The 57671-nt window shown below is 59.3% G+C and carries 43 protein-coding genes (2 of these 43 only partly in view); 20 read left to right on the forward strand and 23 right to left on the reverse strand.

Annotated elements, in window-relative coordinates; translation table 11 throughout:
• Together GbCGDNIH6_RS02605 and GbCGDNIH6_RS02610 are read right to left on the reverse strand one after the other, a co-directional pair.
• On the reverse strand, positions 1 to 835 hold the 5' portion of the coding sequence (locus GbCGDNIH6_RS02605) for a cation diffusion facilitator family transporter (protein ID WP_072562754.1). 200 nt of this gene lie to the left of the window's left edge; 835 of the gene's 1035 nt are visible here — the first part of the coding sequence; the start codon lies at positions 833 to 835; the stop codon falls past the left edge of the window.
• A gap of 77 nt (positions 836 to 912) precedes the next feature.
• Entirely contained in the window at positions 913 to 2061 is a 1149-nt protein-coding gene (locus GbCGDNIH6_RS02610; protein WP_072564278.1) for an aminotransferase class I/II-fold pyridoxal phosphate-dependent enzyme, read from the reverse strand.
• Positions 2062 to 2227: 166 nt separating this feature from the next.
• Between GbCGDNIH6_RS02610 and bioB the strand changes: the two genes are divergently transcribed.
• Positions 2228 to 3247, forward strand: coding sequence for a biotin synthase BioB (bioB, locus tag GbCGDNIH6_RS02615; RefSeq protein ID WP_198355793.1), 1020 nt, complete (start codon positions 2228 to 2230; stop codon positions 3245 to 3247).
• Between the two features lie 19 nt (positions 3248 to 3266).
• A complete protein-coding gene (locus tag GbCGDNIH6_RS02620) occupies positions 3267 to 4529 on the forward strand; it encodes an adenosylmethionine--8-amino-7-oxononanoate transaminase (protein ID WP_072562755.1) in 1263 nt (420 codons plus the stop codon).
• A 145-nt stretch (positions 4530 to 4674) separates the two neighbouring features.
• On the opposite strand, the gene pqqA is transcribed toward GbCGDNIH6_RS02620, so the two are convergent.
• On the reverse strand, positions 4675 to 4767 hold the full coding sequence (pqqA, locus tag GbCGDNIH6_RS12715) for a pyrroloquinoline quinone precursor peptide PqqA (protein ID WP_072562756.1): 93 nt from the start codon (positions 4765 to 4767) through the stop codon (positions 4675 to 4677).
• Positions 4768 to 5041: 274 nt separating this feature from the next.
• Between pqqA and GbCGDNIH6_RS02630 the strand changes: the two genes are divergently transcribed.
• The 4 genes from GbCGDNIH6_RS02630 to GbCGDNIH6_RS02645 all read left to right on the forward strand — a co-directional run bounded on the left by GbCGDNIH6_RS02630 (position 5042) and on the right by GbCGDNIH6_RS02645 (position 10461).
• A complete protein-coding gene (locus tag GbCGDNIH6_RS02630) occupies positions 5042 to 5632 on the forward strand; it encodes a hypothetical protein (RefSeq protein ID WP_157692303.1) in 591 nt (196 codons plus the stop codon).
• Between the two features lie 86 nt (positions 5633 to 5718).
• The gene (locus tag GbCGDNIH6_RS02635) at positions 5719 to 6975 is read left to right on the forward strand and encodes a D-amino acid dehydrogenase (protein WP_072562758.1); all 1257 of its coding nucleotides are present in this window, start codon (positions 5719 to 5721) and stop codon (positions 6973 to 6975) included.
• Between the two features lie 37 nt (positions 6976 to 7012).
• The gene (locus tag GbCGDNIH6_RS02640; protein WP_072562759.1) at positions 7013 to 9649 is read left to right on the forward strand and encodes an MGH1-like glycoside hydrolase domain-containing protein; all 2637 of its coding nucleotides are present in this window, start codon (positions 7013 to 7015) and stop codon (positions 9647 to 9649) included.
• Between the two features lie 59 nt (positions 9650 to 9708).
• Positions 9709 to 10461, forward strand: a complete 753-nt coding sequence (locus GbCGDNIH6_RS02645; RefSeq protein ID WP_232449926.1) for a S49 family peptidase — start codon at positions 9709 to 9711, stop codon at positions 10459 to 10461.
• 9 nt (positions 10462 to 10470) lie between these two features.
• Here GbCGDNIH6_RS02645 and GbCGDNIH6_RS02650 read toward each other — a convergent pair whose 3' ends face one another.
• The 6 genes from GbCGDNIH6_RS02650 to GbCGDNIH6_RS02675 form a co-directional block, all read right to left on the reverse strand.
• Positions 10471 to 11022 carry a response regulator transcription factor gene (locus tag GbCGDNIH6_RS02650; protein ID WP_072562761.1) on the reverse strand — a complete coding sequence of 184 codons (552 nt, stop codon included), beginning with the start codon at positions 11020 to 11022 and terminating at the stop codon, positions 10471 to 10473.
• Complete coding sequence (locus GbCGDNIH6_RS02655) at positions 11019 to 12320, reverse strand: ATP-binding protein (protein ID WP_072562762.1); 1302 nt, start codon at positions 12318 to 12320, stop codon at positions 11019 to 11021. The genes GbCGDNIH6_RS02650 and GbCGDNIH6_RS02655 overlap by 4 nt, the downstream gene beginning before the upstream one ends.
• A gap of 80 nt (positions 12321 to 12400) precedes the next feature.
• The gene (locus GbCGDNIH6_RS02660) at positions 12401 to 13924 is read right to left on the reverse strand and encodes a SpoVR family protein (protein ID WP_072562763.1); all 1524 of its coding nucleotides are present in this window, start codon (positions 13922 to 13924) and stop codon (positions 12401 to 12403) included.
• Positions 13921 to 15222, reverse strand: a complete 1302-nt coding sequence (locus GbCGDNIH6_RS02665; RefSeq protein WP_072562764.1) for a YeaH/YhbH family protein — start codon at positions 15220 to 15222, stop codon at positions 13921 to 13923. The genes GbCGDNIH6_RS02660 and GbCGDNIH6_RS02665 overlap by 4 nt, the downstream gene beginning before the upstream one ends.
• Positions 15223 to 15247: 25 nt before the next feature.
• Positions 15248 to 17194, reverse strand: coding sequence for a PrkA family serine protein kinase (locus GbCGDNIH6_RS02670; RefSeq protein ID WP_072562765.1), 1947 nt, complete (start codon positions 17192 to 17194; stop codon positions 15248 to 15250).
• A gap of 500 nt (positions 17195 to 17694) precedes the next feature.
• Positions 17695 to 18993: an O-acetylhomoserine aminocarboxypropyltransferase/cysteine synthase family protein gene (locus tag GbCGDNIH6_RS02675; protein WP_072562766.1), complete on the reverse strand. Its 1299-nt coding sequence runs from the start codon at positions 18991 to 18993 to the stop codon at positions 17695 to 17697.
• Positions 18994 to 19310: 317 nt separating this feature from the next.
• Between GbCGDNIH6_RS02675 and GbCGDNIH6_RS02680 the strand changes: the two genes are divergently transcribed.
• Positions 19311 to 20846: a porin gene (locus GbCGDNIH6_RS02680; protein WP_072562767.1), complete on the forward strand. Its 1536-nt coding sequence runs from the start codon at positions 19311 to 19313 to the stop codon at positions 20844 to 20846.
• 74 nt (positions 20847 to 20920) lie between these two features.
• On the opposite strand, the gene GbCGDNIH6_RS02685 is transcribed toward GbCGDNIH6_RS02680, so the two are convergent.
• From GbCGDNIH6_RS02685 to GbCGDNIH6_RS02705, 5 genes are all read right to left on the reverse strand, one after another.
• Positions 20921 to 21190, reverse strand: a complete 270-nt coding sequence (locus tag GbCGDNIH6_RS02685; RefSeq protein WP_072562768.1) for a hypothetical protein — start codon at positions 21188 to 21190, stop codon at positions 20921 to 20923.
• A gap of 98 nt (positions 21191 to 21288) precedes the next feature.
• Positions 21289 to 22746 (reverse strand): D-glycero-beta-D-manno-heptose-7-phosphate kinase, encoded by a 1458-nt coding sequence (gene rfaE1, locus GbCGDNIH6_RS02690; RefSeq protein WP_072564280.1) that lies wholly within the window; start codon positions 22744 to 22746, stop codon positions 21289 to 21291.
• A 150-nt stretch (positions 22747 to 22896) separates the two neighbouring features.
• Entirely contained in the window at positions 22897 to 23865 is a 969-nt protein-coding gene (locus GbCGDNIH6_RS02695) for a protein-L-isoaspartate O-methyltransferase family protein (RefSeq protein ID WP_232449927.1), read from the reverse strand.
• A 5-nt stretch (positions 23866 to 23870) separates the two neighbouring features.
• Positions 23871 to 26357, reverse strand: coding sequence for a hypothetical protein (locus GbCGDNIH6_RS02700; RefSeq protein ID WP_025286065.1), 2487 nt, complete (start codon positions 26355 to 26357; stop codon positions 23871 to 23873).
• A complete protein-coding gene (locus GbCGDNIH6_RS02705; protein ID WP_157692304.1) occupies positions 26354 to 27133 on the reverse strand; it encodes an alpha/beta fold hydrolase in 780 nt (259 codons plus the stop codon). The genes GbCGDNIH6_RS02700 and GbCGDNIH6_RS02705 overlap by 4 nt, the downstream gene beginning before the upstream one ends.
• 374 nt (positions 27134 to 27507) lie before the next feature.
• Between GbCGDNIH6_RS02705 and GbCGDNIH6_RS02710 the strand changes: the two genes are divergently transcribed.
• From GbCGDNIH6_RS02710 to GbCGDNIH6_RS02725, 4 genes are all read left to right on the forward strand, one after another.
• Positions 27508 to 30918, forward strand: a complete 3411-nt coding sequence (locus GbCGDNIH6_RS02710) for a transglutaminase family protein (protein ID WP_072562771.1) — start codon at positions 27508 to 27510, stop codon at positions 30916 to 30918.
• A gap of 124 nt (positions 30919 to 31042) precedes the next feature.
• A complete protein-coding gene (locus tag GbCGDNIH6_RS02715) occupies positions 31043 to 33571 on the forward strand; it encodes a circularly permuted type 2 ATP-grasp protein (protein WP_072562772.1) in 2529 nt (842 codons plus the stop codon).
• Positions 33568 to 34455 carry a transglutaminase family protein gene (locus GbCGDNIH6_RS02720; protein WP_072562773.1) on the forward strand — a complete coding sequence of 296 codons (888 nt, stop codon included), beginning with the start codon at positions 33568 to 33570 and terminating at the stop codon, positions 34453 to 34455. The genes GbCGDNIH6_RS02715 and GbCGDNIH6_RS02720 overlap by 4 nt, the downstream gene beginning before the upstream one ends.
• Before the next feature lie 36 nt (positions 34456 to 34491).
• Entirely contained in the window at positions 34492 to 36102 is a 1611-nt protein-coding gene (locus GbCGDNIH6_RS02725; RefSeq protein ID WP_072562774.1) for a cation:proton antiporter, read from the forward strand.
• A 15-nt stretch (positions 36103 to 36117) separates the two neighbouring features.
• Here GbCGDNIH6_RS02725 and GbCGDNIH6_RS02730 read toward each other — a convergent pair whose 3' ends face one another.
• Positions 36118 to 37524, reverse strand: a complete 1407-nt coding sequence (locus tag GbCGDNIH6_RS02730) for a homospermidine synthase (protein WP_072562775.1) — start codon at positions 37522 to 37524, stop codon at positions 36118 to 36120.
• Positions 37525 to 37746: 222 nt separating this feature from the next.
• On the opposite strand from GbCGDNIH6_RS02730, the gene GbCGDNIH6_RS02735 reads away from it, so the two are divergent.
• Both GbCGDNIH6_RS02735 and GbCGDNIH6_RS02740 read left to right on the forward strand, forming a co-directional pair.
• The gene (locus GbCGDNIH6_RS02735) at positions 37747 to 40101 is read left to right on the forward strand and encodes an Orn/Lys/Arg family decarboxylase (protein ID WP_072562776.1); all 2355 of its coding nucleotides are present in this window, start codon (positions 37747 to 37749) and stop codon (positions 40099 to 40101) included.
• 139 nt (positions 40102 to 40240) lie between these two features.
• Complete coding sequence (locus tag GbCGDNIH6_RS02740) at positions 40241 to 41272, forward strand: hypothetical protein (protein WP_157692305.1); 1032 nt, start codon at positions 40241 to 40243, stop codon at positions 41270 to 41272.
• A 75-nt stretch (positions 41273 to 41347) separates the two neighbouring features.
• Here GbCGDNIH6_RS02740 and fae read toward each other — a convergent pair whose 3' ends face one another.
• Positions 41348 to 41896, reverse strand: a complete 549-nt coding sequence (fae, locus tag GbCGDNIH6_RS02745) for a formaldehyde-activating enzyme (RefSeq protein WP_011631232.1) — start codon at positions 41894 to 41896, stop codon at positions 41348 to 41350.
• 84 nt (positions 41897 to 41980) lie between these two features.
• Positions 41981 to 43144, reverse strand: coding sequence for a bifunctional 3-oxoadipate enol-lactonase/4-carboxymuconolactone decarboxylase PcaDC (gene pcaDC, locus GbCGDNIH6_RS02750; RefSeq protein WP_072562778.1), 1164 nt, complete (start codon positions 43142 to 43144; stop codon positions 41981 to 41983).
• A gap of 136 nt (positions 43145 to 43280) precedes the next feature.
• Here pcaDC and GbCGDNIH6_RS02755 point away from each other — a divergent pair, with 136 nt between their 5' ends.
• The 5 genes from GbCGDNIH6_RS02755 (at position 43281) to GbCGDNIH6_RS02775 (ending at position 48244) form a co-directional block, all read left to right on the forward strand.
• Positions 43281 to 43727: a GlcG/HbpS family heme-binding protein gene (locus GbCGDNIH6_RS02755; RefSeq protein ID WP_072562779.1), complete on the forward strand. Its 447-nt coding sequence runs from the start codon at positions 43281 to 43283 to the stop codon at positions 43725 to 43727.
• Between the two features lie 35 nt (positions 43728 to 43762).
• Complete coding sequence (locus tag GbCGDNIH6_RS02760; protein WP_072562780.1) at positions 43763 to 44962, forward strand: type 2 periplasmic-binding domain-containing protein; 1200 nt, start codon at positions 43763 to 43765, stop codon at positions 44960 to 44962.
• Between the two features lie 178 nt (positions 44963 to 45140).
• Positions 45141 to 45758: a 30S ribosomal protein S4 gene (rpsD, locus tag GbCGDNIH6_RS02765; RefSeq protein WP_072564281.1), complete on the forward strand. Its 618-nt coding sequence runs from the start codon at positions 45141 to 45143 to the stop codon at positions 45756 to 45758.
• 99 nt (positions 45759 to 45857) lie between these two features.
• Positions 45858 to 47396 (forward strand): peptide chain release factor 3, encoded by a 1539-nt coding sequence (locus GbCGDNIH6_RS02770; RefSeq protein ID WP_072562781.1) that lies wholly within the window; start codon positions 45858 to 45860, stop codon positions 47394 to 47396.
• Between the two features lie 98 nt (positions 47397 to 47494).
• Complete coding sequence (locus GbCGDNIH6_RS02775) at positions 47495 to 48244, forward strand: phosphoadenylyl-sulfate reductase (protein ID WP_095413373.1); 750 nt, start codon at positions 47495 to 47497, stop codon at positions 48242 to 48244.
• Between the two features lie 28 nt (positions 48245 to 48272).
• On the opposite strand, the gene GbCGDNIH6_RS02780 is transcribed toward GbCGDNIH6_RS02775, so the two are convergent.
• Positions 48273 to 49307, reverse strand: coding sequence for an aldo/keto reductase (locus GbCGDNIH6_RS02780; protein WP_198355794.1), 1035 nt, complete (start codon positions 49305 to 49307; stop codon positions 48273 to 48275).
• A 166-nt stretch (positions 49308 to 49473) separates the two neighbouring features.
• On the opposite strand from GbCGDNIH6_RS02780, the gene GbCGDNIH6_RS02785 reads away from it, so the two are divergent.
• Positions 49474 to 50937 (forward strand): FAD/NAD(P)-binding protein, encoded by a 1464-nt coding sequence (locus GbCGDNIH6_RS02785; RefSeq protein ID WP_072564284.1) that lies wholly within the window; start codon positions 49474 to 49476, stop codon positions 50935 to 50937.
• An 18-nt stretch (positions 50938 to 50955) separates the two neighbouring features.
• On the opposite strand, the gene GbCGDNIH6_RS02790 is transcribed toward GbCGDNIH6_RS02785, so the two are convergent.
• The 3 genes from GbCGDNIH6_RS02790 to mntR all read right to left on the reverse strand — a co-directional run bounded on the left by GbCGDNIH6_RS02790 (position 50956) and on the right by mntR (position 54941).
• Complete coding sequence (locus GbCGDNIH6_RS02790) at positions 50956 to 52023, reverse strand: energy transducer TonB (protein ID WP_157692306.1); 1068 nt, start codon at positions 52021 to 52023, stop codon at positions 50956 to 50958.
• Between the two features lie 124 nt (positions 52024 to 52147).
• On the reverse strand, positions 52148 to 54271 hold the full coding sequence (locus tag GbCGDNIH6_RS02795) for a DEAD/DEAH box helicase (RefSeq protein ID WP_232450032.1): 2124 nt from the start codon (positions 54269 to 54271) through the stop codon (positions 52148 to 52150).
• 214 nt (positions 54272 to 54485) lie between these two features.
• Complete coding sequence (gene mntR, locus GbCGDNIH6_RS02800) at positions 54486 to 54941, reverse strand: manganese-binding transcriptional regulator MntR (RefSeq protein ID WP_072562784.1); 456 nt, start codon at positions 54939 to 54941, stop codon at positions 54486 to 54488.
• A 201-nt stretch (positions 54942 to 55142) separates the two neighbouring features.
• On the opposite strand from mntR, the gene GbCGDNIH6_RS02805 reads away from it, so the two are divergent.
• Positions 55143 to 56195, forward strand: coding sequence for a glycosyltransferase family 4 protein (locus tag GbCGDNIH6_RS02805; RefSeq protein WP_072562785.1), 1053 nt, complete (start codon positions 55143 to 55145; stop codon positions 56193 to 56195).
• Between the two features lie 64 nt (positions 56196 to 56259).
• Here the strand turns inward: GbCGDNIH6_RS02805 and GbCGDNIH6_RS02810 are convergent, their stop codons facing one another.
• Together GbCGDNIH6_RS02810 and GbCGDNIH6_RS02815 are read right to left on the reverse strand one after the other, a co-directional pair.
• Entirely contained in the window at positions 56260 to 57045 is a 786-nt protein-coding gene (locus GbCGDNIH6_RS02810) for an ROK family protein (protein WP_198355795.1), read from the reverse strand.
• A gap of 63 nt (positions 57046 to 57108) precedes the next feature.
• Positions 57109 to 57671 carry the 3' portion of an ABC transporter ATP-binding protein gene (locus GbCGDNIH6_RS02815; protein WP_072562786.1) on the reverse strand. 154 nt of this gene lie beyond the right edge of the window, so the window shows 563 of its 717 coding nt (coding positions 155-717); its start codon lies off the right edge, out of view — the gene reads right to left on this strand; its stop codon occupies positions 57109 to 57111.

Here is a 57671-nt window from a genome sequence, read left to right on the forward strand (position 1 = left end):
CGGCATGCAGGGTGATCAGCCGGTCATTCCCGGTCAGGGACCATGCGTGCAGGTGATGAATGCGCTGCACACCGGGGATGGTGTGAACAAGATCGTGGGCAATGGCATCCAGATCAATATCAGCCGGAGTGCCCTGGAGTAGTACATGGGCCGATCCTTTGACCACACCCACGGCACCGCGCAGGATCATGGCGGCAAAGATCAGTGACAGCAGTGGATCGGCGATCACCCAGCCGGTTGTCATGATAATCAGCGCTGCCAGGATGGCAGCGGCGAAGCCGAACAGATCGCTCAGCACATGCAGCCACACGCCGCGCATATTAAGGCTGGATTCCCGTCCTCCATTCAGGATGAGCAGGGAGATGGCGTTGGCCACCAGTCCGACCGCGGCAACGGCCAGCATCAGACCGCCGCCAATCGGTTGGGGATTCAGCAGGCGGCGCACTGCCTCGACCACAATCCATATGGAGACAATCAGGAGGGAGGAGCCATTGACGAAGGCTGCCAGAACTTCCAACCGGCGGAAGCCGTAGCTGTGGCGTGTGCTGGACGGACGCCTGCCAATGCGTAAGGCTGCCCATCCCATCAGCAGGGACAGTACGTCAGACACCATATGGCCTGCATCGGCCAGCAGGGCCAGCGATCCGGACAGCAGGCCGCCTACGATTTCAGCACCGAGAAAAACCGTGAGAATCACGAAAGCGAGGGCCAGTCTTCGTTCGTTCTTGACCCCCGCGCCATGGGAATGGCCCAGCGCGCCATGATCATGGCCTGCATGACCGTGATCATGATGGGTATGGGAATGAGAGGCCGGCGTGATGATGGCTTCGGTCATGGTGAACCTCTATACGCTTTCTTAAATATATGAATACATATTCATATATATGCGGTCAAGTCCATATTTCCCGATGGTCATCCTGCTGTGTCAGACAGTAAGGGCCTGATCAGTTCTGCCAGACGCATAATGTCGCTGTCAGGGGTCAGGGCGGTGAAAGTCAGCCGCAGGCGGGCTGTTCCAGCCGGGACAGTGGGGGGGCGGATTGCGGCAGCCAGATAACCATGCTCCGCCAGCATCGCCGAGGCAGACAGGGCTGCCTCAGCAGAGCCGAGCAGGATCGGCACGATGGGGCTTTGTGCGTCTGGCAGACCCGCCAGACGGGTGAACAGCCTCGCTTTCGTCAGCGGCTGCATGGTCAGGGCGGGATCGGCGGCGATCAGCTCCAGCGCTGTGATCGCCGCTGCCAGCGTGCCGGGGGGAAGGCCTGTGGTATAGATAAAGCTGCGCGCCCGATTGCGGATCAGCGCCACCACCGGCGCGGATGCACAGAGATAGCCGCCATAGGCCCCCACTCCCTTGGAGAGCGTGCCCATCTGCAACGGAACGTCATGACCGTATGCGGAGCCGTGCCCCTCGTTCAATACACCGATTCCATGGGCGTCATCGGTCATCAGCCATGCATTGTATCGTGCCGAGAGTTCAACCAGCGCTGACATTGGGGCGAGATCGCCATCCATGGAGAATACGCCGTCCGTGACGATCAGCACGTGATCATGCTGCGGGCGTTCCTGCTCCAACAGCCCGGCCAGCGCCTGCATGTCGTTATGCGGAAACCGTATCGTCCTGGCATGCGCCAGAGCAGCGCCGGCATGGATGCAGGCATGAGCAAGCTCGTCCACCAGAATAAGGTCGTTGGGGGCAATCAGGGCTGGAATAATGCCGATATTCGCCAGAAAGCCGGACCCGAACACGATGGCGGCCTCCGTGCCTTTCAAGGTCGCTAATCTGGCTTCCAACGCAGTGTAGAGCGGGTGATTGCCGGTCACCAGTCGCGATCCGCCCGCACCGACCCCGAACTGAGCGGTGGCGTCGATGGCGGCACGAATGGTGGCGGGATGAGTAGAGAGGTTGAGATAATCGTTGCAGGACAGGCTCAGCATCCGTCGTCCCCCCCGCATGACCCACGGGCTGCTGTCTCGGCCGGTTTCATGCAGCACGCGGCTCAACTGTCGTTTTTCCAGCGCGGAGAGCCTGCGTGCGGCGAAATCGTCCAGAGTCTGCATCGGATTACCCTGCATGGTGCGTCGACTCCCTTTCCCCCACAGAGGGGAAGGCTAAGGGGCAGGCGGGCGGAGGAATGCGTGACAGAAACATTTCATCCGCTTCGGAACTGCTTTAGTCTGCTTCGGCTGATGAACGGTTATAACCGCCTGTTCCGGAATGGAAGTGATGCCCGATACGAATCTCCCCTGCCAGAGTCTGGCTGACTCCGCCCTGTCCACGACGCGGGAGGCGGGGGCTGAAGCCGTGGTCATCCGTCACGATTGGAGCAGGGAAGAAGTACGGTCCCTGCTCGATCTGCCATTCCCTGAACTGCTGTTCCGTGCCGCTGCGATCCACCGTGCCTGTTTTGATCCGCGTGAGGTGCAGATATCGACCCTGCTCTCGATCAAGACCGGCGGCTGTCCGGAGGATTGTGCCTACTGCCCGCAGGCAGCCCAGTACGATACCGGGGTCGAGGCCAGTCGTCTGATGCGGGTCGACGCCGTGCTGGAGGAAGCCCGTGCGGCGAAGGCCGCCGGAGCCAGCCGTTTCTGCATGGGGGCCGCCTGGCGTTCCCCCAAGGAGCGCGACATGGACACGGTCTGTGAGATGATCGAGGGCGTGAAGGCGCTGGGCATGGAAAGCTGTGTCACGCTCGGCATGCTGACGGATCAGCAGGCCCTGCGGCTGAAACAGGCCGGACTGGATTATTATAACCACAACCTCGATACGTCTCCCGAGTATTATGGCGCGGTCATTTCAACCCGCACGTACGAGGATCGGCTGGAAACGCTGGCTCATGTGCGGGATGCAGGGATCAATGTCTGCTGTGGCGGTATTCTGGGGCTGGGCGAGAGGCTGGATGACCGTGCCGGCCTGATCGTGGCGCTCGCCAACCTGCCACGTCACCCGGAGAGTGTGCCGATCAATGCGCTGGTGCAGGTTGAAGGCACCCCGCTGAAAGGGCAGGAGCCGGTCGATACGATCGATTTTGTACGGATGATCGCGGTCGCCCGCATCACCATGCCTCATGCACGGGTCCGTCTGTCGGCTGGACGCGAGGCTATGACTGATGAGGCGCAGGCACTGTGTTTTCTCGCCGGAGCCAACTCGATTTTCTATGGCGAGAAGCTGCTGACGACCGGCAATCCTGCGGCGGAGCGCGATCGGGCGCTGTTGTCCCGCCTGGGTATGCGGCTGGTCTGACCGGTGAGCGTCAGGCGTGATGTCGCCATCGGATCAGGCAGACGCCTCCCGTCTCTGGCTGCCGTATACGCAGATGCAGACGGCTGCTCCGCCGCTGCGGGCGGTGCGGACTTATGGTACGCGCATCGTGCTGGAGGACGGGCGCGAACTGGTGGACGGAATCGCCAGCTGGTGGACCGCCTGCCACGGCTATAACCACCCTGCGATCATGGAGGCGATGCGGGAGCAGCTTGCCCGGATGCCGCATGTGATGCTTGGCGGTCTGGTGCATGACCCTGCCGAGAAGCTGGCCAGCCGTCTCTGTGCCATTGTGCCGGGGGCGATGGAGCGGGTGTTCTTCTCCGATAGCGGCAGTGTCGCGGTTGAGGTCGCGATGAAAATGGCGATCCAGCACTGGCTGAATCGCGGGGAGCGGCGGCGTAGTAAAATCCTTGCTTTTCGCGGCGGGTATCATGGCGATACCTTTGCCACCATGGCGGTGTGCGATCCGGAAGAAGGCATGCACAGCCTGTTTCAGGGCGTGCTGCCGCAGCATGTGATTGCCGATCTGCCTTGTGACGACTCATCGCAGGCAAGACTTACCGACATTCTGGAACGGTATGAGGATGAACTGGCCGCCATTCTGGTGGAACCGCTGGTGCAGGGTGCGGGAGGAATGCGGTTTCATGCACCGGATGTGCTGCGGCGTCTGCGGGCGGCAGCAGATCAGGCAGGGATTTTCCTGATTCTGGACGAGGTGTTTACCGGGTTCGGGCGCACGGGAAGCATGTTTGCCTGCGAACAGGCGGGCATTGCCGCCGATATTGTCGTGCTGTCGAAGGCATTGACGGGCGGCGTTTCTCCTCTGGCGGCCACGTTGGCGAATGGAAAGGTGACGGCCGCTTTCTGGAGTGATCGACCGGACCATGCACTGATGCATGGCCCGACCTATATGGGTCACGCGCTGGGGTGTGCCGCCGCTCTCGCCTCGCTTGATCTCTTCGTGCAGGAGGACAGGCTGACACAGGTGGCAGCCATATCGGCCCAGCTGGAAGCCGGGCTATCCCCATGTCGTGGCAGCAGGCTGGTGCGCGATGTGCGGGTGATGGGTGCGATCGGCGTCGTTGAACTCGATCCAATGCCGTCTTTGGCTGATATCAAGGCGCGGTTGCTGGAGAGAGGCGTTTGGATCCGCCCGTTCCGTAATATTATTTATCTCACCCCGGCTCTCATCATCGGGAAAGATGATCTGGCCCACCTGACCGGCGCGGTATGTGCCGTGGTAGATGAATTGAAGGCTTGAAAGACCGTATGAAAAAAGAAAAGGCCGCGGAACACCGCGGCCAGTCGTCTTGGGGTCGTCGCAGAATTTATCTGCCCGCTTATCAGTGCCATCATAATCCAGATAAGCCTTTAAAGATGCTATCTGATGATGGCTGATAAACGAATTACTTCGTTTCGGCGCAAGCGTAAGCGTTGATCTCGGCGCCCAGGGCAACTTCGACAACCTTCGGGGTATTCCAGGCCATGACGTTCTCCATGGATTGATAAAGTCATCCGCCTGATCATTCAGGCGTGTTCTCTACATAAGCTGCTCTCATGAAAGGTCCAATGAATTATTCTCGGGATCATCATCGGTCTGTTCGATCAACCACGTCTTGCAGGCGATTCTGAGCCCTTTTCGAGGGGTATCGGCATTTTTCGCTGCATTGTAGGGGACTTTTTTCTTGCTGCGGGTGCTGGACGGGACGGCCATGAAAGCTCTGACTCACCTTCTTATGAAGAAGTATGGACAGAGAGATGCGGCTCAGCAGGATGATGCTTCGACGGAAGGCCCTGATCGCGCTGGGGGCACTGATGGCAGTGGGTGGCATCATTATTCAGCCAGTACTCGCTCATAAGGCTTTGTCACATCCGCCTGTTCACGCCCAGCCCGCCGCCACATGCGTTGCCCGTGCGCTCGATGGCGGACAGAGACGGGAATTCACCCGTGCCCTGGTGCAGCCTCCCGGAACGCTGACCGATCCGGAGGCACCCAGGCCGGTCTATCGTCTGACCAGCCGTTGCTACCCGGATCTTCAGGCTGAGGCCGCCTGTCCCACCGAATATGGGCCTGATGCGCATCTGGCCGAATGGTTCGATATTGCGCCTTTGCTGGCGAAAAATGCTGAAGCGGCGCAGGCGCTGGGCTTTGCGATCGGAGATCTGGCGTGGCTCAGTGTCAGCCATTTCAGCTATGACAAGGGGATGCAGTATTATCTGACCCGGCTGGACACGCCGCCGCCAGAGGATGCACTGATCCGTCAAACCGCGCCGCATGGCTGGATTGTCGGGCAATGGACCGGGCTGGCTCTGCCTTCCTTGTGTGAGATCGGGACCAGACCGCTGCCAGCTCCGCAGGAATAACGGTTCTCTCTCTTCTCATCTCTGGCGAGGATCGGCGACGGGATATAAATAGAACCCTGGGCGCATGAACCGAGGATGCAGGCATCGTGAGAGTTCTGATTCTTGGCAGCGGAGTCGTCGGCGTTGCCACAGCCTATTATCTATCCCGGGAAGGGCATGAGGTGGTGGTGGCTGACCGCCGGGACGGTCCGGGCATGGAAACCAGCTTTGCCAATGCGGGGCAGGTATCCCCCGGCTATTCATCGCCTTGGGCCGCCCCCGGTATTCCCCTGAAAGTGCTGCGCTGGATGACGCAGCCTCGCAGCCCGTTCGTGCTTCGCCCCAAACTGGATTGGGCACAGTGGCGTTGGATGACGCAGATGCTGGGAAATTGCACCGCGAATGCCTATGCCCGCAACAAGGCCCGCATGGTCAGGTTGGCCGAATACAGCCGTGACCAGTTGCGCGATCTGCGTGACGAAACCGGTATTGCCTATGATAACCGTGAACGCGGTACGTTACAGCTTTTCCGCACCCAGAAGCAGATGGATCATACTGCGGATGATATTGCGGTTCTGAAATCCTACGGCGTTGCTTATGAAGTTCTCGATCGTGCCGGATGCATCGCCGCGGAACCGGGGCTGCAATGGGCACAGGTTCCTCTGGTCGGCGGCTTGCGTCTACCCGGGGATGAAACCGGTGATGCTCATCTGTTCACGCGGGAACTGGCCCGTATCTGCATGGAACGCGGCGTTTCCTTCCTGTTCGGAACGCAGATCCATGGATTCAGCACGCAGGGCGACAAGATCACGGCTATCCGTTCTTCACGGGGAGATCTGACGGCGGATGCCTATGTTTGTGCGCTGGGCAGTTATTCACCGCTGCTGCTGAAGCAGATCGGCATAGCCGCGCCGATTTACCCGGTGAAGGGCTATTCAATGACCATTCCCATCACGGATGAAACCCATGCCCCGATCTCAACGGTGATGGACGAGACCTACAAGATCGCGATTACCCGTCTCGGCAATCGTATCCGCGTCGGTGGCACGGCGGAGCTGGCCGGGTACGATACACGTTTGCGTCAGGAAAGGCGTATGACGCTGGAGGGATCCGTTAAGGAGCTGTTCCCGGATTCCGGCGATTTGCCAGCGGCGACATTCTGGTCCGGACTGCGGCCAATGACACCGGATGGCACCCCCATTATCGGTCCGACGCGCTATCGTAACCTGCATCTCAACACGGGCCATGGCACGTTGGGCTGGACCATGTCCTGCGGCTCCGGCCGGTTGCTGGCGGATATGATCAGTGGCAAACGCCCCAACATCGACCATGCCGATCTGGCGATCGCCCGTTACGCAGGCTGAACCCCCGGATCATTTCTGACCCGCACAGGAGCATTTCATGCAGGCTACTGACCAGACTGCTGAAGGGCGAAGGCTGTCCGCACCACAGCCTTGGCGGCGTTGGGGGCCTTATCTCAGTGACAGGCAATGGGGCACGGTGCGGGAGGATTACAGCGCGCATGGAGATGCCTGGGATTATTTCCCGTTCGACCATGCCGGTGCGCGGGCCTATCGCTGGGGCGAGGATGGGCTGGCAGGGTTTGGCGATGATCGGTTGTACTGGTGCCTCGGGCTTGGATTGTGGAACGGGCGTGATCCGTTTTTGAAAGAACGCCTGTTTGGCCTGAATAATGCTGAGGGCAATCACGGCGAGGATGTAAAGGAAATCTATTTCCACACCGACGGCCTGCCAAGCCATGCCTTCATGCGGATGGAATACAAATACCCACATGCGGCTTTCCCATATGAGGCGTTGCGTCGGGTCAACGCGGCACGCGGCCTGAATGATACCGAGTATGAGATTGAAGATACCGGCATCTTTGCAGAGAGCCGCTACTTTGACATTGACGTTGTGTATGCCAAAGGAGATGCGGACGATATTCTTTGCCGGATCACTGTGCTCAATCGTGGCCCGGAAGCAGAGGATATCCATCTCCTGCCAATGCTGTGGGCACGCAACATATGGAGCTGGAAACCGGATGCGGAGAAGCCATTCCTGACGGTCATCGGCCCCCGCAGCGTTTCCGCCGAACATCCTTACATGCCGACCATGCGCTGGGATGTGGATGCCGAAGATGCAGCGCTGTTGTTCTGTGAGAATGAGACAGACCCTGCTTTATTCGGACAACCCACCCGTCCCTACTGCAAGAATGCCATTAATCAAGCCGTGGTCGCCGGGAATGCGTCAGCCGTTAATCCCGCACAAACCGGCACGCGCTGTGCCGCCTGGGTGAAGCGCCGTCTGGCTCCCGGTGAGCAATGCTCGATCCGTCTGCGTTTTTCAGTTCATACGCAGGTGGTTGATCCTTTTGCCGATCATGATGCGGTCATGTCACGCCGTCAGGATGAGTGTGATAAATTTTATGCAGCTGTACAAAAGAATATTTCTGATCCAAGCCTGAAACGCATCCAACGTCAGGCATTCGCCGGAATGCTGTGGACCAAGCAGCTTTATTATTATGATGTCCATGCCTGGCTGAATGGCGACCCGGGACAGATCAAGCCACCTCCCTCCAGGATGCTGGAAAGGAATGCGGACTGGCAGCATTTCAATGCTTGCGATGTGATCTCCATGCCGGATAAATGGGAATATCCGTGGTTTGCATCATGGGATCTGGCTTGTCATTGCGTGACCTTCGCGCTGATCGATCCCGATTTTGCCAAGAAGCAGCTTCTGCTGCTGGTACAGGACTGGTTCAGCCATCCCAATGCCATGATGCCGGCGTATGAGTGGGAGTTCAGCGATGCCAATCCGCCTTTGCATGCCTGGGCCACATGGCGGGTGTACCGGATGGAGCAGGAACGTTGCGGGTGCGGAGACCGCCAGTTTCTGGAGCGTATGTTTCTGCGCCTGACGATGAATTTCACCTGGTGGGTCAATCACAAGGATGCGGACGGACGCAATATCTTTCAGGGTGGCTTTCTGGGGCTGGACAATATCGGTATTTTCGACCGCTCCAAACCGTTGCCGACCGGCGGACATATGAGCCAGTCCGACGGGACGGCGTGGATGGCCTCCTATGCGCTGAACCTGATGCGGATCGCCATGGAGCTGGCGGTTGAAGATCCGGTTTATGAAGATCTGGCGGGGAAATATTTCGAACATTTCTTGTTGATCGCCCGGGCTGCCTCACAGGAAAATGGTTTGTGGGATGAGCAGGACCAGTTTTTCTACGACGTTCTGGTGCTGCCCGACGGGCAGCGGATGCCGCTGCGCATCCGCTCCCTGGTCGGGCTGATTCCGCTGCTGGCGGTGGCGACATGGGAATCAGGAACCGTCGAGCATCTACCGGATTTTCGTGCCAGAACACACTGGCTTCTGCAAAACCGACCTGATCTCGCAAAGCTGGTGTCACGTTGGGAGGAGCCGGGTGGTGGACGCTCGGCCCTGCTGTCGTTGTTACGCGGGCACCGGATCAAGAAGCTGCTGGCGCGGATGCTGGATGAGGAGGAGTTCCTGTCTCCGCACGGGATACGTGGTCTGTCACGTTATCACCGTGATCATCCGTATGTTTTCTCCTACCATGATCATAGCGTTTCGTTGCACTATACACCGGGAGAAAGCGATACCGGCCTGTTCGGAGGTAATTCCAACTGGCGCGGTCCGGTCTGGATGCCGGTCAATGTGCTGCTGATCGAGGCGCTGCGTGAATTCCACCGTTACTATAGCGATGATTTCCGGGTGCAGTATCCCCCTGGCAGTGATAGCACAGCATCTTTGAAAGAGCTGGCTGATGAGTTATCGCATCGCCTGATGACGTTGTTCCTTCCGGGGGAAAACGGTCGAATTCCGGCTTTGGGGGACAGCACCCTGTTGCATGATGATCCCGGGATGAAAGGGAGGATGCTGTTCCATGAATATTTCCATGGCGATAGCGGACGCGGGTTGGGGGCCTCGCATCAGACGGGATGGACCGGGATGGTGGCCTTGCTGATCGACATGTTCCACCACACGCCTGAAGAAACCGGTGTATGACAATGTGTTTGAAAATCTTGAGAAAATGCCTGCAATCTTTGCGTGGTAGATCCATTCCGGTGCTGGAGCTGAAAGGTATTCTGTCCCGGCGCGGACCACTGTCTTTCGAGACGGTCGAACCCGCTATCCGCAAGGCGGCAGCACTGGCTGAGAAGCGTGGTGCGCTGATCCTCTCTATCGACAGTCCCGGTGGCTCACCGGTACAGTCCGATCAGATTGCTTCCCTGATCCGACGTGAGGCGGAGGAGAAATCCTTCCGGGTCTATGCCGTCATTCAGGAGGTCGGAGCCTCAGGCGGCTACTGGCTGGCCTGTGCGGCGGATGAGATCATGGCCGGCCCAATGAGCATTGTCGGCTCGATCGGCGTGGTGGGCGGCGGCTTTGGGCTGAACCGGCTGATCGAGCGGCTGGGTATCGATCGCCGCCTGTATACGGCGGGGCAGAACAAGCGCCGGGGTGATCCATTTCTGCCGGAAAAGCCTGAGGATGTGGCCTTCATCGCCGGTTTGATGGAGGATATCCATGCCTCGTTCAAGGATTGGGTCAGGCAGCGTCGGGGCACCCGTCTGACCAGTGATGAGAGCGCCATTTTCGATGGCGGTTACATGCTGGGTCGTCAGGCAATGACGCTTGGTCTGATTGATGGCTTGACCGATTTGACAGCTCTGGTGGAGCAACTGGGGGGCGGGAAGGGGGCACAGCCGAAGCTGTTCCGTCCCCGCCTCCGGCGTGGGCTGCTGTCCCGCCTGCCTTCGCTGACCGCAGGTGCCTTGTTGGATGCGATGGAGGAAAGGCGGTTGGACTTACGCTGAGCTGTCTGATCAGGTGACGCGCCGCTTTTCCAGCTTCCGCGCCAGTGTGCGGCGATGCATGCCCAGCCGGCGGGCGGTTTCGGAAATATTGAAGTCCGTCTCTGCCAGCATTTCGTGAATACGCTCCCATTCCAGTGTCTTGATGGAGGTGGGACGGGCACTGACCGGAACGGAGGAATCACCGCCTTCTTCCCGTTCGAAGGCGGTGATGATGTCATCCGTATTGGCTGGCTTGGGCAGGTAGTGGCAGGCACCCAGCTTGATGGCCTCGACGGCGGTGGCGATGCTGGCGAAGCCGGTCAGCACGACGATACGCATCTCGGGGACGCGTTCATGCAGGATCCGGACGCATTCAAGACCGGAGCCACTGCCCAGCTTCAGATCGACCACCGCGTAAGAAGGCGTGTTCCCCTCCAGCGCCAGGTCGATTCCGTCCTGAGTTTCTGAATGGAAGACGCGGTAGCCCCGCCGTTCGAAAGAACGCCGAAGCGTTTTGGCAAAGGTTGCATCGTCCTCAATAATCAGCAGGGTGGGGTCAGGATCGGTCGGTTCAGTGTTCATGGTCTGTACTCTCCGTCGGCCTCATTCTCTATCACCATGGCCGCCAGGGGAAGCTGCACGGTGATGGAGGCTCCTCCGCCTTTCCGATTGGTGGCATGCACGGTGCCACCCAGCTTGCGGATGACATTGACCACCAGAAACAGCCCGACACCACTGCCCTGCTTTCCCTTTGTGCTGTGATAAGGCTTGCCGAAATCAGCAAGGATCGTGTCGGTAAAGCCCGGCCCCTCATCCTGCACGACAATGCTAAGGGTGTTATCCTGTTTTCTGGCGGTGACGCCGATCCAGCCCGGCGACGCTTCCAGGGCGTTATCGAGCAGGTTGAACAACACCTGTTTCAGCGCGATGTCAGAGACAATGGCGGGATCAGGGTTGATGCTGATACGCACATCCAGCCGGGAAGGGGAACATGCTTCACGCCATTCCTCGATCGTGTCTGTCAGAAAGGCTGAGGCTGTAGTGCGTAGCGTGCCCTCGCCGCGCGCATCGCCGGAGGAGACCAGAATATCGGACACGATGGATTTGCAGCGGTTTACCTGAGCCTGCATCTCGATAATGTCGTCGGCAAGTTCTGCATCGTCATGCAGGCGGGGCATATGCTGCCAGTCATTCAGAATGACGGAGAGGGTGGAAAGCGGCGTGCCCAGCTCATGCGCCGCGCCGGAGGCGAGAAGGCCCATGCGGACGATATGGGCTTCTTCGGCATTCTGCTGTCGTAATTCCGCCAGATAGGCGTCACGCTGCTTCAGGTTTCGTTGAATGCGGGAAACGAAGAAAACCTGCAGGCAGGCTGCCAGAACGAAGCCAATATACATCCCTTGACTGCGTAGGTGAAAGGGCAGGACATCTCCGGAGCCGGACAGATGAAACGGAATGGCCCGCATTGTCAGAAAGATGAAGCAGAGGCTGGTCACGGCCACTAACGCCCAGGCGAACCATGCATCCAGCAAGACGGTGCCGAGAATGACCTGAAGCAGGTACAGCGAGATAAACGGATTATCGGTGCCGCCACTGAGATAAAGCTGTACGGTCAGGGCCGAGACATCCAGCAGAAGAGCAAAGAAAATCTCTGTGCTGGTAAAGATTTTCTGAGACCGGTAGCGTATCAGATCGGTGATATTGAGCAGCAGCAGGCAGATCAGCACTACGCTCATCGCCCGTGCCGGTAAAGTAATACCGAGCAGGCGATGCACAAAGACAATCGTCACAATTTGTCCGATAATGGCCAGCCAACGCAGCTGGATCAGCAGCAGGAAGTTGCGTCTGTTGGTGGTATCCGCAAAATGGCCGCTGTTCACGCGTTGTCCTGTCGGTCTGCAAAGTGCGCATTATCCCGGCTAAAGCAGGGACAGGGCAATATCACCGTCGGCTGAACATGTCAGCGGCTTCCAGCCTCGTGGGCCTGCAGCACGGCATTGGTGACGGCATCTATCTCCTCCAGCCTGACTTCGTAACCCCACAAATGCGCCAGCCTCTGAAGCACGAGGGTCGCATCCCCACTCTCCAGCAGGATGCCGTTATGCACGCGATGTTGCAGGATCAGACGGCGGTCACCGACGAGATCGACATCCACGACTTCCAGTTCCGGCTCCATCCGCACCGTATCGAACTGATCAGCCAGGGTGCTGCGAATGCTGCGATATCCACGTTCGTTATGGATGGATCGGACCAGCAGGTCGGATCGGCTATCGTCATGCAGTGCAAACAGCTTGAGCTTACGGATCAGGCGCGGACTGAGGAATTGTCTGATAAAACTTTCATCCCGATAATTTTCCCATGCCTCTTTCAGGGTTTCCAGACCTGCCTTGTTTCCGGCAATATCCGGGAACCATGCACGATCTTCTTCATCGGGATTTTCGCATATACGGACAATATCCTCCATCATGGCAAAGCCGAGCGCATAAGGATTGATGCCGGAATAGCGGCGATCATCGAAATCAGGTTGAAATACGACGCTGGTGTGGGAATGCAGAAATTCCAGAAACGCGCCTTCCTGCAAAAAGCCCTGTTCATGCAGCCGGTTCATGATGCTGTAATGGGTCCAGGTAGCACAGCCCTCATTCATCAGGCGCGTTTGTTTCTGCGGATAAAAATACTGCGCGACATGACGCACGATCCGCAGTATCTCCCGCTGCCAGTCTTTCAGCAGCGGTGCTTTCTTCTCAAGAAAATAAAGGATGTTTTCCTCTGGTAGTCCCAGAAGAGATTGTCTTGCCGCCCGCTCGCTCAATCCTGACGCTGCGCCGGAGCGACTGGGCAGAGTGCGCCAGAGATCGTTGAAGGTACGCTCTGCCTCGGCACGGCGTTCCGCTTCCCTCCTGGCCTCATCCTGCAGGGTCGGAAGATTGCGTCGTGGATAGCGGCTGACGCCCTGCGTCATAAGGGCATGGGCGGCATCCAGCAGCCGTTCGACCTCTTCCTCGCCATAGCGTTCTTCGCAGCGGCTGATATAGCTTTTTGCAAAATCCATATAATCGAGAATGCCGCCCGCATCGGTCCATTGCCGGAACAGCGCATTGTTTTTGAAGAAATGGTTGTGCCCGAACGCGGCATGCGCCATGACCAGCGCCTGCATCGCCATGGAGTTTTCCTCCATGATATAAACAATGCAGGGATCGGAATTAATGACGATTTCATAGGCCAGCCCCTGCTGGCCGTTGCGGTATAATGTTTCGTCCCGTGCAAAACGCTTGCCAAAAGACCAGTGCCGATACATCAGCGGCAGGCCGATGGAGCTGTAGGCATCAAGCATCTGTTCAGAGGTAATCACCTCGATCTGGTTCGGATAGACGTTCAGACCCATTTCATGCAGAGCAATCTTTTCGATCTTGTCATAGCTGCGCTGAAGCTGATCAAAGCTCCAGTCACGGCCGGAGGCGATGCCGGGTTCGGGAGCGTTCATGCCTCCACCTCGCCGATGCTGTCGCGTGTGGCTTTGTCACGGGTAAAAAGTTGCCTGAACACCGGATAAATCTGCCCGCGATGGCTGACGTGGCGCATGGCCAGCCGCTGTCCTGATTCAGCCACGGTTTTGTAGGCGCGCCATAACTCAGTGTCCCCCCCGGCTATGTTTTCGGCACCCACCTCAAGATAGGCGAAATACTGGCATTGCGGCAGAATCTCTCGCGTTAAAAGGGCGCAGGCATGGGCGTTGTCGGAAGGCAAATTGTCGCCATCCGATGCCTGCGCGGCATAAATATTCCAGTCCTCCTTTGCGTATCGGTCCTTGATGATGGCCAGCATTTTTTCCAGGGCGGTGGAAACGACGGTGCCCCCTGATTCGGTGCTGGTGAAGAAAGTCTCCTCATCTACTTCCTTCGCGACATGGGTATGCCGGATGAAGACGATATCGACATGTTTGTAGCGGCGGCTAAGGAAAAGATAGAGCAGCTTGTAGAACCGCTTGGCCAGATCTTTCATATGTTCGGTCATGGAGCCTGAGACATCCATCAGGCAGAACATCACGGCGCTGGCAGCCGGGCGTGGCACGCTCTGATAGCGGTTGTAGCGAATATCGATCGGATCGATGAACGGGATACGTCGTCCGCGGGAACGCGCCTGTTCTATCTTGTGCCGTAATTCTGCCTGGCGCTCCAGATCGGTACCGTTTTCGAGCAGATTTTCCAGTTCGCGTTCCTCTGCCTCGGTGTCCTCAAGGCGGGGGCGGCCCAGCGCAATGCGGCGAGAGAGGCTGTTGCGCATGGTGCGGACCAGATTGACATTGGTGGCCGATCCGCTGCTCGCATATCCCGCCCGGCGGGGTGTGGCTTCCTCTGCCGAACGCAACTGACGGCGCAGCAGATCAGGCAGTTCCAGATCTTCCAGAAAAAGATCGAGGAATTCCTCCTGTGACAGGGCAAAGGTGAAGGCGTCCTCTCCCTCCCCATCAGGTGCCCCCTCCCGGCCTTTTCCACGGCCTCCGCCGCCTTGCCGGCGGATCTGATCACCTTCCACGAACTCCTTGTTGCCGGGCAGCACATGGGTACGGTTTCCGGTGCCGGATGCATGGTGCAGGGTCGGCTCGCGCAGGGCATCGGTATTGATCCGGATCCCTTCGCCGACACCGGTTTCCCGGATACCCTGACGGGCGGCGGCATCGCGGACCGCCTCCATGATCTGTCGCCTTGCCTTGCGGATAAAACGCTGACGGTTGGCCAGGCTTTTACCGCGTGGGTTCAGCCTGCGATCAACAATATTCAAATCCTGCCTCCGATCGGCGGGCGTCTCAGCCCGCCTGCTTCGTGCGCATATACCATTCCACCAGGCGCCGGACCTGCCGCTCTGTATAGCCGCGGCTCATCATGCGCTGGACGAACTCTGTATGTTTCTTTTCTGTCTCTGCTTCTTTTTTGGAGCCAAAAGAGATCACGGGCAGAAGATCTTCCACCTGACTGAACATCCGCCGTTCAATGACCTCCCGGATTTTTTCATAGCTGGTCCAAGACGGATTGCGGCCTCCATGATTGGCACGGGCACGCAGGGAAAACTTGACGACTTCGTTGCGGAAATCCTTGGGATTGGCGATCCCGGCAGGTTTCTCGATTTTAGTCAGTTCCTGATTAAGCAGTTCACGATCCATCATCTGGCCGGTATCAGGGTCTTTGAAATCCTGATGTTCGATCCAGGCATCGGCGTAATCGACATACCGGTCGAACAGGTTCTGACCGTAATCGTTGTAGCTTTCCAGATAGGCTTTCTGCACCTCATGACCGATGAATTCGGCATAGCGTGGGGCCAGTTCGGCCTTAATGAATTCCAGATAGCGTTTTTCAGTGTCCTGGGCCAGTTGCTCACGCCGGATCGACTGTTCCAGCACATACATCAGATGCACAGGATCGGCCGCGACCTCCTGCGTATCATGGTTGAAAGTAGCGGACAGCACCTTGAAGGCGAAGCGGGTGGAAATCCCATCCATACCCTCATCCAGCCCGGCAGCATCGCGATATTCCTGCACCGATTTGGCATGGGGGTCCGTTTCTTTCAGACTCTCTCCGTCATAGACACGTAGTTTTGAAAACAGGCTGCCGGAAGCGGGCGGCGTCAGACGTGACAGCACCGCGCAGCGTGCCAGCATTTCCAGCGTGCCGGGTGCACAGGGGGAACTGGCCAGATCACTGTTTCGGATAAGCTTGTCGTAAATTTTTTCCTCTTCTGTGACGCGCAGGCAGTAGGGAACCTTGATCACGCAGATCCGGTCGATAAAAGCTTCATTATTCTTGTTGTTACGAAAGCTCTGCCATTCGCTTTCATTGGAATGGGCCAGGATCACACCCTGAAACGGGATGGCGCCGATATTTTCCGTGCCGACGTAATTGCCCTCCTGTGTGGCGGTCAACAGCGGATGGAGCATCTTGATCGGCGCCTTGAACATCTCGACGAATTCCAGCATCCCTTGCGTGGCGCGGTTCAGGCCGCCGGAGAAGCTGTAGGCATCGGGATCGTTCTGACTGAAATGCTCCAGCATGCGAATGTCGACCTTGCCGACCATGCTGGAAATATCCTGATTATTTTCATCCCCGGGCTCGGTTTTCGCAACACCGATCTGGCGCAGGCGGGATGGGTAGAGCTTGGCAACCCGGAACCGGTCGATATTGCCGTCAAACTCGTCCAGCCGCTTCAGCGCCCACGGGCTGAGCAGCCCGGTCAGACGGCGGCGAGGGATAGCGAACTTGTCTTCCAGCAGCGGTCCCATCGCCTCCGGATCAAACAGACCCAGGGGGCTTTCGAAAACGGGACTGATCGCCGTTCCAGCCTTGAGCACATAGATCGGCTCCTGCTCCATCAGGGCTTTCAGTCTCTCGGCGAGCGATGATTTGCCGCCGCCTACCGGACCGAGCAGGTAGAGTATCTGTTTCCGTTCTTCCAGACCCTGAGCGGCATAGCGGAAGAAGTTGACGATCCGCTCGATCGTTTCCTCCATGCCGTAGAATTCGGCAAAGCTGGGATAGACCTTGATGGTGCGGTTCATGAAGACGCGTCCCAACCGCGCATCCCGGGACGTATCGATCACTTCCGGCTCGCCAATCGCCTTTACCATGCGTTCGGCGGCGGTGGCGTAGGTATCCGGTTGATCCCGGCAGAGCGACAGATATTCGCTCAGCGACATGTCGACTTCTCGACGGGTTTCGTAAGTGTTCCTGGATTTGGAAAACAGATCGTCCAGCAAGCTCATGAAGGGCGGCTCCGTGACGTTTCGGGTGACAATCTGGCGCTCCCGCGCGGGACTGTGCAGTCCGTCCGGTATCAGCCTGCCTGATAGCCGTATCCCTGTGGGAGGGAACGGTATGCAGAACACGGCGATACCGAACCGCCATACGTCGTCCGCAACAATCGCGCATGTCTCTGTTCCGGACGGCGCAGGCTGTACTTCAACATCCCATATGTGGGAGCGCGGCCTGTCTTGCAGCAGGGGAAGGGGAGGAAAAAAGCGATTTCTGCGCTTGCAGAATGATCGCACCCGTCAGGGCTGCTCCGCCGAACTCCTGAACTGATGGACCGCCGGATCGTCCCGCATCATGGAACTTCTGAAACACAGCCTAGCAGTCCGGTAGAGGCATTTCGCAACTATAATCGGAGACATTCCACATTTTTTTGCAATCACTGTGTCACGTCGACGCTGTGGTCTTTGGGACACGGTTTTTGGCAAGGGCGATTGTCTGTGGCGGGCCTTGCTCAGCCATTCTCCAGAGCCTGATCAAGATCACGGAGAATATCGTCGATATGCTCCAGTCCGATCGACAGGCGCACATAGCCGGGGGAGACGCCGGTGGCAGCAAGAGCCGTTTCATCCAGTTGGGAATGTGTCGTCGTGGCCGGGTGAATAGCCAGACTCCTTGCATCGCCGATATTGGCGACATGCAGGAAAAGCTTCAGCCGATCGATGAAGCGACGCCCTGCTTCCGCACCGCCTGCCAGTTCGAATCCGACCAGCCCACCTTTGCCGCCATGCAGATATTTATCAGCCCGTGCCCGTGCGGCTCCCGTCTGATGGTTGGGGTGGATAACACGAATCACCTCCTTCCTGCTGGCCAGCCAGTCTGCGACAATGGAGGCATTGCGGCTGTGTGCGTCGATCCGCAGAGGCAGTGTTTCCACACCCTGTAGCAGCAGAAACGCATTGAAGGGGCTGATCGCCGCCCCCAGATCGCGCAACAGGGTCGTGCGGATTTTGACGATGTAGGCGACCGGGCCAAGCGCCTTGGTTGCCTCCACCCACACCGCTCCGTGATAACTGGGATCAGGCTGGTTAAGTGCGGGTTGGCGCTCTGGATAAGCGGCCCAGTCGAACTGGCCGCCATCGACGATCAGCCCCCCAATACTTGTGCCGTGACCGCCGAGATATTTGGTGGCGGAATAGACGACAATGGCTGCTCCATGCTCCAGCGGGCGGATCAGCAGCGGGGCCGCCGTATTATCGATGATCAGGGGAATGCCAAGCGGGCGGCCCAGTGCGGCCACCTCTGCAATTGGAAAAACGTCCAGCTTTGGATTGGGCAGGCTTTCCGCATACCAGGCGCGGGTACGGTCGTCGCTGGCTCGTACGAAAGCGGCCGGCTCGGTGGGGTCTACAAAGCGTACCTCAATACCCTGATCGCGCAGGGTATGGGCAAACAGATTCCACGTTCCTCCGTAAAGATCGGTCGAGCTGACGATATTGTCGCCTGCTCTCGCAAGGTTCTGGATTGCGTAAGCCGAGGCAGCCTGACCGGAGGCAACGGCGAGAGCCGCAGCGCCGCCTTCCAATGCGGCAATGCGCTGTTCCAGCACGTCATTGGTCGGATTGCCGAGGCGCGTATAGATATTGCCGAGCTGCCTCAGCCCGAACAGATCAGCGGCATGGGCGGTATCATCGAATTGATAGGATGTCGTCTGATAGATCGGGACGGCAACCGCACGGGTTGCCGGATCACGGCGCCAGCCCGCATGCAAGGCGAGTGTAGCCGGATGAAGGGGTTCGTCTTTTCCGTTCATTTTTACACCATTTTATGGTTAATATTTTATATCACCATACATCATGGTTTATTCGTTGCAATGCTTAATGGCCTCATGGGTCAAAAGATTGTGTTGCGCAGGTGCAACACAAGTCATCGGCCGGGTTATTTATTTGTGCGGTGCAGCAAAAAACAAGGTTTGGGTCACGGTCTTACATCACTTCAGCACAATGTGTTGTGCAAAAATGCCACAGGGATGTGATTACCGCAGAATGACCTTCTGTTAATCTTGACGATGCCTAAGCGGTATGGTCGGATCACGAAATAATAATAAACCGAAATTTGGGGGGTCCTTTAATGTCGATAAAGTTCTCGACATGGCTCAAAGTGAGCACTGTTATTGCCGTTGGCGCTGGTTTCGCAGCCACCCCGGCCTTCGCGGATGATTACACCGATCTGCTGAACATTCTGCGTGCCAAGGGGAGCCTGACCCAGAACGAGTATGGCGCCCTGATGGCCAAGCATGGCACAGGCTCCCGCGCTCTACGGGGGCGCACAACCCGCGCCGCCCAGACTGATACCGGTTCTGATGCGCAGGCCGCTGCCGCCAGTGCTGCTGCCAGCGCTGCTGCTGCTCAGGCCGCTGCCCAGTCTGCCCAGTCCTCCCTGCAGGCAGCGAACATTATCCGCAGTAAGCCTTATGTGCCGGGTAAGGGTATCACCATCCGCGCCGGTGACATCGACCTCAACTTCTCCGGTTTCGTGAACGGCTATTATACCTACAGCGCCGGCGCAACGGGCAGCGGTAAGGTCGGTGGCGGTCTTGCAGCCCCTAATGGCGACTCCTCTGCTATCCGTGACGGCCTGCTGCCCGCAGCTCTGATCTTCAAGGCCAGCACCACTCAGGCCGGTATCGATATGTCCGCCGTGTTCGGTATTTACCCGGGCATCAACAGCTCCAATACCGGCACGATCTTCGGTGCCAATGGTGGCGGTTCCGCTTACGGCCTCAGCACAGCCGGCATCGATTTCCGCCAGGTTTATGTAACGGCAGGCAACAAGAAGTTCGGCACGGTCAAGATTGGTCGTGATCTGGGCATCTTCGGTTCCGATGCGATCTTGAGCGATGCGACGCTGCTCGGTGTCGGTGCCGCCGGCGGCAACACCATGCCCGGCAATACCGCCCTCGGCCGTATCGGTATCGGTTATGTGTATGCCGACTGGCTGCCGCAGATCAGCTATGCCTCCCCGACTTTCGGTGGTGTGCAGGTTACTGTGGGCGCGATGTCCCCCTACTCTGTGACCAACGCTTTCAGCGGCGAACCGGGTGTAACCAAGACATCCAGCGATACGCTGATGTTCCAGGGCAAGGTCACATATGACTATGCCTTCGGTGCGCTCAATGGCCGTCTATGGAGCAGCTTCCTGGTCCAGCCGCAGCAGAAGATGCAGGGCATTGTCGGCGCCAATGCGCGTGACAGCGTGCTGTCTGCCGCAATTGATGGCGGTATCAAGGCCAATTATGGTCCGTTCGGTATGGTCGGCTACTACTACCGTGGGTCAGGCCTCGGCACGACCGGTCTGTTCTTCGACGCGATTGCCGCCAATGGCCGCAAGCGTGACTCTGAAGGCTACTATGTGCAGGGCACCTACAGTGTGACCAAGAAGCTCCGTCTGGTCGCCAGCTATGGTCAGAGCAATCTGAACCAGGCTCCGGGTGAAGTGAACCCGGATCTGGTCCGGACCAACGAAGCCGCAATCGGTGGCGTGTATTACAGCCTGACCGACTGGATGACACTGGTTGGCGAATATGCCTATGTGCAGGCGAAGTCGCATGGCGATACCGCCCTGCATTCCAACAACTTCACCGCCGGCACGATGCTGTTCTTCTAATCGACAGCACTTCGGATCTACAAAAAAGGGGAGAAGGGGTAACGCTTCTCCCCTTTTCCATGTCTGGGTCAGTCTTATTGCGCGTTGGGCGTTTTTTCTTTCACGGCACCGGGCACATTCGTTTGAAGACCAGCTTTGTCATCTTTGGTTGTGCCGGTACCCATGGCACCATCCGATGTGTTGGATGACGTGCCGGTTTTCGCGTCAGGGCGCGCTTTATGATGTTTATGATGCATTTGTTGGTGATTGCTTTCAGTGACCGTATCCTCGGCATGCACTGACAAGGGGGCAGTGAGGCCAAGGCACAGAACGAGAGCGGTACCAAGGGTGGCAGGGCGTTTCATGGGCCATTCCTTCCTGATGATCCGGCCGGGACGGTGCCGGGTTTTCATCAGGCTCAACGATCATGGCCCCGCTGCGTTCCCCCGCCAATGGGGGCGATTCAAAGTGAGGTCGAGATTTTCTTCACGATTCCAGTGGTTGAACGGCCCGGTACCAGATCAATCAACTCCACTTTCCCACCCGCTGCACGGACGACATCGCCGCCGACCACCTCTTCCTCGCGATAATCAGCACCCTTGAACAGCCGGTCAGGAAGCAGAACGGAGATCAGGGAGAGGGGCGTGTCTTCCTGAAATCCGACGACGCAATCCACGCTCCTCAGCCCGGCCAAAACAGTACAGCGATCTTCAAATCCATTAATGGGACGGGTTGGTCCCTTGAGGCGCGAAACGCTTGCATCCGTATTGACAGCGACGACAAGCCGGTCACAGCGCGTGCGGGCTTCATTCAACAGGCTGACATGGCCCGCGTGCAGGATATCAAAGCATCCATTGGTAAAGCCGACGGTCAGACCAAGCTGCTTCCATTTCTTGACCAGAGACCGCGCTTCACCAAGGCTACGGGCAGAGCCGGTGCCGCCATTGGAGATGGCGGATTCATCCAGTTCTGCACGCAGTTCATCCACATTGAGCGTGGCAGTTCCCGCCTTGCTGACCACAACGCCTGCGGCGGCATTGGAGATTCGCATGGCACTTTCAAGGGTGAGGCCGCTTGCATGAGCCAGGGCGAGGGTGGCGATCACGGTGTCGCCAGCCCCGGAGACGTCGAATACTTCCCGCGCACGGGCAGGCACGGTGTGAATGGCGATATCATCCCGCCCATCAGAAGGGGCTTCTATCAGCATCATGCCCTTTTCGGAACGTGTCGCGAGAATCGATGCGCACCCGGCCTGCTGCATGACAATCCGGGCGGCGGCAATAACGGACGCCTCGTCATCGGCACGCTGATGGGCGGCGGCGGACAGCTCCTTGACGTTCGGTGTGATGCAGGTTGCACCGGCATAAACCGAAAAATCCAGTCTTTTGGGATCGACGAAAACCGGAATACCGGCCTGTCGAGCCAGTCCGATCGCATGCTTGATCACGGCAGGCGACAGTACGCCCTTGCCATAATCCGATAAAATGACTGCGCCACACTCTGTGATATGCGTGGCGACCATGGTCTGGAGCAGCGTTTCTTCTGCGGGTTGGGTTGGCAGGTGGCTTTCATCATCGGTGCGAACCACCTGTTGCTGCGCGGCCAGAAAGCGGGTTTTGCAGATGGTCGGCCGATGGGGGCTTTCCACCAGTGCATTGACGATACCGGGGACACGGTCCAGATGGGTTCTCAGTGCGATGGCGGTGTCATCATGGCCGATCAGCCCGACCAGAATGGCTGTGCCGCCCAGATCTGCAATGTTATGGGCCACATTCCCTGCGCCGCCGAGCATGGAATGGGTGCTGGTGATACGCAGAACCGGCACAGGCGCTTCCGGGGAGATGCGTTCCACGCTGCCATGCATGAATCTGTCCAGCATGACATCACCGATACAAAGGACGCGCGTGCTCGAAAAATCCATAAAAATTCCGCTCGTATGAAAAACCGTTTTCTCTCTGGCCGGCCCGGCCAGAGAGAAAACGAAGAGAAAGCGGCCCGCCTGAAAAATCAAGCGGGCCGCTTTCTCATAAGGCACAAAAGTGTGCGTGGGGCTGCAAATATCCGCCGTTCTTTATTCGACGTGAGAACCATTCGCTGGCATTGCTGCGGGAGGTGCCGTCGGAGTGGCTTTCTCCATATGGGTATTATCGGAGCCCGGGCGGGGTGTTTTCATCATCGCGCCGGTCATCGGGATAAAGAACACACCGACATCGCGCCGGGAATGGACTTTGCCCTCGGCATCCTTGGTGTAGATGTAGAGAATCTGCCCGCGCTTGAAGGGCTGCCCGATGGGAATGATCATCCGGCCATTGGGCTTCAACTGCTTCAGCAGATCCGGCGGAGCATATTGGGCGGCACAGGTGACGATGATGACATCGAATCCTCCCTCAACCTCTGGCCAACCGAAATAGCCATCACCGACCCGGCTGGAGATATTGTCATAGCCCAGCGGCGTGAAGATTTTCCCGACCGCCTTACCCAGCGGCTCGATAATTTCGATCGAATAGCTGTGTTTGACAATACGGGAGAGAAGTGAGCTCTGGAACCCGCTGCCTGTGCCGATTTCGAGCGTCACATGCTCTGGTTTCACCTCGCAGACCTGAGACATATAGGCCTGCCCCAGATAGTCGGACAGCGCCGATCCGTAGCCGAGCGCCCAGGGCTTCGGATCGGCCTCATAAGCCGCGCTTGGTGTCGGGGTATGGGTGTCATAGTGATAGTGGTAATACTCGCGCGGTAACTGGCGGAAAGCTTCCATAACCGCCGGATCGGCATGGCCGAGCCTTTCCTTCAGATAGGATTCAATCCGTTGCAGGGCCGCAGGTTTACGGGCCTGAATGGCATCGAACGTTTTCTGATCGATCTTGCAGGGACGGCCGGATTCGGCCATCGCCTTTTCAAACCGTTCGAGTGTCCATGGCTGGGCTGCGGCGGCATCGGCTGCATGGGCCTGCGCGAACAGGCGCGGCCTTTTACTGGAGAAGGGCAGAGCAGCACCGGCGGCGGCTCCTGCAACGATCAGGGAGCGGCGGGAAAACATACGGGTCAATATCCTTGCCTGAATTCCGCCCGGGTGGCGGAAGGCGTGTGGAACAGAAGGGCAGCCAGCCCATACAGGATAGCGGCTCCGATCAGCAGCACGGAATAACCTTTCTGCAAAGCCAACAAATTCGCGAGGGGCGTTGCAACAACCGAAAAAGCGCCGTTCACGCCCCAAGCCCATGGCAGCAGCCCCGGCGGCGTGCCATGCAGGCCCAGCGGAAAGAACAGACCGAGCAGGATGGAAACCGGCGCGAGCACGACACCCAGCAGCAGCACTCGCAGCATGGTCGGCCAGTCCAGCGTGTTCAGCACCAGCATGGGCAGGCCATACAGGATAGCGGCACACCATACTATGGTCAGTCCGGCCGCAATGCGCAGGGTGCGAGCAGCCGCAGTGGTGAAGCGCCCGGACAGCATCGCGCCGATCCCGGAAAAAATCAGCATCATGCTGAGCACGGCGGCAAAGGCGGTGGCCCGATCATTCAGCCAGAAAGCGGCTTTGTCGATCAGAACGATCTCCACGAACAGAAAACCAAGGCCCAAGGCGGCAAAATAGGCTATGGCGCGGGCTGTGCTGCCGGCGCTCATGCCGATCCGGCGGGGACGGATCATTGGCAGTACCAGCACGATCATGGCCAGCAAGGCTGCCTGGGCCAGTACGGCGAGATTGACCAGAGGACCGATCTCCTGTTGCGGCAGCATTTCCAGACGCTGGAGAATGGTTCCGAGATGCGACAGGCGCAGCACCGAATAAAAAAAGGGCCGATCCTCTGTGATAGGCGAGAGGTTGAAAGCACGTTGTGATCCGGTCCGCAGATCGGCATCATCCCGCTCTGACAGGACGGGTAAGGCTTCGTCTGCCACGGCATCGGCCGGACTGCTTCCACTGGCCACCGACCCGTCCTCGAACGAAACCGGTGGCAGGTCATTGTAAATCGAGGCTTTGGCGGCCTTTAGATCAATGCCGGGGAAATAGGGGACGTCGAAAGAACGTTGATCGGCAAAGTGGCGCGCAGTGGTAATCGTGCCTTCGGAGAACGGTTGATTGCTGACCAGGATGCGCAGGTTCCATGCCGAGCGGTACACGATCACATGGCTCATGGGATCGAGCCCGCGTGCACGCAGCGCATCCCGTGCTGTGGCCAGCAATCGCACGGCATAGGCAGGAAATTCACGGATCGAAACAGGCAGGGACAGCACCCCGCCCGGTGCCAGCGCTCCGATCAGGGTATCGAGCGATTCACGGGTAAAAACATGGGCATTGGCTTCCTGTTCGTCGAGAAAATCCGACGAGACATCGATCATTGCAAAGGTCGCCGGATGGCGGCGTGCCACGCCGACGGGATTGGCGCCGGACAGTTCGAAACCTCCGGGCATCAGCTTGCGCAGGATCGGGTCCGGTTCCAGTGCCGTGACATGGGCGGCTCCGAGAGCTTTGGCCTCGGCGATCCTGAATCCTCCGCCACTGCCGATCAGCAACACCTGTCCGCCTGCTTTCAGAGCTGGGCTTTCCAGTATGTAGGGCAATGCATTCAGGGCAGCAGGAGCATAGCGTGCATCAAGCCCGGGCTGCCCCGGACCACTCAGCGGCAGGGCGGCGATCCGGTTGCCGTCGCGATAGACGCCGAGGGTCCTGGGCGGTCCGGGCAGATTGAGCATGCCGGCATCATTGGAGATATCGGTATCGACCCGCTCTGTAAAATCTGCCAGCACATTGTAAAGACCACGCGGGGAGTGGACTTCCTGCACCATCCGTGCGCCTTCGACATGCAGGGGGGCATAGATCGGCTTGAAATCGTTGAACGCCGCGCTGTCGTAACGTAGCCCCCCTGTGCCTGTTGCAAACAGCAGCAGCGCCAGCGTGGTATGGGCAGTGCGTAGCCGTGGTGACAGACGTGATCCGGTCAGCCAGCAGGCCAGCAGCAATAAAGGCAGCATGCAGGGCATCAATTGAAATGGATGCACATATTGCATCAGCACCAGCACCAGCAGCGCCCCGCCGCCCGCCCCGGCAAGATCATAGCCATATGTCTTGCCAAGCCTGGCCGAGCCGAGGATGAAAGACAGGCTGATATACAACCCGGTCAGAAAGAAAAACGGCAGCAAGGCCGCATAATACAGCCCGATCAGCCAGAGCTGTGGTCCGTACGTGGCCCGGTTCTGCAACTGGAGCGGATTGAACGGATTGGCCGTCACACACAGATAACCGCCTACCGCTGCGGGCAGCAGCAGCAGCGGCAAGATGGCCTGCAAGGCAGTCCCGTATTTCGTCAGAGTCTGTCGGGCCAGCGCGGTAGCGACACCGGACAGGGCCAGACCGGCCATGACGATGGAAATGACCCAGTACCCATATTCCGACCATTTCGCGACGGCAAAATAGCGGGTCAGGGCGGTTTCATACCCGACCGCCGCCCCGGAAATCAGGGCGAGAGCCAGTAGCGGTGCTGGTCGTAATCCGTTGCTGCGATCCGGGGAGGGAGGACCACTCATTTCAGGACGGTCCGGGGCCAGACTTTTCGAGTGATGAATGATTCCATCAGCCTGTTGAATTGATCAGCCTCATCGATGAACAACGCATGGCCTGCGGTGCGGAAGATGCTGCTTTCCGCATTGGGGTGGTGTGCGGCAAGATTCATGGCCTGCCCCTCGAAAGCCGGGCGCACGGCATACAGAACCGGTTTGGCAGTCGCATACACGGCTTCTTTCCAGTAGGTGCGGGGAACAGGATAGCGCAGCAGGGCCGCCGCGACATCGGGAGGGGTATGGAGTGCATCCTGGGTCAGCTGTTCCAGAAAAGCAGTTGATTGCGGCTTATGGAACATGCTGCGCACAAAAGCCTGCATTGAAGCCTGCCGATTGAGAGGGTGCGCTTTCCTTCCTCCATGTCGCTTGCCGGAGGCTGCTCCGGGGGCTGGGTTCTCGCCAATGGAATTGTCGATCAGTACCAGCCCGGCAATATGCGAATCTCCATGCTCATGCAGATAGGCCAGCACGTCCAGCACACCGAGCGACCAGCCCACCAGCAACACGCCCGCGCCTGCATCTCCGCCGAGTTGGGCAATGGCATCGGCAATATCCTGCCCACGTCGCCATGGATCATAGCCGGTGGAGGGAATGTCGCTTTCACCCTGTCCGCGCGGGTCCAGAGCGGCAACGTGAAAGCGTCTGCTGAAAAAGGTGAGTTGCCGGTCCCAGATCCAGGCGGGCATGCACCAGCCCGGCACAAACAGAATTGATGGCGCGGAGACAGGGCCTGCCTCAATCATGTGCAGACGGATACCATCACTGGCAGAAATGAACCGGTTATAATCAGCTGCTCGGACAGTGTGGGGGGCGCAGAGGCTAGTTGCACCTGCTCCTAGCAACGCGTTCAGAAACGGTCTGCGTGACAGGAAAGCCATGCCGGATGCCTTTTCATGTCCGTACTGGGCAGCAGAGGCGCCAAAGGAAAGTCTTGTGCATGAGGCGATCAGGCAAGACCGGGCGGCCCGGTGTGTCAACCTGTGCTGCTGTCTACCGGCTATCGTGGAGGTCTACAGAAAGTTTGGTTACGCGGTGGCGCAAGGATTGCTTCCACTTTACAACCGGAAGCACGGCACTTCACGCCACCTATTCCGCCGGTGAAACAGTTGGACACCCCATGTCGATCCACGTCGCTCTTACCCACCGCACTTCCTATCGATATGAAAAGCCTGCGGCTTTAGGGCCGCAGGTCATCAGGCTGCGGCCCGCACCACATGCCCGCACCCCGGTGCTGTCCTACGCACTGAAGGTCGAACCTCAGCCGCATTTCATCAACTGGCAGCAAGACCCGCAGGGCAATTTTCAGGCGCGGGTCGTCTTTCCGGAAAAAGTCACGCATTTCGATGTGACGGTCGATCTGGTTGCCGATATGGCAACGATCAATCCGTTTGATTTCTTTCTGGAACCGGAAGCGGAAAGCTGGCCCTTCGCCTATGATCCGGTGCTGGAGCATGAGCTGGCTCCCTTCCGTCGCCAGGAAGAAGCAGGCCCGCTGCTGAAAGCGTTTCTGGATGAACTGCCGCGGCCTGATGGGGAGGGCCTGCCCACCATCAACATGCTGGTGGATCTGAATCGCCGGGTGCAGGAGCGTGTCAATTACGTCGTCCGCTTGGAACCTGGCGTGTTTACGCCGGAGGAAACGCTGGAAAAGCAGCTTGGCTCCTGCCGTGACAGCGCATGGTTGTTGGTTCAAGTGCTGCGGCATCTCGGTTTCGCGGCGCGGTTTGTCTCCGGCTATCTGATTCAGTTAACGGCGGATGTGAAGCCGCTGGATGGCCCGGCGGGCCCGGATGAAGATTTCACCGATCTGCATGCCTGGGCCGAGGTGTACTTGCCCGGCGCGGGCTGGATCGGGCTGGATGCGACCTCCGGCCTTATGGCGGGAGAGGGGCATATCCCGCTGGCCGCGACACCGGAACCGGCTTCGGCGGCCCCGATCTCCGGCCTGATCGAGAAGGTGGAAACCGAATTCGACTTCGCCATGGCGGTGACTCGGATCAAGGAAACACCACGCACCACCAAACCTTATATCGAGAAAACCTGGCAGGATATTCTGGCCGCCGGTGCCCGGACCGACCGCGCGCTGAACGCCGGTGATGTACGCCTGACGATGGGGGGCGAACCGACTTTCATTTCGGCAACCGATTTCGAATCCGCGGAGTGGAAAACGGATGCGCTTGGGGAGACCAAGCGTGTTTATGCCGGTCGTTTGATGCGTCGCCTGACGGCACTCTGGTCACCGGGTGCGGCGATGCATCTGGCGCTCGGCAAGCATTATCCCGGTGAGCAGTTGCCGCGTTGGGCACTCCATGCGCACTGGCGGGTGGATGGAGAGCCGGTCTGGACCGATCCGGCCCTGCTGGCGGATGACGACACGGTCGATCACGCGACCCCGGATGATGCGCGCCGTTTTGCTCGGGCGCTGGCAGAGCGGCTGGAGGTCGATGCCAGTCTGGTCGCACCTGCTTATGAGGACATCCATTACTATCTGTGGCGCGAATCCCGTCTGCCCGCCAACGTTCTGGCGGAAGGCAGCAAGCTGCGTGACGCGGCGGAGCGGGCAAGGCTGGCGCGTGTGTTTGGTCAGGGGCTGGATTCGGAAGTTGGCAGTATTCTGCCGTTGCGCCGCGCCATTCTCGACGGGCGCCGTATCTGGCAGTCCGGGCGCTGGTTCTTCCGGGGCGATACGCTGTTCCTGATCCCCGGTGATGCCCCGATCGGCTTCCGTCTGCCGCTGCAAAGTCTGCCATGGGCCGATCCGTCCAGCCTGGATGTCGATTTTCCGCTGGACCCGTTCGCGCCCAGAAATCCGTTCGCGCCGCGTGCCGCCTACAGTTGGGGACAGGGTGGTCCATCACGTGAGGGCGGTCCGTCACGGGATGGTATGGAAGCCGCCTATGCGACCCGCAGCGGGCAGGGCGCCCTTTATCGGCAGGGCACGACGGCATATGTCTCCCCCGGTGCCTGGCTGGAACGTCCGGTCCGGCAGGAAGCGCCGGTCATCGGGCGCGATGAACCCGATGTGGTCCGCACCGCGCTGGCGGTTGAGGCGCGTGGTGGTGTGCTGCATGTCTTCCTGCCACCGCTCTACGATGCGGAGGATTGGCTGGAACTGGTCGCTCGGGTGGAGGACACGGCGCGCGCCGAAGGCCGTCCCGTGGTGCTGGAAGGCTATGCGCCGCCGGAAGATCCGCGTCTGCTGTCTTTTTCCATCACTCCTGACCCGGGTGTGCTGGAAGTGAACGTGCATCCCTCGGAAAACTGGGCGGTGCATGTGGAGCGGACCGAGCAGCTCTACGAAGAAGCGCGCGCGGTTGGGCTGGCCACCGAAAAATTCATGCTTGATGGTACCCATGTCGGCACGGGTGGCGGCAATCATGTGGTGATGGGCGCGGCCCATGCTGCCGACAGTCCGTTTCTGCGGCGGCCCGACCTGCTGAAGTCGATGCTGGGTTTCTGGCATAACCATCCCAGCCTGTCCTACCTGTTCAGCGGATTGTTTATCGGTCCGTTCAGCCAGCATCCCCGCATCGACGAAGCGCGGGAGGACAGCGTGCGGGAACTGGAGATCGCGTGCGAACGGGTCTCTCCCTTCAGCCCCACTCCGCCCTGGCTGACCGACCGGATTTTCCGCAACATTCTGGCGGATGTGACCGGCAATACGCATCGCACCGAGTTCTGCATCGACAAGATGTATGCGCCTGAAAGCAGTTCCGGCCGTCGTGGTCTGGTCGAGTTCCGGGCGTTCGAGATGCCGCCCCATGCGCGTATGTCCGCGGCGCAGGCTTTGCTGATGCGGGCGGCTGTGGCGGCATTCTGGCAATTCCCTTATGAGCGCCGTCTGATCAGGTGGGGTACGCGCCTGCATGACGATTTCATGCTGCCGCATTACGTCGCGCAGGATCTGAAGGATGCTCTGGCACATCTGGCGGGTGCCGGGCAGCGTCTGGACCCGGACTGGTTCCTGCCGCATCAGGAGTTCCGCTTCCCGTTGGTTGGTGAAATCGCCGTGCGCGACATGGTGGTGGAACTGCGGCATGCCCTGGAGCCATGGCACATTCTGGGCGAGGAGCCTGCTGCCGGCGGCACCGTACGCTACGTGGACAGCGCGGTCGAGCGTTTGCAGGCACGGGTCACCGGATGGTCACCGGAACGTTACGTCCTGTCCTGCAATGGCGCAGAGGTGCCGTTGCAGAAAACCGAAACACAGGGTGAATACGTGGCAGGGGTCCGGTTCAAGGCATGGTCACCGCCGAGCTCCCTGCACCCCACCATTCCGGCGCATGGGCCCTTGGTATTCGATGTGTATGACAGCTGGACCGGGCGTTCGCTGGGCGGAATGACCTATCATGTGTCTCATCCGGGCGGGCGGAACTATGATCGTTTCCCTGTGAATGCGAACGAGGCCGAGGCGAGGCGTCGTGCCCGTTTCTTCCCGTTCGGTCATACATCCGGGCCGATGGAGCGCCCTCGTCTTCTGCCTAACCCGGAACAGCCGCGGACGCTCGATCTGCGGCGGGGACACTGAACAGGGTGGGATTGTTTGACAGAAGGGGTGGGTGCATGCCGGACTGTGCATGCGCTGTCGAAAGAAGGTGGACACCCCCTGATGCGCCGCTAAAACCTTTGTTCATGGCAGATGGACAAGGCATGTGAGCGTCGTCGAAGGGCTGGACGAGATGGTGGATGGCCAGGGGAGCATACGCCCCCACTGGCGCTCCATCCTTGGGACCCTGACCGCGCTGGGGGATGGAGGCATCGCTCAGCGTGCCCGCCGGCTGGACCGTATGTTCGAGCAGGAGGGCGTCTCCAGCTTGATTCCCGGCACGGTCGAGCGTGAAGGGTGGCGGTGCGATCCAGTGCCGTTGCCCATCACGGCACGGGAGTTCTCGACCCTGGCCCGGGGGCTGGCACAGCGTGCCACCCTGCTGTCGGCCATGGTGCAGGACGTCTATGGACCGCAACGGGTTTTGTCGGAAGGCTGGCTGCCTCCTGCGCTGGTTTATGGCAACCGGGCTTTTCTGCGTGCCTGTCGCAGTAAAATGGATTGTCCTTCCGACAGACATAATGGCACTGCCTCGCGACAGAGGCTCGATTTCTACTCCGCCGATCTGATCCGGGTGCCGGATGGGCGATGGCATGTGCTGGCAGACAGGACATGCGGCTGTGCGGGGCTGGGCTATGCGTTGGAAAACCGGCGCATTCTGGCCCGTGTGATGCCGGAATCGTTCCGCGTCTCCCATGTGCGCAGGTTGCGGCCTTTCTTCGACTTCTGGCTTGACCGGTTGCAGGAAATTGCGCCGCAAAGCGAGGATGGACAGTCGCAGCATAATCCGATGATCGTGCTGCTGACACCCGGTTATCGCTCGCCGCAATGGTTCGAGCATATGTTTCTGTCGCGGGAACTGTCCTGTGCGCTGGTTGAGGGCGGCGATCTGACCGTACGCAATGGTCGGGTTTTTCTGAAAACCCTGCGTGGGTTGCAGCCGGTAGATGTCATACTCCGCCGGACAGAGGGTATGACAGTAGACCCGCTGGAGCTTGCACCGGGGCCGGGAACGGTCGGTCTGCTGGAAGCGGCGCGCAGCGGCAGCGTCACCATCACCAATTCCCCCGGCACCGATATGGCGGAAGCTCCGGGCCTTGCCGCGTTCATCCCGCTGCTGGCCGAAAAAATGCTGGGCGAGGCATTGCATATTCCTCAGGTGCCTTCGCTCTGGCTGGGGGAGGAGACTGCATGGGCGGAGGTCAGGCAGGATCTGTCTCGCTGGGTGCTCCGTTCGGCCATGGATAGCAGTGAGACCCCCATTATTGCCGGGGCCTTGTCTGAGGAGAAGCGGGCTGCACTGGAAAAGACTATTGCCGTGAATCCTGGCCGCTGGTCCGCCTTCGCGCATATGGTACCTTCCCGAGCACCTTGCGCCGGGCCGGACGGGCTGACGCCACGGCCGATTACGCTGCGCGTGTTTCTGGCCTGGGATGGCACAGCATGGCGTGCCATGCAGGGTGGGCTTGCGTATGTCGTGCAGGAGGGGCAGGCGGGAGGCACGCGTCTGGCTTCCCATGGCATGAGCAAGGATGTCTGGGTGCTGGCGGATGATCATCAGGATCTGGCCGGGCCCGCCCTGCGTGTTGTCACGCGACTGGCACCCCGCCGCATAGCGGCTGCCGTGCCGAGCCGGGTCGCTGACAATCTTTATTGGCTGGGACGTTATGTGGAGCGGCTCGACAGCGATGCCAGGCAGGCACGTGCCGCATTGACCCGGTTGAACCGTGGCCTTCTGCTGCCGCATGAGATGGTGGAGCTGGATACGCTCGGTCAGTGTCTGGCGACCTCCGGCCTGTTGTCATCGCCGGTGGGGGCGGGGGCGCATGGTCTGCTGGCCAGCGGATTGCTCTCGGCAACAAGGGATGATGGTGCGCTGGGGGTGCTGCTGGGTCGGGTTGCGCGGTTGACGGAGCTGGTGCGGGATCGCCTGACCGATGAAATGTATGCCACCTTCACCACTACCCTGCGCAGTGCGCGGGCAGAGACGTTGGTCACGGGCAAAAGTCTGGATCAGATGGCGCAGGCCATGGCGGAAATATCCCGGTTCTGCACGGCCGTTTCCGGTGCTGCGGCGGAAAATATGGTGCGCGGTGGCGGCTGGATGTTTCTGGAGTTGGGGCGCCGGATCGAACGGGCATGGACATCCGCCGGCATGCTCGCAACAGTTCTGGATACGCGCCCGTCCTGGCTGGAGACCAGTCTGCGCATCGCGCTTGAATTATGCGACAGCGCCATAACCTATCGGAACCGGTATCTGACGGCGATCCAGCCTGATCCTGCGCTGGATCTGGTGATTGCCGATCCCGACAATCCGCGCAGCCTGTTTTTTCAGCTCGTTGCGATCAAGGAGCGGTTGATACAGGTTGCCGAGGCCGCACAGCAGCAGGATGAAGCGGCCGGTCTGATTGCGGCCGCAAACGCGTTGGGCAAGGAGGCTGTGACCATTGCCGGAGATGTGGTCAAGGCGGATGATCCATATGCTGCCACGCTGACGGCGGCGAAGCGTTTGCGAGGGCTGGAAACAGGTGTGGCCGCTCTGTCCGACCAGATTACCCGTCAGTATTTCACCCTGCTGCCCAGCCAGTCCGTTGGACAGCCGCGGCTGGCGGAGGAAGACGGGGTGGTGTCGTGAAATTCCGTGTCCGCCATCTGACCCGCTATCACTATGAAGATCCGGTCGATCTTGCCAGCCATATTCTTCATCTGACGCCGCGTGATTGCGGCGGGCAGCAGGTGCTGACGACACGATTGGACGTCGAACCTGCCCCTTCCCGTCGCGTGGATGGTCGGGATCATTTCGGCAATCATCTCTCATGGCTTTCTTTGGAGCAGTCGCATCAGGTTTTTTCCGTCATGGCGGAAAGTGTAGTGGAAGCCTGTTTTCCGCCGCCTCCACCCGATGAAAAGACACCTGCTTGGGAAGAGGTAGTGGCCTTGGCACGTGCGGGCGGTGGTGCGGCTATGGAGGCGGCGGAATACGTATTCCCCAGCGTGATGGCTCCCGCTGATCCCGATGCAGGCCGCTATGTCGCTGTCAGTTTTCCGCCCGGACGGCCTGTTCTGGCTGCGCTGCGCGATCTGCTGGCGCGGATCAGGGGGGAATTCAAATTTCGGGCCGGTATTACAGATCTGCACACGCCGGTTTCGCGGGTGGTGGCCCAGAAGGCGGGGGTCTGTCAGGATTTCAGCCATATGGTGATTGCCGGGCTACGCTGGCTCGGTCTGCCAGCCCGCTATGTCTCCGGATATATCCGTACCTATCCTCCACCGGGACAGAAACGGCGGGAGGGAACGGATGCATCCCATGCCTGGGTCGGGTGCTGGCTTGGTCCCGCGCATGGGTGGGTGGATATCGACCCCACGAATAACCTGATCGTGTCCGATGAACATGTGGTGGTCGGCTGGGGCCGTGATTACGATGATGTCAGCCCGGTGCGTGGCATCATTCTTGGTGGTGGCCATCATGATATGCTGGTCAGTGTTGACCTGGCACCGCTGGAGGAGGAGGTCACCTGATTTCTTTATCCGCCTGTCAGCAGGAGCAGGATACGCTTGGAACAGTTTGAGTTTCTCATTCTTCTGCTGGCAGCCATTGTCGGGTTGGAGGTGCTGGCCCGTCGGCTGCATCTGCCAGCCGCCGCGGCTTTCATTCTGGGTGGCGGTGCGCTGGCACTCATACCCGGGATAGGGATGCCCGATGTTGATCCCGACCTGATTCTGGTGATTTTTCTGCCGCCTCTGCTGATGAGCGGCGCATATATGACCGTGTGGCGTGATTTCCGGCAGAATTTGCGGGGTATTCTCCTGCTGGCCGTGGGAGCCGTGATTTTCACCACCATGATTGTGGGTATTGGCGTCAAATGGCTGCTGCCCGACCTGCCATGGGCGGTGTGTTTTGCGCTTGGCGCCATTGTGTCGCCTCCGGATGCGGTTGCAGCCAACGCAGTGCTGGAAAGGGTGAGCCTGCCAAGCCGTATCACCGTGCTGTTGCAGGGGGAAAGCCTGCTGAATGATGCCGCCGGGCTGGTGCTGTTCCGTTTTGCGATTGTCGCGGCATTGACGGGAACGTTCAGCCTGTCTGGCGCACTGACCTCGTTTTGTATTCTCTCGGTGGGTGGCGTGGCGCTGGGGGCTGTGATTGCCTACGCCGGATTGCTGGCGATCCGCTGGCTGCATGGCCATGGTGAGGCCGTCGTGACGGTCACGCTGTTGATGGCCGCCATATCCTATATCGGCGGAGAGAAGCTCCATGTTTCCGGCGTCCTGTCGACCGTGACAACCGGTCTGATCGTTGGCTGGCGGCAGCATGAGGTGTTTTCAGCCGATACGCGGATGCGTGCCCATGCCGTGTGGGGCAGTCTGGTGTTCCTGCTGGAATCTGTCCTGTTTATGTTTATCGGCCTTTCCCTGCGAGGCGTGCTGGGCAGGTTGGAAGATCAGGGGGATGCAGTTCATGCCTTTCTGCTGCCCTCCCTTCTGGTAGTGTCCCTTGTTATTGTCTCCCGGTTTGTCTGGCTATATGCGGTGGACGGATTTTATTCTCTGGTGCGGCTCATTGGCTTCAGACATGGGCCAGCGCCTTCTCTGGCAGCGTCTACCATCATGGGCTGGGCGGGAATGCGGGGCGTGGTTAGTCTGGTCGCGGCATTATCCGTCCCGGAAACCATGCCGGGCCGTGATTTCATCCTTATCGCTACCTTTCTGGTTATTCTGGTGACGGTCCTGGTGCAGGGTACCACACTGGAACCGCTCATCCGATTGCTGCGGCTGAGTGGTGCTGACGAACTGGAAATGAAGCGTCACTCGGAAGACCGGGCATGGGCTTCTATGACAGCGGCACAATACCGGGCCATCCAGAGGGCTTCTCATACCCCTGATGGCAAGGAACGTCATCCCCGTCTGCTGGAGCAATATGCCCATCGGGCAAGCGTCGCGTCTATCTATGCGAAAGATCCGGACGCGCATCGCCCGCATGAAATTGCCCATTTCATGGCGATACTGGAGGCCATCAAGGCAGGGCGGCATGAGGTTCTGCGCTTGCACCGTGCCGGAGAAATCACTGACGCCGTGCTCCACGATATGGAACAGGAGCTTGATTTACAGCAACTGGTTGCTGAGGCGCGGGTCACTAAGGACGGGGAGGAATTGATCCTCCCCGCATAGGTGTCGTTACAGTGGTCAGACCAGGATATTCCTGAAGCGATAGGGCTCGCTGCGGTCAAGATCTTCCGGGAACAGCGTTTCCCGGCCATCGAGTGGGGTCCAGTCGGTGTAGGCACCTGCCATTTCGCCCAGATAGGGGCGCATGATGTCCAGGGCGCGCACATGGTCGATTTCGTCGGCTTCGACCACGCCGCGGCTCGGATTTTCGATCGCCCAGACGATCGCGGCCAGCACCGCGGCCGTCACCTGCAGGCTGGTGGCATTGTTATGGGGGGCGAGCTTGCGGGCTTCCTCAATGGTCAGGCGGGAGCCGAACCAGTAAGCGCCGCGCTCATGACCCATCAGCAGGACGCCGAGTTCGTCCATGCCGTTTTCGATTTCATTCATCATCAGACGCTGGCGGGACTGCATCTGCCAGTTTTTGCCCGCCAGTTCATGCACCGACAGAACTGCGTCATCGCAGGGATGGTAGGCATAATGAACGGTCGGGCGATAGCGAACGGCGCCACCTTCCCGCACGGTGAAATAATCGGCGATCGAGATCGCTTCGTTATGCGTGATCAGGAAGCCATGGTACGGGCCTTCCAGCGGAGTCCAGCTACGCACCCGGGTGGAAGCACCGGGGCGCATCATATAGATCGCCGCACCGCAGCCGAAATCATGATGGCGCCCACCGGGCGGCAACTCCGCCTCATGCGTGCCCCAGCCCAGCTCGGCCGGCTGGCAGCCTTCACCGACGAAACCGTCAATGGACCAGGTGTTGACGAACTCACCGACCGCCTTGGGACGGTTGCTGACCTGGGTATCGCGCTCGGCGATATGGATGGCCTGAATGTTCAGCGTCTGCGCCAGTGCCGCCCATCCTTCGCGTGTGGTAGGGGCGGGGATTTCGTGGCCGGTATCGTGGGCAATGGTTAACAGAGCGTCCTTGACCAGATGGGAAACGAAGCCGGGATTGGCACCATGAGCGATCAACGCAGTCGGGGCGTCTGTCGGACAGCCTTCACGTAACGCCAGAACACTTTCACGCAGCGCATAGTTGGAACGCTGGGAGGGTGTCAGATCGGGATCGGTATATCCGCCCGGCCATGGTTCGATGCAGGTATCGGTATAAAGCGCCCCCAGCTCCCGGCAGAGCAGAATCAGCGCGACGGAAGAAACCTCCACTGACAGATTGACCAGAAAATCCCCCTTGCCGAGCAGGGGCAACAGGACATCCCGGTAGTTCTCACGGGTCAACGGTATAATGCGATGAGCGACCCCGTATTCAGCCGCGATAGCCGCACCGCGGTCATCGGCGGTGACGATGGTGATCCGATCTGCGGGCATTGCGACATGACGCAGGATCAAGGGCAGCACGCCCTGGCCGATACTGCCGAAGCCAAGAATGACCATCCGACCGTCGAAGCTGAGAGAGACCATAAATAAGAAAATCCCCGGACACTATGATGCAGGCCATACCTGAACAGCCAAAGTCATCAGGCTGTATTTTTCCCAGACACAAAGCCACCGTTGAGGAACGTCTGCCAGCCTGCTTTTCCCCTCAAGAGAAATATTAAAGACATTTGCATTCTGACGCCTTTTCCCCCTGCAGAAGATGGGCCTGGACCGCTATAGCCACATGACGACTCAAGGGAGCCTGGAATGGAATACGGACGCCGCTTCAAATTTCTGGTCTGCGCACCGACCTTTAATCCGGACGATCTGGAAGGTATCCGCCTTCAGCAAATTCTGGAGGAGATCGAGCAGGACGGATATTTCGTGCTGCGTGCCCGCCGGGATGACGATGCGGAGCTGGCCATCCGTACCGACGCCGCCATTGGTTGCGTCATCGTTGACTGGGGCAAGAAAGGGGCAGCGGGTAAGGCGGCCGGGCTGATTGAACTGATCCGCAAGCGCGGTCTGGATGTGCCGATCATCGTGCTGGTTCGTCGCCACAGGCTAGAGGACATCCCGGTCGCTGTGCTGGACAATATCGACAGCTTCATCTTTCTGGCGGACGAAACGCCTGACTTTATCGCGAAAAATCTTGTCGCACGCCTGCGGCAATATGCCGACACGCTGAAGACGCCTTTTTTCGGCCAGTTGGTCGACTATGCCGAGCAGGGCAACATGTTGTGGACATGTCCGGGGCATAATGGCGGCGTGTTCTATCGCCGCAGCCCGATCGGCCGCATTTTCGTTGAGCATTTGGGCGAGGCGATCTTTCGTGACGATCTGGACAATTCCGTGCTTCAGCTGGGCGATCTGCTGACCCATGAAGGTCCGGCCCTGAAAGCCCAGAGGGAGGCCGCCACGATTTTCGGAGCCGAGCGGACGTATTTCGTGCTGAATGGCACCTCGACCTCCAACAAGATCGCGCTGAATGCTCTGTTAGCGGAAGGCGATCTGGTGCTGTTCGATCGTAACAACCACAAGGCGGCGCATCATGGCGCTTTGCTGCTGAGTGGTGCTGTGCCGGTTTATATCGATACAGCCCGCAACCCGCATGGCATGATCGGCCCGATGCGGCGCGATGCGTTGAATGAAGAGGCGTTGAGAGAAGCGATCCGCACCCATCCGCTGGTGCGCGATCCGGAAGCCTGGCGCAAGCCTCGCCCGTTCCGCGTGGCGATGATCGAGCAGTGCACCTATGACGGCACCATCCATTCGGCTGAGGAAGTGCTGGCGACGATCGGCCATCTGTGTGACTACATCCTGTTCGATGAAGCATGGGCCGGGTTCATGAAGTTCCACCCGCTGTTCCGGGGGCGCTTCGGCATGGGACTGCGCAATCTGGGTGAGAACGATCCCGGTATCATCGTGACACAGAGCACGCACAAGCAGCTTGCTTCTTTTTCTCAGGCATCACAGATCCATGTGAAGGACAGTCATCTGAAAGGGCAGGATCGTCAGATCGGTCACAACCGTTTCAATGAGATGTTCCTGCTGCACGCCTCCACCAGCCCGTTCTATCCGCTGTTCGCCTCCCTTGATGTCGGCGCGCAGATGATGAAAGGCCGTTCCGGCGAGGTATTGTGGGACGATACGGTCAGACTTGGGATCGAACTGCGCAAAAAGATCAGGCTGACGCGGAAAGAATACAAACAGGCGCAGACCAGCCCCGATCTGCAGTGGTTTTTTGAGCCGTTCGTCCCCAAGCGTGTGCAGCCCTCGGAAAAGGCGGAGGCCTTCGCCGGATTACGTTGGGAAGATGCGCCGACGGATCTGCTGGCTTCGGATCCGGAACAGTGGATGTTGCGCCCCGGTGATGACTGGCACGGCTTCCCCGACCTGCATCCGGGCTGGGTTATGACCGATCCGAATAAGCTGACTTTGCTCACACCAGGCTTTGACGGGCGCAGTGATGATCATTACGCCGATCATGGCGTGCCTGCGCCGGTCGTGGCGGAATATCTGCGTCAGAACCGCATCGTGCCGGAAAAGAACGACCTCAATTCTCTGCTTTTTCTGTTGACGCCAGGTATTGAAAGCAGCAAGGCGGGAACGTTGTTATCCTATCTTGTCACGTTCAAAAACCTGCATGATCAGAACGTGCTGCTGTCCGACGCCATTCCGGATTTCGTGGCGCGTCGACGGGAGCGCTATAAGAACGTGCGGTTGCGTGATCTCTGCGCGGAAATGCACGCTTTCTATCGAGACCGGCAGGTCAGCCGGTTACAGGCAGAACAGTTCATGGCACAGCACCTGCCCGAGATGGCCATGCTCCCGCACGAGGCCATGCGCGAACTGGTGCGCAACAATGTCGATTACCTTCCATTGGAAGAAGCACCGGGAAGAATCGCCGCGACATTGTGGCTGGTTTATCCGCCGGGTATCGCAACCATTGTTCCCGGTGAAAGGCTCAGCCCTAATGCGGAGCCTATGATCGCTTATCTGAAAGCTTTTGAAGAGGCGGCAAATCAGTTCCCCGGATTTGAAAATGAGATTCAGGGCTTATATCGAGAAAATAAAGACGGCAGGATTCGTTTTTATACGTATTTTGTAAGGGAGAGCTGACTGATCATGGCCTGACATCTGGTGTCGGGCCTTCTCCTGATTGGCATTTTGAAAAATAAGTTTTTGACCGCATTGAACATTTGATTTCCATGTTTTTTTCTGCGTTAATTTTCCTAAATTTTTATTTAGGAAAATTGAAATGGCCACGAGTAAATTATACTCATCCTTTCTTTTAGCAGGCTTGTTTCTCGCATCGACACCACTTGCGCATGCTCAGTCTTGGCAGGCCTCCTCATCTGTCAAAGTCAGCCGCTCTGTCTCTGTTACCAAATCTTCCTCTGCTATGCCGAAGAGTGTCGGCATTCCTATTTTCCCGATCAGGGCAGGCAATGTCCCTGTTATGGTCCATATTTCTATCGGTGGCGGACCGACAACAAGTGTTTCGCTGGATACAGGCTCGGCAGGTCTTTACGTCATGCAGAAGGATGCGGGGCCTGATCTCGTCGCACTTCCGACACGGGTTCGGCAGGCTTATACGGATGGCACCAGATTCGATGGTTACTGGGCCAAGACAACCATTGCGTTTCCGGATTCTCAGGGGCCGGTTACAACAAGGCAGCCGATTGTCGTCGGTGTGATCACGCGTGTTTACTGCGCGGCTACCCAACCCAATTGCCCGGGCAGTATCAACAAGCCCGGTATTATGGGTATCAGCATGAACACAAGCACCAGTCTGATCAGCCCATTGGCGCAGCTGCCAACTCCATTATCGAATGGGTATATTATTGATGTTCGGGACAGAAAAACACCGACTCTGACAGTCGGACTGACCCAGGAAAATACGGCAAAATTCAGCTTTGCAACGCTTAAGCCCACTAAAGCAGGTCCATCTGGCGCGCCGTCATGGACGGGAACATCTTTAACAGGCTGTTATACCGTCAATGGGGAGGCTGCCTCATGCACACCGATTTTGTTTGATACCGGTGCTTCCTATGGGGTTTTTAATATAGGAAATGTAAATCCGAAACTGAGCAGGACAGGTTGCCTGTCACAGGGACAGAAATTCGAGATTGATTTCAAAGATGTTTTTCATCTGGCTCTGATAACGACTGCCAATACTGTTTTCTGTGTCTCTAAAACAGCTACATTTTCCAATATTGGCTCTGCGCCGTTCCGCTATATGGCGGTTGCCTATGATGCGCAGAATGGCCGATTGGGCTTTATGCAGTAAGAGAGAGAGATCATAAAAAAGCGCCGCATGCCTTGTTACCAGGCATGCGGCGCTTGCTGTGGTCAGGATAGAAAATCAGATTTTCCCGTCCAGTCCCATCTGATGATATTTGTGAATAATCTTGTCCTGGTTCTCGAGCAGCCAGTCGATTGACGGTTCGTTCTGCATGGCCTTCCGGATGGCTTCCGTTGTGCCTTTGCGCTGGATTTCGAAGAGCGCCTTATGATCCAGATTGTCGTCATTGATGACGGACGGCGCCAGCCACACGGAACAAATGATGCCGAGGTCATTGACCTGATCTTTCGGTAGATAGCCCTCCCGCACGGCATCCAGAACACCATTGGCGATGGCGAATTGAACCGTGCCCATCAGGATATTGGTGTAGCGTTGGCTTTTTACGGTTACTTTGGACACGCATAGAGTCACTGGCCGCACCTGTATCCCGGTGTTCAGAATGGCGAAAACACGGCTGTGACCGGCAACCTGATCGCCTACCAGAGTGGCGAGAGCAGTTCCGACCGGCCCGTCCAGCGCACCGATGACAACCTCCGGCTCTGCTGCGGTGCCGGGTGGTCCGCCAGCGACCAGAGCCTCACCGGTACGCAGGATAATACGTTCGCTCATGGAGGGGTCTCCTTATCGGATAAGGGGAAGGAAATGAGGGGTCTGACAGATTGGCCGTATCAAATTCTGCCCGCTTCAGAGATATCACGCGCCAGAATGATCCGGGAGTATGGCCCGGGCAATGCGCATAGCAGCATTTGCGGCGGGTATGCCCGCATAACACGCGACATGCATCAGTGTTTCTGCGACATCGCCGGGGGAGGCGCCGGTATTCCTTGTGGCGCGGCAATGGCCTTTGAACTCTTCCTCAGCACGCAGAGTGGCAAGGACGGCCAGGGTGATCAGGCTGCGGGTACGACGATCCAGACCTGGGCGTGACCATGGGCCGCCCCAGGCGGCCTCCGTCATCCATGTCTGGAAATCCCGCTCGAAGGGGGAGGCGTGGTCGAAAGCACCCTGAACGAATTCCTCTCCCATGACAGCGCGGCGCGTGGTCAGGCCGCGCGTCAGCGCATCAGCCTGTGCCTGTGCGCCGATGAAGCGGTGGATCGCCTCCACAACCTGTCCGGGCTGTTCGGTGCAGATCATATGGGCGGCATTTTCAATGATGGTGAAGGCCGCTCCGAGCCGGTCGCGAAGCGCTTCAGCCATGGGGATCGGGGTGGATCGGTCCTGATCCCCCACCAGCACAAGCGACGGTGCGAGAATGGCTTCGGCATGATCCGACAGATCGGCGACGGAGAGGGCCTCGCACGCTGCGGCATATCCTTCCGGATCGGTCCGGCAGAGCATTGTATACAGGCCGTGAGCGGCGGGATCAGTCAGAAAGTTCTCTGTCACCCAACCGGGCAGCACTTGATCTGCCAGCAATGCCATTCCTTCCGCTCTCGCCAGCGCGGCGCGGTCCAGAAAACGGGACGGTTCTGCCATCGCCAGCCCGGTATCGCAGAGAATCAGCGAACGCACCCGGGCCGGAGCGATGGCTGCGAGCATCTGTGCTACCATGCCGCCCAGAGAAATTCCCGCGACATGCGCTTCATCCACGCTCAGCGCATCCAGCACCGCCAGCGCATCTCGCGCCAGCATGTCGATGCTGTATGGTCCCTGCGTCACCTCCGTCAGCCCATGTCCGCGCAGATCGGGACGGATGACGCGATAGCTTCGGGCCAGTTCGGCTGCCATGCCGTCCCAGGCTGCTCCGGTTGCACCGAGCGCATGGAGCAGCAGGAAAGCGGGTGCTCCCTCCGGACCATCAACCGTCAGATGGATGTTCAAATCTCCAGCCAATTCCCCGGTGCGTAGAAACATCCGTCTTTATCCTCTTCCATGCTGAAGCCGTTCTGGACTTGCCGCGATGCTTCATGCAACGCATGGGCCAATGAAATGACGCGGCGACAGAGTCGTGAAGGCTGGCCACCAATGCTGAAAGAGGAAGTCGGATATCATGAGCGATACAGGACAAGATACAGTGCTGACACTGAACAAGGCGCAAGCGATCGTTACGGCCAGCCTCGAAAAGGCGGCCTCTGCCGGGATGAAGCCACTGGCGATTGCGGTGCTGGATGCAAGGGGGGCGCTGAAGGCTTTTGGGGGGGCGGATGGTACCAGCCTGCGCCGGGGTGAGGTTGCGATCGGCAAGGCACATGGCGCGGTGGCGCTGGGTATGGGCAGCCGGGCAATTGCTGATCGTGCCGCAACGGATCCAAGTTTTGTGGCGGCGGTGACTCATGCGGTTGGTGGCTCCCTCATTCCCGTGCCGGGCGGGGTGCTGATCATGGCGGGTGACACTCTTCTGGGTGCGGTCGGTGCGTCGGGCGATACATCCGACAATGACGAGGCGGCGGTGGTCGCGGGGATCGAGGCCGCAGGATACACCGCACGCATCCGTTAATAGTGATGCGGACAGGGAGGTCATAAGCGGCGCTCATGGCGGAGCATAAGATCGGATCATCTCTGCCGGGGCGTCGGATGGCGCTTGCGTGGGCGGCGTCCCTGTTGACGGGTGCTCACAGTGCATGGGGGCGGGAGGAGGGGCGTTCCGGCATTCTATACCATTCTCTTCCCCGGACACCTTCTATCCCGGCTGCTGTCTCGCTTGATGCGACCGCCAGCCTGCTGCACCGCGTGGTCATGGGATGTAGTGGCGAGGATTATGCCATCGCCGTGCAGGCAGTGGCAGGGCAGAGGCTGGGGCGTCTTCAGACGAGGCTGGTGGTCGATGTCACCGATACGCTGCCGAGGATGGAAAGTATTCGGCAGGCCCGCATTCTGGCACGGCCTGCGCCTTGCGATGTGCTGCTGCTGGACGACATCGCCATGTATACCCTGTCTCTGATCCAGCCCTTTCGTCCGGCCACACCGCAATTTCTGCCTGCTTTAATCGGTGTCGAACCGGATCTGCGGCTGCCCTATGCTGCTCCGCAGATGCAGAGCGGTCTGGTCATCGTCCGCCGTGCTTCCCTGACAAAGGACATGGTGCTGTTGCGCTATGGTGATCTGGCTTCACCGCGGCTGCATGGGCGGGTTGGGTTTTCGGATGCGCAGTATCTTCAGGTCATGGGCGCTGCCACGTTGGCCATGGGTGGGAGCATGACCTATTATGGCCCCGGTCTGACCTGGCTGCGCCGCCTGCGTCACCATGGAGCGCGGAGCTATCCGAGTGATGAAGCATTGGGCAATGCCCTCCGTACCGGAGAGATCGTTGCCGCCCTGACCTTGCAGGCCAATGCAGTGATCTGGCAGCAGATGGTAGGTGATCTTTCCTGGCATGCGGCAGAGGAGGGGGTGATTCCCGTCATCATGCAGGCAGCCATGCTGCGCGATGATGCCGATCCTGCCGCCGCCGCTCTGGCCTGTAATATGCTGCTGGAACCGAGGGTGCAGACCGATCTGATGCACCGTACCGGTCTTTTGCCGACCGTAACCTCCCTGCTGGAGGATCACGAAACGATCCGGGTCTATGGTTTTTCCACCTATCAGCGGGATCGGTTCCAGTGGCCGGCTTATTCCTATCTGGCAGGGGAGATGATGGCGCTGTGGAAACAGTGGATTGCCATTTTTGATGCCCGGCCCGTGCGTCCGGCCCACCGTCAGGCGGGGCATCCGAAACCGGGGACCAAACCGTGATGAGGACGGCTGGGAAATTTGACTTTTCGATGAACGCTCTCTATAGGGCCGCCCTCATGGCCGGGAACGCGGACGGACCTTCGGGGTTCGCGCCCGCCGGATGCAGCTGCATCCGGACTACCGGTGCAACAAAAGACTCAAGGCGCATGCCGGGTCACATAAAGAAGGCTGTCCTGCGATGACCAAACGCGCAGAATCGAAATTCAAGATCAATCGCCGCCTTGGCGTCAACCTGTGGGGCCGCGCCAAGTCTCCGCTGAACAAGCGTGACTACGCGCCAGGCCAGCATGGTCAGCGCCGCAAAGGCAAGCCGAGCGATTTCGGCATTCAGCTGATGGCGAAGCAGAAGCTGAAGGGCTATTACGGCAATATCAGCGAGAAGCAGTTCCGCAAATATTATGAGGAAGCGGTGCGTCGCAAGGGCGATACCTCCGAGAACCTCATTGAGCTGCTGGAGCGCCGCCTGGACGCCGTCATTTATCGTATGAAGTTCGCGCTGACCCCGTTTGCGGCGCGTCAGTTCGTGAACCATGGCCATGTGCTGGTGAACGGCAAGCGCGTCAACATCCCGTCCTATCTGGTGAAGGTCGGTGACGTGGTGGAAGTGCGTGAGAAGTCGAAGCAGCTCGCCATGGTGCTGGATGCCACCCAGAGCGGTGAGCGCGATGTGCCGGAATATCTGCACGTCGATCATCGCCTGATGAAGGGCACCTATGCCCGCTATCCGAAGCTGTCCGATGTGCCGTACCCGGTGCAGATGGAACCGAATCTGGTCATCGAATTCTATTCTCGCTGATCCGGTTTTTATCGGTACGTTTTTCAACGCCGGGCATGGCAGCATGTCCGGCGTTGCCGTTTCTGCCGCTGCTTGTCCTGATGGGGTGCGCTTCGAGTGATGACCGCGCTTGCCAATGAAATCCGCCGCCGCCGCACCTTTGCGATCATTTCCCACCCTGACGCGGGTAAAACCACCCTGACCGAGCGGTTGCTGGTCGCTGGTGGGGCTATTCAGCTTGCAGGAAATGTCCGTGCCAAAGGGGAGCGGCGTCGCACCCGGTCGGACTGGATGGCTATCGAGCGGGATCGCGGCATTTCCGTCGTCACCTCGGTCATGACGTTCGAATACAAGGATTGCGTGTTCAATCTGCTGGATACGCCCGGCCACGAGGATTTCTCGGAAGACACTTATCGCACGCTGACGGCGGTGGACTCGGCGGTGATGGTGATTGACGCTGCGAAAGGCATCGAGGCCCGCACCCGCAAGTTGTTCGAGATCTGCCGTCTGCGCGATATTCCCATCATCACCTTCATCAACAAGATGGATCGTGAGGCGCAGGATCCGTTCGCATTGCTGGACGAGGTTGCGAACACGCTGGCGCTGGATACCGCGCCGGTCACCTGGCCTGTGGGCAGGGCGGCGGATTTCATTGGCACCTATGACCTGCGTTTGCAGGAATATCGCCTGACGCAGCAGGTTCCGGAGTCCGATCCCCGCATGCAGGGGGTTGCGGAGGAGCTGGAGCTGGTCCGTGCCGCCCTGCCGGAATTCGAGGTGGAAGGCTTCATGGAAGGCCATCTGACCCCGGTTTTCTTCGGTGCGGCGATCAAGGATATCGGCGTGACCGATCTGCTCGATGCGCTGTCAGCTTTCGGGCCGCCGCCCCGGGCGCAGCCGGCGGATACCCGTGTCGTCTCGGCGGAAGAAGAAACAGCCACTGCGTTGGTGTTCAAGATTCAGGCGAATATGGATCCCAATCATCGGGACCGGATTGCCTTTGCCCGCGTATGCTCCGGCAAGATCGTGCGCGGCATGCGGATGAAGCAGGCTCGTACCGGCAAACAGATTCCGCTGCATGCGCCGCAATTCTTCTTCGCGCGCGACCGTCAGTTGGCCGAAGAAGCCTTTGCAGGTGACGTGGTGGGGATTCCCAATCACGGCACGCTACGCATCGGTGATACGCTGACGGAGGAAGAAGGGCTGAACTTCACCGGTGTGCCTTATTTCGCCCCGGAAATCCTTCGCCGTGTGCAGATCAAGGACGCTATGAAAGCCAAAAAGCTCAAGCAGGCTCTGCAGGAGCTGGCCGAAGAAGGCGTCGTACAGCTGTTTCGCCCGCGCGATGGCTCCCAGCCGATTGTCGGCGTGGTGGGGGTGTTGCAGCTTGATGTGCTGATGGCGCGTCTGGCCAATGAATATGGGGTACCGATTACTTTCGATCAGACACCGTTTTCGCTGGCGCGCTGGGTGTCCGGGGAGAAAGCGGCGCTGGAGAAATTCATTGATGCGCAACGCAGCGCCATGGCGGATGATGTCGATGGCGATCCGGTTTTTCTGGCAAGCTCCGCCTTTATGATGCGGCGTACGGCGGAACTGAGTCCCGAGATTACGTTCCGTGACGTCAAGGACATGCATGCGGATGCTGTTTCTGCATAAGCACATGTGCTGATCTGATGGATGGGAATAATTGGACGTCTTCAAGCCAAGGTGCTGCCTGATTATGTAGGTGTTTCAGACTCCGCCGGGTAAGGACAATGCAAATGCAGGATGCCGAGCTGGAAAAGCAGTTACAGGATGATGCCACGGCTGCTCGGGAGGCCTCGTTGCATCCGGTGAGGGATGCGGTTTCAATACCTCATGGCGCAGGCCTGCCGTTGTTGCATCAGGCCATCACAGAAGAATTCGCCGGCCGTATTGCCGTGGTCTCATCCTTCGGGGCCGAATCCGCCCTGCTGCTCGCGCTGGTGGCGGAGATAGACCCTGCGATACCGATTGTCTTTCTGGAAACGGAGCGCCATTTTCCGGAGACGCTCGCCTATCGGCAGCAATTGGCGGACCTGCTTGGGCTGACCGGTATCCGCGATATCCACCCGGATCCGGAGGAGGCAGCGGCTCAGGACCCTGATGCCGAGTTATGGTATTTCGATGCCGATGCATGCTGCGCCCTGCGTAAGGTGCGCCCGCTTGAAAAGGCTTTGTCCGGTTTCGATGCCTGGATCAGTGGGCGCAAACGTCATCAGGCCAGTACGCGCGCGGCGCTGCCCTTCCGGGAGATCGAGGGCAAGTTTACCAAATTCAATCCGCTGGCCGACTGGGGGGCTGCCGATATCGAGGCGGAAATGACGCGGCGCCAGTTGCCGCGTCATCCTTTGGTGGCAAAAGGATACCCGTCAATCGGCTGCGCCCCCTGCACCCAACCGGTGGCGCCCGGGGCCGATCCGAGATCAGGTCGATGGAGAGGCCGCGCCAAAACCGAATGCGGTATTCATCGGCCAACGGGCTGACAGCGCAGCCCGTTGCGCTCACGAGACATCAGCCGACAGGGAAGGGGTTACGCTCAGAGAATTGGGCTTGATGCCAGTAGGGATAGATTTTTGGTACCTCGCTGGCTGCATCCAGTCTGGCAACCTGATCCTCCGTCAAATTCCAGCCGATGGCGCCAAGATTATCGCGTAGCTGCTGCTCATTGCGGGCACCGATGATCACGTTGGCAACCCCCGGGCGTTGCAGCAGCCAGTTCAGGGCGATCTGCGGGACGGTTTTTCCGGTCTCCTGCGCGATTTCGTCCAGTGCATCGACAACTTTATACAGATAGTCGTCATCGACCTGCGGTCCCGGATCGGCAGCACGATGCAGCCGGCTGGTTTCAGGCAGAGGTTGACCGCGTCTGATTTTACCCGTCAGCCGTCCCCAACCGAGTGGACTCCACACCATGCAGCCCACTCCTTGATCGAGACCGAGCGGCATCAATTCCCACTCATATTCCCGACCGACGAGGCTGTAATAGGCCTGATGCGAAATATAGCGTGGCAGATTATAGGCCTGCGCACAGGCCAGTGATTTCATCAGATGCCAGCCGGAGAAATTGGAGCATCCAACATAGCGGATTTTTCCTGCCCGGATCAGATCATCCAGCGTGTTCAGCACTTCCTCGACCGGGGTTTTCGCGTCGAAACCGTGCAAATGGAACAGGTCGATGTAATCGGTTCCCAGGCGCTTCAGGGATGCTTCGACCGAGCGGATCAGATGCAGGCGTGATGACCCGACATCGTTATATCCACTACCGGCCCGGAAAGTGGCTTTGGTGGAAATAAGAACCTGATCCCGCCGCCCGGCAATGGCACCGCCCAGCACCTCTTCGGCGATACCGGCTGAATAAATATCGGCGCTGTCAAAAAAATTCAGACCCGCCTCAAGGCAGATATCGACCAGCCGCGTTGCTGCCTGAACATCTGTATCGCCCCATTCCTTGAAAAGCGCTCCCTTGCCGCCGAAAGTGCCGGTACCAAGGCTGAGCACGGGAACAAAAAGCCCTGATCGGCCAAGCTGTCTGGTTTCCACACGCATTCTCCTGTCGATAAGAGATCATCGGGACCATATAGTAACGTAAGTTATTATATAGTCACCCTCTAAAATTCAGCTATTTGCAGCATCGTGGCATGATTGCTTTCCTTTTTTGGGTAAAATGCGTCTAGGCTTGGTTTTCCTGTCGATAAGCGGAATCGAGGTCTCGATGAGTCCTGATAAAATCGCTGTCATCGGCGCGGGTTTCAGCGGGACGTTACTGGCCCTGCATGCCCTCCGACGATGTCCCCCTGGTACCACGGTTACACTGATTGAACGCAACCGCCAGTTCGGGCGGGGTCAGGCTTACGCCACTGGCAATCCGAGCCATCTGCTCAATGTCCCTGCCGGACGCATGAGCGCCTTTCACGATAATCCCCATCATTTTGTGGCCTGGTTGCGGGAGCATCCACAGGAGGCCGCAGCCTTTGGTGTGGCACCGGGCACTGAAGAAGGCGCTTTTGTGCCGCGCTCCCTGTTCGGTAGTTATGTCCGCTCCCTGCTCAATGCCGAGCTTAAGGAGGATGAACGGCTCGAACTGGTGAGGGGCGATGCGCATGATCTGTGCTGCGGTCCTGATGGCAGGTTGCAGATCATGCTCGGGCAGGGCGCAACCGAGCGCGTGGTCGAGGCGGATCGTGTTGTCCTCGCCACCGGTAATTTCCCGCCGGCCCCCCCTCCGGTCGAGGATCCCTCTTTTTTCGATACGCCGTTCTACAGCCCTGATCCGTGGGCCACGGATGCACTGACAGGGCTGGAGCCGGAAGCTCCGGTTTTCCTGATCGGCACCGGCCTGACCATGGTGGATGTGGCGGTTTCCCTGCTGGATCAGGGCCATCATGGTCCTATCATGGCTGTGTCCAGACGAGGGCTGGTTCCGCTGCGTCATGGCGGAGGGGCGTTACCGCCTCTGCGGTCCAGCGCCCGGCAGAGCCATCCGGACAGTGAATTGTCACCGGATGACGCTGCCTTTCCGACCACCATCAACGATTTGCTCCGCTTTTTACGGCAGGAAGCCGCACGCTCTATAGCGTCGGGGGAAAGCTGGCAGCCGGTGGTGGACAGTCTGCGTCCCTTTACGATTGATGTATGGCAAACCATGCCGATGCGGGACAGGGCCAGATTTCTGCGCCACCTGCGGCCATGGTGGGATATTCACCGCCATCGCGTACCGCCTGCCACGGCTGGGCGGATTACCGATGCCAGGGCACGGGGACAGTTGCGGATTGCGGCCGGACGAATCAGGGCTTTCGATATCACAGATCAAGGCGAGGTTCTGATCCGCTGGCGGAAGCGGGGGGAGGCCGATCTGACGACGACCCGTGCGGTACGAGTCATCAACTGCTCCGGCCCTTGTGCCGATTATGCCCGGATCGGCCATCCACTGATTCGTTCCCTGCTCGATCGGGGATCGGTCAGGCCGGACCCGCTCGGGTTGGGGCTGGAAGTCACTGGGAACTGTGCCTTGCTGGACAAGGCCGGGCGTATTTCACGGCGGCTGTTTGCCGTGGGGCCGATCACCAAAGGTGCATTCTGGGAAATGACCGCTGTGCCAGATATCCGGCGACAGGCCGAGTTTGTGGCAGGGCATCTCGCCGCCCTTATCAAGGCATCACCCTGCCGCGCCGCGTAGCTGCAACGGGAAATGGGATCAGCGCCGCTGGAGAATATAATTGCCGGTATAGGTGATGGTGATGGAATCTTCCTTGGTTCCGGGCGGGAAAGGCGGCACGCGGGAGCCGCGCCAGACCGAGGTCCAGGCCATATCCAGCGCTTGCGATCCCGAGCTTTCCAGCATCTGCACGTCCGTCACCACGCCAAAGCGGTTGATTGTCAGCTGAAGGGTTACTGGCCCGTCCTCCCCGCGCATAGCCGCGTCGCGCGGGTAGTAGCCGTGTTCCTGCACCCAGCGGCGCAGTGCCGCTTTCCAGTCATTTCCCAAGGCCAGATTATTCGGCATTGAAGCGAACGGATTATTATGCCGCAAACCGCGTGCGGCTCCCCCCAGTGAATAGTTCAAGGGAGAGGAAAGTGAACTGCCGGGTGCTTCCCGGACCTTGCCTGGCGGACGCGAGGATGTTCGGGGCGTCGCTTTGGGCGTGCGCAACGGTGGTTGCGGCATGGTCCGGGGCTGTGGCGGGGAGGGGCGCGCCGGAGGGGCCTCGGTCGTTGGTGGCGGTGGGGCGACCGGCACGGCATCGGGCGCTGGCTCTGGCGGCACGGGGATATCAGGCACTGGTGCAGGCGGCTGTTGCACCGGTGTTGTTGATGACGTGTGAGCCTGCGGTGCGGGTGGCACGGGAGCGACCTGCGGCGGAGCCTCCTGCGGTTGAGGAGGTGCCGGCGGGCTGGGCGGTGCTGATGATGGAGAGGGTTGGGAGGTATCAGGCTTGTCTTCCGGCGTGGGGGGAGGAGCTCCCGGCTTGTCGGACAAGGCTTCCGAATCGGTCTTGCTGTCAGGGCTGGTATTGGACGGGGCTTTCTCTCCCCCGGCCTCGAACACCATGGCGACATCGCTGGGGGCTGACAGATCCTGTGGTGGCCGCCCGACATGCAGGAACAGCAGCGCCGCCAAAAGCAGGGCGTGAACGACAATCGACAGAACGAGCGTAACCGACAGGCGGTCTCGCCCCATCCGTTCCCCTTCTCCCCAGGGACCACATGCGGTGAGCTGCCGTTCTGTCATGTCGGGCGACGGTGTTGTCCGGTCAGACGCCACGCAAGATCCTTATCGTTCCTGCGATTATGGGCGAATTCAGGCGGCAGGAAAACCTGCCATGCCGCCGGATTGGCAGGGAAATCGGCTTTCTCCCTCTGGTGAGAGGGAGAAAGTCTTCATCCTGTCAGGTACGGCTGGTTTTCTTGCGACTGCTGCTGCCGCCCGGTCCGGCCGCCCGCCCGCGGGAAGCGGTGTGGCGACCGGAGGGCGCGGTGGAAGAGGACTTGCCGTAGGACGGCTTATCTTTCGACGCGCCACGCCGGGGGGCGTCACCTGCATAGGCAGATGAGCCGCTGCGGGCGGTCCGGGGTTTACCGCCGGTTTTCGAATCGTAAGACTTCGCCTCATAGGGCTTGTCATAGGCTTTACGTTCGCCCGCTTTACGTTCGCCCGCTTTACGTTCGCCGGAGCGGGGGGCAGTTTTGGAAGTGCGACGTGGGCGACCGGTCTCGTCACCCCCGTGATCGGCTTCGCGCATGGCACGGTCGAAGCCGCCTTTGCCGCGTTCCGAGGTTGAGGGGCGGGGTGTGTAGCCACCTGAAACGCCCGCGGGCGGAGCCGAAGCGGCGGAAATGGCCACTTCATCTGCCTCACGGCCTTCGATGGCGCTGCTGAACGTGTCGGCACGGGCAGAGTCTATCTCGAAGAAGGTCTCCGTCTCCATGATGCGAATCGCACCGATATCCGGCTTGCGGATGTGCCCGGCGCGGCACAGAAGCGGCACGATCCATTTTGGATCGGCATTGTCATTGCGACCGACGCTCAGCTTGAACCAGCGCGTGGAGCGTGCTTCGCCGTCATTGTCCCGGCGCGGCGCGCGGGCCGGGCGGTCCTGATCGCTGCGGTCTCTTTCACGGCCCCGCTCACGCTGCGGACGATCTCCACGCTCGCTGTTGCTGGGGCGCTCATGCACGACCTGAACGTCTTCAGGCTCCGGCAGGCGTCCGCGATGCAGGCGCAGCACGGCGACCGCCAGAGCCTCCGCATCACGGCCTTCCATCAGGATACGCGCCGCTTCACGCTCGTCGTCAGAGATGGGGGCACTCAGGGCCGGGCTTTCCAGCATACGCTCCCGGTCACGGATGGAGATTTCCTCGACCGTCGGAACCGGGGTCCATTCAGCGCGAATGCCAGCCGTGTGCAGAAGCTGATCGGCCTTCCGCTGACGGTTGACGGGGGCGATCAGCACGCTGACCCCCTTGCGTCCGGCGCGACCGGTGCGACCGCTGCGATGCAGCAGGGTGGCGGAATTGGTCGGCAGATCGGCATGGATCACCAGATCCAGCGCGGGCAGATCGAGGCCGCGGGCCGCCACATCGGTGGCGACACAGACGCGGGCCTGTCCCTCACGCAGCAGATGCAGGGCGCGGCTGCGTTCGGTCTGGCTCAGTTCGCCGGACAGTGCGACGGAGGAGAAGCCGCGCTCCATCAGACTGGCCTGAAAATGGCGGACTTCCTCACGCGTGCCGCAGAATACCATGGCAATGGGAGCGTCGTAGAAACGCAGTACGTTCACCACCGAGTGACGCGCCTCATGCGGCAGCACCCTCACGACGCGATAGTCGATATCGGCATGCGGCTTGTTGCGGGAAACGGTGTCGATGCGCAGCGCATTGGTCTGGTAACGCTTGGCCAGCGCGGCGATTTCACGGGCGATAGTGGCGGAGAACAGCAGGGTGCGGCGTTCGGTGGGGGTGGCGTCGAGGATTTCCTCCAGCTCATCCCGGAAGCCGAGATCGAGCATTTCGTCGGCTTCGTCCAGCACCACGGCGCGGAGGCGGGAAAGATTCAGCCGCCCGCGTCCCAGATGATCGCACAGGCGGCCCGGCGTGCCGACGACGATATGGCAGCCGCGCTCCAGCGCCTGCGCTTCCCGTCTGGCATCCATGCCACCGATGCAGGAAACGACACGGGCGCCGGCAGGCCCGTACAGCCACAGCAATTCCTGCTGCACCTGCATGGCCAGTTCGCGGGTCGGGGCCACGATCAGCGCCAGCGGTGCACCGGCCTGGCCGAGCCGTTCGTCAGCGCCCAGCAGCGTGTCGGCCAGAGCCAGACCGTAGGCAACGGTCTTGCCGGAGCCGGTCTGGGCGGAGACCAGCAGATCGCGCTCGGCGGCATCAGCGGTCAGAACAGCATCCTGCACGGGGGTCAGGCTGGTATAGCCCTTGGCATCCAGGGCTGCCTTCAGGGTTGGATGCAGCGCGGGAAACAGGGCTGGGGCTGATGCCTCGGCATGGGTGTTCATGTCGGCATCCGCGTGCGTCGCGGCGGTATCGGAAAACATCAATGCATAAAATCCGGTCGGGGAGATGATGGAGGGCATTTCTTCAACGGGCCGCACGCCCATCCGTCATCAGCGGCCGATAGCCGACCCTATAGCAACATTCTCCACGCCGATCCCAGTATAAAGCGCGCTGCCCAGCCCCGCGTGAATGGCGGTTATGGCCGGGTGTTGCGGATCAGTCCTGACCCGGTTCCAGCCGTCTGGTCCAGGCGGCGAACGCTTCCAGAGTCTCGTCACTGGCATGGTGTTCCATGCCTTCCGCATCCTGTAATGCAACTTCGGGTGAGATGCCGAGTATCCGCAGGAAGCGGAACACAATCTGATGCCGGTGGCGTGCACGTTGTGCCAGCGCTTCTCCCGCCGGAGTCAGCAGAATGGAGCGGTACGGCATGCTATTGACCAGACCATCCCGCGCCAGACGGGCAATGGTGCGGTTCACGGTGACATGGGTCACCCCCAGTGCACGGGCAATATCGATGGTGCGGGCCTGTCCATGGCGGGCGATCAGGTCGGCGATCAGCTCCACATAATCTTCGGCAATCTCGGTCTGCCGCGCTTCACGCGCACGTGTGAAGCGATTCTCAGGCGCCTCTAAGTCAGCAGAAACGGGTTGGGCAGGCTCAGCATTCATGGGCCCGAGTGTCTCCGAACCCGTCTTGTGCCGCAAGGGTAAGGTTAAAGATAGCAATAGACATCAAAGGGTCGCTATCATTGCCCTTATCTTGCCACAAAGATGAGATGATAGCGGTCGTCAGATCCGATGCAGCCCGCATCGTCGCAAACTATTTCATTCCGCCAGCGTGCCAGACAGAGCCAGGGATCATAATCGTCCATGAAGATCGCGCAGATTTCACCTTTGTATGAGCGCGTTCCCCCCAGGCTGTACGGGGGTACGGAAAGAATCGTTTCCTTCCTGACGGAGGAACTGGTGGCGCAGGGCCACGAAGTCACGCTGTTCGCCAGCGGTGATTCGATTACCAAGGCCCGCCTTGTTTCCCCCTGCGATGTCGCATTGCGGCTGAATCCGGAGGTCAAGCTTGATCTGCCCTGGCATACGATGCAGCTGGAGCAGGTGCGTCAGATGGCGCACGAGTTCGACGTGCTGCATTTTCATACCGATCTGATCCATTTCCCGGTGGTGCGTCCCTTCTCCAGCCGGACACTGACGACATTGCATGGACGGCTGGATCTGAAGGATCTGCCCGGCTTTTATCGCATGTTCAGTGAAATCCCGGTCGTCTCCATCTCTGATAACCAGCGGGCACCAATGCCGCCGGTCAATTGGGCGGGAACAGTCCTGCATGGCCTGCCCGCCGATCTGCTGCCTTTCTCGGCTAATCCAAAAGGCGGATATTTCGCCTTCCTGGGCCGTATCTCCCCGGAAAAAGGCCCGGATCGGGCTATTGAGATCGCCACCCGCGCCGGAGTGCGGCTGAAGATTGCGGCCAAGGTCGACAAGGCCGACCAGCATTACTGGGATACGGTCATCAAGCCGATGGTCGATGCCAATCCGCTGGTTGAATATATCGGTGAGATCAATGAGCAGCAGAAGACCGAATTTCTCGGTAACGCCACCGCGCTGCTGTTCCCGATCGACTGGCCGGAACCGTTCGGTCTGGTGATGATCGAGGCCATGGCCTGCGGAACACCGGTGATCGCCTGGCGCAATGGCTCTGTGCCGGAAGTTATGCAGCATGGGAAAAGCGGTATGATCATCAGCAGCATGGATGAAGCCGTTGTCGCGGTGCGTCAGGTGGAAAGCATGGATCGCGCTGGTGTACGCGCCTGCTTTGATGAGCGTTTTACTGCTGCCCGCATGGCGCGTGATTATGTACACTTGTACGAGCTGGCGGCGCAGGGGGCACCCCTCGCGCGGGTTGCCTAAATCCTTCTATCGGGTTGAACCCGGCGCAGATCATCATGGTCTGCGCCGAAGGTCCGATGACGGATCAAACGCCGGAATGCTCGTTTCGCCACAGGGCAATGCCGCCGGTAATGCCTGCATCGTTCGAAACGATATGAACATTGCCCGGCAGATCTAAAGTGACCTCTTTTGCGTTGCCGCCTCCGATATAGAGCATATCGTAGCAGACGAGGTCATAGAGAATATCGATCACTTTTTGCACATGTCGGTTCCAGCGCTTCTGGCCTGATTTTTCCAGTGCGACGTGCCCAACGTAATCATTGTAGGTTTTCTTCCGGTGAACCGGATGGTGAGCCAGTTCCAGATGCGGAGTAAGCCGGCCATTGATAAACAGGGCGGTTCCGGCGCCGGTGCCGAGGGTCAGCACCATTTCAAGCCCGTGTCCCTGAATGACGCCCAGCCCCTGAATATCGGCATCATTGGCCAGCCTTGCCGGAGCATGCAGCGCTGATCCCAGTTTTTCGGCAAGCGGGAAGTGCTTCCATGTCCCGGTGTCGAAATGGGGGGCGGTTAGAACCTTGCCATCCCGTACCATGCCTGGAAATCCGATGGAAATACGCTGGTAAGCGGGTAAAGGCTGCGCCAGTTTTTCCAGCGCTTCCAGCATGATGTCGGGCGGGCAGGGATAGGGTGTCTTCACCCAGACCCGCGGCACGACCATCTGGCCGTCGCGGTCCAGTACTGAGGCTTTCAGCCCTGTCCCGCCAATATCGATTGCCAGCGTGTAAGGCGCTTTTCCCCCAGTTTTTTCCCCCTGTGCCATGCCCTGAAGGGGATTGGAATTGGCTTGATCGTGACTGTCGTCGGGCATGATTGTCCTGCCGCTTTCTATTGTAGCGGACGATCATGAAAGCACTCGGACCATAATGGCAACTCACGCTGCCGCCAGAGCTTCCTTGACTCCCAGCAATCCCAGCAATTCCAGGCGCAGGCTTGCAAATGCCGCATCGCCGGGACGGCGTGGGCGGGGAATTGAGATCGTTCGTTCGGCGGCAATCCGCCCGTGCTCCAGCACCACGACACGGTCCGCGAGCAACAGCGCCTCGTCGACATCATGTGTCACAAGCAGTACCGCCGTACGGTGAACCTCCCATAACCGCGCCACCAGGCTCTGCATCCGCAATCTGGTCAGGGCATCAAGCGCCGCGAAAGGTTCATCAAGCAGCAGGAGTTCCGGCGAGCGGACCAGTGCACGCGCCAGCCCAGCCCGTTGGGCTTCTCCGCCCGACAGGGTCAATGGCCAGGCGTCAGCGCGGTGCGCCAGTTCAACTTCGCGCAGGGCCTCCACGGCATGGTCGCGGGTGGGGCGGTCCTTTACGCCGAGCACGACGTTGCGCCACACATTCTTCCAGGGCAGCAACCGGGGTTCCTGAAACACCACCGCCCTGCGTTCCGGCAGGCGCAGATGGCCCTGTGATGGTGTATCCAGTCCGGAAA

It is taken from the genome of Granulibacter bethesdensis (genome assembly GCF_001889525.1).
In the GTDB taxonomy this organism is placed as follows: domain Bacteria; phylum Pseudomonadota; class Alphaproteobacteria; order Acetobacterales; family Acetobacteraceae; genus Granulibacter; species Granulibacter bethesdensis_C.

Excerpts from the sequence above, each read along its gene's own strand:
- bioB (WP_198355793.1), top strand. The coding sequence starts at position 2,228 with ATGCCCGATACGAATCTCCCCTGCCAGAGTCTGGCTGACTCCGCCCTG.
- GbCGDNIH6_RS02710 (WP_072562771.1), top strand. The coding sequence starts at position 27,508 with ATGTCGATCCACGTCGCTCTTACCCACCGCACTTCCTATCGATATGAA.
- GbCGDNIH6_RS02740 (WP_157692305.1), top strand. The coding sequence starts at position 40,241 with ATGGCCACGAGTAAATTATACTCATCCTTTCTTTTAGCAGGCTTGTTT.
- GbCGDNIH6_RS02685 (WP_072562768.1), bottom strand. The coding sequence starts at position 21,190 with ATGAAACGCCCTGCCACCCTTGGTACCGCTCTCGTTCTGTGCCTTGGC.
- GbCGDNIH6_RS02760 (WP_072562780.1), top strand. The coding sequence starts at position 43,763 with ATGGCGGAGCATAAGATCGGATCATCTCTGCCGGGGCGTCGGATGGCG.
- GbCGDNIH6_RS02670 (WP_072562765.1), bottom strand. The coding sequence starts at position 17,194 with ATGAGCTTGCTGGACGATCTGTTTTCCAAATCCAGGAACACTTACGAA.
- GbCGDNIH6_RS02775 (WP_095413373.1), top strand. The coding sequence starts at position 47,495 with ATGCAAATGCAGGATGCCGAGCTGGAAAAGCAGTTACAGGATGATGCC.
- rpsD (WP_072564281.1), top strand. The coding sequence starts at position 45,141 with ATGACCAAACGCGCAGAATCGAAATTCAAGATCAATCGCCGCCTTGGC.
- GbCGDNIH6_RS02630 (WP_157692303.1), top strand. The coding sequence starts at position 5,042 with ATGATGCTTCGACGGAAGGCCCTGATCGCGCTGGGGGCACTGATGGCA.
- GbCGDNIH6_RS02650 (WP_072562761.1), bottom strand. The coding sequence starts at position 11,022 with ATGAACACTGAACCGACCGATCCTGACCCCACCCTGCTGATTATTGAG.
- rfaE1 (WP_072564280.1), bottom strand. The coding sequence starts at position 22,746 with ATGGATTTTTCGAGCACGCGCGTCCTTTGTATCGGTGATGTCATGCTG.
- GbCGDNIH6_RS02735 (WP_072562776.1), top strand. The coding sequence starts at position 37,747 with ATGGAATACGGACGCCGCTTCAAATTTCTGGTCTGCGCACCGACCTTT.
- GbCGDNIH6_RS02700 (WP_025286065.1), bottom strand. The coding sequence starts at position 26,357 with ATGAGTGGTCCTCCCTCCCCGGATCGCAGCAACGGATTACGACCAGCA.
- GbCGDNIH6_RS02640 (WP_072562759.1), top strand. The coding sequence starts at position 7,013 with ATGCAGGCTACTGACCAGACTGCTGAAGGGCGAAGGCTGTCCGCACCA.
- GbCGDNIH6_RS02705 (WP_157692304.1), bottom strand. The coding sequence starts at position 27,133 with ATGATTGAGGCAGGCCCTGTCTCCGCGCCATCAATTCTGTTTGTGCCG.
- GbCGDNIH6_RS02680 (WP_072562767.1), top strand. The coding sequence starts at position 19,311 with ATGTCGATAAAGTTCTCGACATGGCTCAAAGTGAGCACTGTTATTGCC.
- GbCGDNIH6_RS02620 (WP_072562755.1), top strand. The coding sequence starts at position 3,267 with ATGTCGCCATCGGATCAGGCAGACGCCTCCCGTCTCTGGCTGCCGTAT.
- pqqA (WP_072562756.1), bottom strand. The coding sequence starts at position 4,767 with ATGGAGAACGTCATGGCCTGGAATACCCCGAAGGTTGTCGAAGTTGCC.
- GbCGDNIH6_RS02660 (WP_072562763.1), bottom strand. The coding sequence starts at position 13,924 with ATGAACGCTCCCGAACCCGGCATCGCCTCCGGCCGTGACTGGAGCTTT.
- GbCGDNIH6_RS02785 (WP_072564284.1), top strand. The coding sequence starts at position 49,474 with ATGAGTCCTGATAAAATCGCTGTCATCGGCGCGGGTTTCAGCGGGACG.
- GbCGDNIH6_RS02755 (WP_072562779.1), top strand. The coding sequence starts at position 43,281 with ATGAGCGATACAGGACAAGATACAGTGCTGACACTGAACAAGGCGCAA.
- GbCGDNIH6_RS02770 (WP_072562781.1), top strand. The coding sequence starts at position 45,858 with ATGACCGCGCTTGCCAATGAAATCCGCCGCCGCCGCACCTTTGCGATC.
- mntR (WP_072562784.1), bottom strand. The coding sequence starts at position 54,941 with ATGAATGCTGAGCCTGCCCAACCCGTTTCTGCTGACTTAGAGGCGCCT.
- fae (WP_011631232.1), bottom strand. The coding sequence starts at position 41,896 with ATGAGCGAACGTATTATCCTGCGTACCGGTGAGGCTCTGGTCGCTGGC.
- GbCGDNIH6_RS02795 (WP_232450032.1), bottom strand. The coding sequence starts at position 54,271 with ATGAACACCCATGCCGAGGCATCAGCCCCAGCCCTGTTTCCCGCGCTG.
- GbCGDNIH6_RS02805 (WP_072562785.1), top strand. The coding sequence starts at position 55,143 with ATGAAGATCGCGCAGATTTCACCTTTGTATGAGCGCGTTCCCCCCAGG.
- GbCGDNIH6_RS02780 (WP_198355794.1), bottom strand. The coding sequence starts at position 49,307 with ATGCGTGTGGAAACCAGACAGCTTGGCCGATCAGGGCTTTTTGTTCCC.
- GbCGDNIH6_RS02810 (WP_198355795.1), bottom strand. The coding sequence starts at position 57,045 with ATGCCCGACGACAGTCACGATCAAGCCAATTCCAATCCCCTTCAGGGC.
- GbCGDNIH6_RS02610 (WP_072564278.1), bottom strand. The coding sequence starts at position 2,061 with ATGCAGACTCTGGACGATTTCGCCGCACGCAGGCTCTCCGCGCTGGAA.
- GbCGDNIH6_RS02675 (WP_072562766.1), bottom strand. The coding sequence starts at position 18,993 with ATGAACGGAAAAGACGAACCCCTTCATCCGGCTACACTCGCCTTGCAT.
- GbCGDNIH6_RS02695 (WP_232449927.1), bottom strand. The coding sequence starts at position 23,865 with ATGTTTTCCCGCCGCTCCCTGATCGTTGCAGGAGCCGCCGCCGGTGCT.
- GbCGDNIH6_RS02730 (WP_072562775.1), bottom strand. The coding sequence starts at position 37,524 with ATGGTCTCTCTCAGCTTCGACGGTCGGATGGTCATTCTTGGCTTCGGC.
- pcaDC (WP_072562778.1), bottom strand. The coding sequence starts at position 43,144 with ATGTTTCTACGCACCGGGGAATTGGCTGGAGATTTGAACATCCATCTG.